Annotated in this window: 61 protein-coding genes, 4 tRNA genes and 1 rRNA gene; 6 read left to right on the forward strand and 60 right to left on the reverse strand. The window is 54.6% G+C overall.

Translation table 11 applies throughout. The annotated features are described in order from the left end of the window. Nucleotides 1-1,053, reverse strand: a complete 1,053-nt coding sequence (locus JSY17_RS13740) for a LacI family DNA-binding transcriptional regulator (protein WP_206401952.1) — start codon at nucleotides 1,051-1,053, stop codon at nucleotides 1-3. Nucleotides 1,054-1,183: 130 nt separating this feature from the next. Further along, a complete protein-coding gene (locus JSY17_RS13745) occupies nucleotides 1,184-2,092 on the reverse strand; it encodes a LysR family transcriptional regulator (RefSeq protein WP_206401954.1) in 909 nt (302 codons plus the stop codon). A 134-nt stretch (nucleotides 2,093-2,226) separates the two neighbouring features. Here JSY17_RS13745 and JSY17_RS13750 point away from each other — a divergent pair, with 134 nt between their 5' ends. The 5 genes from JSY17_RS13750 (at nucleotide 2,227) to JSY17_RS13770 (ending at nucleotide 7,302) form a co-directional block, all read left to right on the forward strand. Next, complete coding sequence (locus tag JSY17_RS13750) at nucleotides 2,227-3,624, forward strand: amidohydrolase family protein (protein WP_206401961.1); 1,398 nt, start codon at nucleotides 2,227-2,229, stop codon at nucleotides 3,622-3,624. Between the two features lie 9 nt (nucleotides 3,625-3,633). After that, nucleotides 3,634-4,107: a DMT family transporter gene (locus tag JSY17_RS13755; protein WP_206401962.1), complete on the forward strand. Its 474-nt coding sequence runs from the start codon at nucleotides 3,634-3,636 to the stop codon at nucleotides 4,105-4,107. A gap of 631 nt (nucleotides 4,108-4,738) precedes the next feature. Further along, complete coding sequence (locus JSY17_RS13760; protein ID WP_223272550.1) at nucleotides 4,739-5,383, forward strand: hypothetical protein; 645 nt, start codon at nucleotides 4,739-4,741, stop codon at nucleotides 5,381-5,383. Continuing rightward, entirely contained in the window at nucleotides 5,376-6,242 is an 867-nt protein-coding gene (locus tag JSY17_RS13765; protein ID WP_206401963.1) for an ImmA/IrrE family metallo-endopeptidase, read from the forward strand. The genes JSY17_RS13760 and JSY17_RS13765 overlap by 8 nt, the downstream gene beginning before the upstream one ends. Beyond that, complete coding sequence (locus JSY17_RS13770) at nucleotides 6,235-7,302, forward strand: beta family protein (RefSeq protein WP_206401964.1); 1,068 nt, start codon at nucleotides 6,235-6,237, stop codon at nucleotides 7,300-7,302. Before JSY17_RS13765 ends, JSY17_RS13770 begins: the two co-directional genes overlap by 8 nt. Here the strand turns inward: JSY17_RS13770 and JSY17_RS13775 are convergent. From JSY17_RS13775 to JSY17_RS13810, 8 genes are all read right to left on the reverse strand, one after another. Then, nucleotides 7,258-7,848, reverse strand: coding sequence for a sce7726 family protein (locus tag JSY17_RS13775; RefSeq protein WP_206401965.1), 591 nt, complete (start codon nucleotides 7,846-7,848; stop codon nucleotides 7,258-7,260). The two genes, JSY17_RS13770 and JSY17_RS13775, sit on opposite strands and share 45 nt — an antisense overlap. Before the next feature lie 256 nt (nucleotides 7,849-8,104). Then, on the reverse strand, nucleotides 8,105-9,649 hold the full coding sequence (gene tnpC / locus JSY17_RS13780; protein ID WP_206401966.1) for an IS66 family transposase: 1,545 nt from the start codon (nucleotides 9,647-9,649) through the stop codon (nucleotides 8,105-8,107). A gap of 18 nt (nucleotides 9,650-9,667) precedes the next feature. Then, nucleotides 9,668-10,027 (reverse strand): IS66 family insertion sequence element accessory protein TnpB, encoded by a 360-nt coding sequence (gene tnpB / locus JSY17_RS13785; protein WP_232849451.1) that lies wholly within the window; start codon nucleotides 10,025-10,027, stop codon nucleotides 9,668-9,670. Nucleotides 10,028-10,299: 272 nt separating this feature from the next. Next, on the reverse strand, nucleotides 10,300-10,716 hold the full coding sequence (locus JSY17_RS13790) for a hypothetical protein (RefSeq protein WP_206401967.1): 417 nt from the start codon (nucleotides 10,714-10,716) through the stop codon (nucleotides 10,300-10,302). After that, a complete protein-coding gene (locus JSY17_RS13795) occupies nucleotides 10,713-11,285 on the reverse strand; it encodes a type VI secretion system amidase effector protein Tae4 (protein WP_206401968.1) in 573 nt (190 codons plus the stop codon). Before JSY17_RS13795 ends, JSY17_RS13790 begins: the two co-directional genes overlap by 4 nt. Further along, nucleotides 11,285-11,869, reverse strand: a complete 585-nt coding sequence (locus JSY17_RS13800) for a PAAR domain-containing protein (protein ID WP_206401969.1) — start codon at nucleotides 11,867-11,869, stop codon at nucleotides 11,285-11,287. The genes JSY17_RS13795 and JSY17_RS13800 overlap by 1 nt, the downstream gene beginning before the upstream one ends. Nucleotides 11,870-12,085: 216 nt before the next feature. Beyond that, complete coding sequence (locus tag JSY17_RS13805) at nucleotides 12,086-12,628, reverse strand: single-stranded DNA-binding protein (protein ID WP_117163576.1); 543 nt, start codon at nucleotides 12,626-12,628, stop codon at nucleotides 12,086-12,088. 9 nt (nucleotides 12,629-12,637) lie between these two features. Then, the gene (locus JSY17_RS13810; RefSeq protein ID WP_206401971.1) at nucleotides 12,638-14,032 is read right to left on the reverse strand and encodes an MFS transporter; all 1,395 of its coding nucleotides are present in this window, start codon (nucleotides 14,030-14,032) and stop codon (nucleotides 12,638-12,640) included. Between the two features lie 140 nt (nucleotides 14,033-14,172). Between JSY17_RS13810 and uvrA the strand changes: the two genes are divergently transcribed. Further along, nucleotides 14,173-17,007 (forward strand): excinuclease ABC subunit UvrA, encoded by a 2,835-nt coding sequence (gene uvrA / locus JSY17_RS13815; protein ID WP_162880479.1) that lies wholly within the window; start codon nucleotides 14,173-14,175, stop codon nucleotides 17,005-17,007. A gap of 84 nt (nucleotides 17,008-17,091) precedes the next feature. Here uvrA and bfr read toward each other — a convergent pair whose 3' ends face one another. The 50 genes from bfr to rrf form a co-directional block, all read right to left on the reverse strand. Next, nucleotides 17,092-17,556 carry a bacterioferritin gene (gene bfr, locus JSY17_RS13820; RefSeq protein ID WP_095067807.1) on the reverse strand — a complete coding sequence of 155 codons (465 nt, stop codon included), beginning with the start codon at nucleotides 17,554-17,556 and terminating at the stop codon, nucleotides 17,092-17,094. Between the two features lie 156 nt (nucleotides 17,557-17,712). Further along, nucleotides 17,713-19,161, reverse strand: coding sequence for a catalase (locus tag JSY17_RS13825; RefSeq protein WP_122371035.1), 1,449 nt, complete (start codon nucleotides 19,159-19,161; stop codon nucleotides 17,713-17,715). A gap of 165 nt (nucleotides 19,162-19,326) precedes the next feature. Further along, on the reverse strand, nucleotides 19,327-19,713 hold the full coding sequence (gene rplQ, locus JSY17_RS13830; protein WP_025262043.1) for a 50S ribosomal protein L17: 387 nt from the start codon (nucleotides 19,711-19,713) through the stop codon (nucleotides 19,327-19,329). 42 nt (nucleotides 19,714-19,755) lie between these two features. After that, nucleotides 19,756-20,757 (reverse strand): DNA-directed RNA polymerase subunit alpha, encoded by a 1,002-nt coding sequence (locus tag JSY17_RS13835; RefSeq protein WP_025262044.1) that lies wholly within the window; start codon nucleotides 20,755-20,757, stop codon nucleotides 19,756-19,758. 22 nt (nucleotides 20,758-20,779) lie between these two features. Continuing rightward, complete coding sequence (gene rpsD / locus JSY17_RS13840; RefSeq protein WP_117163580.1) at nucleotides 20,780-21,400, reverse strand: 30S ribosomal protein S4; 621 nt, start codon at nucleotides 21,398-21,400, stop codon at nucleotides 20,780-20,782. A gap of 18 nt (nucleotides 21,401-21,418) precedes the next feature. After that, nucleotides 21,419-21,808 (reverse strand): 30S ribosomal protein S11, encoded by a 390-nt coding sequence (gene rpsK / locus JSY17_RS13845; RefSeq protein WP_002555466.1) that lies wholly within the window; start codon nucleotides 21,806-21,808, stop codon nucleotides 21,419-21,421. A gap of 30 nt (nucleotides 21,809-21,838) precedes the next feature. Further along, nucleotides 21,839-22,195 (reverse strand): 30S ribosomal protein S13, encoded by a 357-nt coding sequence (rpsM, locus tag JSY17_RS13850; protein ID WP_004883692.1) that lies wholly within the window; start codon nucleotides 22,193-22,195, stop codon nucleotides 21,839-21,841. Nucleotides 22,196-22,325: 130 nt separating this feature from the next. Further along, entirely contained in the window at nucleotides 22,326-22,442 is a 117-nt protein-coding gene (rpmJ, locus tag JSY17_RS13855; RefSeq protein WP_002555468.1) for a 50S ribosomal protein L36, read from the reverse strand. A gap of 28 nt (nucleotides 22,443-22,470) precedes the next feature. Further along, on the reverse strand, nucleotides 22,471-23,805 hold the full coding sequence (gene secY, locus JSY17_RS13860) for a preprotein translocase subunit SecY (protein ID WP_117163581.1): 1,335 nt from the start codon (nucleotides 23,803-23,805) through the stop codon (nucleotides 22,471-22,473). Then, on the reverse strand, nucleotides 23,806-24,240 hold the full coding sequence (gene rplO, locus JSY17_RS13865) for a 50S ribosomal protein L15 (protein ID WP_007924183.1): 435 nt from the start codon (nucleotides 24,238-24,240) through the stop codon (nucleotides 23,806-23,808). Between the two features lie 3 nt (nucleotides 24,241-24,243). After that, the gene (gene rpmD, locus JSY17_RS13870; RefSeq protein ID WP_009397493.1) at nucleotides 24,244-24,420 is read right to left on the reverse strand and encodes a 50S ribosomal protein L30; all 177 of its coding nucleotides are present in this window, start codon (nucleotides 24,418-24,420) and stop codon (nucleotides 24,244-24,246) included. Between the two features lie 2 nt (nucleotides 24,421-24,422). Next, complete coding sequence (rpsE, locus tag JSY17_RS13875; protein WP_024687031.1) at nucleotides 24,423-24,923, reverse strand: 30S ribosomal protein S5; 501 nt, start codon at nucleotides 24,921-24,923, stop codon at nucleotides 24,423-24,425. A 3-nt stretch (nucleotides 24,924-24,926) separates the two neighbouring features. Then, nucleotides 24,927-25,277, reverse strand: coding sequence for a 50S ribosomal protein L18 (rplR, locus tag JSY17_RS13880; RefSeq protein WP_002555473.1), 351 nt, complete (start codon nucleotides 25,275-25,277; stop codon nucleotides 24,927-24,929). A 10-nt stretch (nucleotides 25,278-25,287) separates the two neighbouring features. Continuing rightward, complete coding sequence (gene rplF, locus JSY17_RS13885; protein ID WP_117163582.1) at nucleotides 25,288-25,821, reverse strand: 50S ribosomal protein L6; 534 nt, start codon at nucleotides 25,819-25,821, stop codon at nucleotides 25,288-25,290. Nucleotides 25,822-25,833: 12 nt separating this feature from the next. Next, the gene (rpsH, locus tag JSY17_RS13890; RefSeq protein ID WP_025262048.1) at nucleotides 25,834-26,226 is read right to left on the reverse strand and encodes a 30S ribosomal protein S8; all 393 of its coding nucleotides are present in this window, start codon (nucleotides 26,224-26,226) and stop codon (nucleotides 25,834-25,836) included. Nucleotides 26,227-26,439: 213 nt separating this feature from the next. Next, on the reverse strand, nucleotides 26,440-26,745 hold the full coding sequence (gene rpsN, locus JSY17_RS13895) for a 30S ribosomal protein S14 (protein ID WP_025262049.1): 306 nt from the start codon (nucleotides 26,743-26,745) through the stop codon (nucleotides 26,440-26,442). 13 nt (nucleotides 26,746-26,758) lie between these two features. Then, on the reverse strand, nucleotides 26,759-27,298 hold the full coding sequence (gene rplE / locus JSY17_RS13900; protein ID WP_002555477.1) for a 50S ribosomal protein L5: 540 nt from the start codon (nucleotides 27,296-27,298) through the stop codon (nucleotides 26,759-26,761). A gap of 20 nt (nucleotides 27,299-27,318) precedes the next feature. Continuing rightward, the gene (gene rplX, locus JSY17_RS13905; protein ID WP_002555478.1) at nucleotides 27,319-27,633 is read right to left on the reverse strand and encodes a 50S ribosomal protein L24; all 315 of its coding nucleotides are present in this window, start codon (nucleotides 27,631-27,633) and stop codon (nucleotides 27,319-27,321) included. 11 nt (nucleotides 27,634-27,644) lie between these two features. Continuing rightward, a complete protein-coding gene (rplN, locus tag JSY17_RS13910; protein WP_002555479.1) occupies nucleotides 27,645-28,013 on the reverse strand; it encodes a 50S ribosomal protein L14 in 369 nt (122 codons plus the stop codon). Nucleotides 28,014-28,036: 23 nt separating this feature from the next. Then, nucleotides 28,037-28,303, reverse strand: a complete 267-nt coding sequence (rpsQ, locus tag JSY17_RS13915) for a 30S ribosomal protein S17 (RefSeq protein WP_117163584.1) — start codon at nucleotides 28,301-28,303, stop codon at nucleotides 28,037-28,039. A gap of 2 nt (nucleotides 28,304-28,305) precedes the next feature. Continuing rightward, nucleotides 28,306-28,497: a 50S ribosomal protein L29 gene (gene rpmC / locus JSY17_RS13920; protein WP_002555481.1), complete on the reverse strand. Its 192-nt coding sequence runs from the start codon at nucleotides 28,495-28,497 to the stop codon at nucleotides 28,306-28,308. Beyond that, entirely contained in the window at nucleotides 28,497-28,910 is a 414-nt protein-coding gene (rplP, locus tag JSY17_RS13925) for a 50S ribosomal protein L16 (protein ID WP_025262050.1), read from the reverse strand. The genes rpmC and rplP overlap by 1 nt, the downstream gene beginning before the upstream one ends. A gap of 12 nt (nucleotides 28,911-28,922) precedes the next feature. After that, a complete protein-coding gene (gene rpsC, locus JSY17_RS13930) occupies nucleotides 28,923-29,609 on the reverse strand; it encodes a 30S ribosomal protein S3 (RefSeq protein WP_025262051.1) in 687 nt (228 codons plus the stop codon). 13 nt (nucleotides 29,610-29,622) lie between these two features. Next, the gene (gene rplV, locus JSY17_RS13935; protein ID WP_002555485.1) at nucleotides 29,623-29,955 is read right to left on the reverse strand and encodes a 50S ribosomal protein L22; all 333 of its coding nucleotides are present in this window, start codon (nucleotides 29,953-29,955) and stop codon (nucleotides 29,623-29,625) included. 13 nt (nucleotides 29,956-29,968) lie between these two features. Continuing rightward, complete coding sequence (rpsS, locus tag JSY17_RS13940; protein ID WP_004883670.1) at nucleotides 29,969-30,244, reverse strand: 30S ribosomal protein S19; 276 nt, start codon at nucleotides 30,242-30,244, stop codon at nucleotides 29,969-29,971. Nucleotides 30,245-30,260: 16 nt separating this feature from the next. Then, on the reverse strand, nucleotides 30,261-31,085 hold the full coding sequence (gene rplB, locus JSY17_RS13945; protein WP_117163585.1) for a 50S ribosomal protein L2: 825 nt from the start codon (nucleotides 31,083-31,085) through the stop codon (nucleotides 30,261-30,263). Between the two features lie 14 nt (nucleotides 31,086-31,099). After that, nucleotides 31,100-31,399 (reverse strand): 50S ribosomal protein L23, encoded by a 300-nt coding sequence (gene rplW / locus JSY17_RS13950; protein ID WP_002555488.1) that lies wholly within the window; start codon nucleotides 31,397-31,399, stop codon nucleotides 31,100-31,102. Next, nucleotides 31,396-31,998 carry a 50S ribosomal protein L4 gene (gene rplD / locus JSY17_RS13955; protein ID WP_117163586.1) on the reverse strand — a complete coding sequence of 201 codons (603 nt, stop codon included), beginning with the start codon at nucleotides 31,996-31,998 and terminating at the stop codon, nucleotides 31,396-31,398. Before rplD ends, rplW begins: the two co-directional genes overlap by 4 nt. A gap of 12 nt (nucleotides 31,999-32,010) precedes the next feature. Further along, nucleotides 32,011-32,646, reverse strand: a complete 636-nt coding sequence (gene rplC, locus JSY17_RS13960; RefSeq protein ID WP_025262053.1) for a 50S ribosomal protein L3 — start codon at nucleotides 32,644-32,646, stop codon at nucleotides 32,011-32,013. An 81-nt stretch (nucleotides 32,647-32,727) separates the two neighbouring features. Then, a complete protein-coding gene (gene rpsJ / locus JSY17_RS13965; RefSeq protein ID WP_003186070.1) occupies nucleotides 32,728-33,039 on the reverse strand; it encodes a 30S ribosomal protein S10 in 312 nt (103 codons plus the stop codon). Nucleotides 33,040-33,179: 140 nt separating this feature from the next. Next, nucleotides 33,180-34,373 (reverse strand): elongation factor Tu, encoded by a 1,194-nt coding sequence (gene tuf / locus JSY17_RS13970; protein WP_117163587.1) that lies wholly within the window; start codon nucleotides 34,371-34,373, stop codon nucleotides 33,180-33,182. Nucleotides 34,374-34,404: 31 nt separating this feature from the next. Then, nucleotides 34,405-36,507: an elongation factor G gene (gene fusA, locus JSY17_RS13975; RefSeq protein WP_117163588.1), complete on the reverse strand. Its 2,103-nt coding sequence runs from the start codon at nucleotides 36,505-36,507 to the stop codon at nucleotides 34,405-34,407. A gap of 30 nt (nucleotides 36,508-36,537) precedes the next feature. Further along, on the reverse strand, nucleotides 36,538-37,008 hold the full coding sequence (gene rpsG, locus JSY17_RS13980) for a 30S ribosomal protein S7 (protein WP_010490886.1): 471 nt from the start codon (nucleotides 37,006-37,008) through the stop codon (nucleotides 36,538-36,540). A gap of 122 nt (nucleotides 37,009-37,130) precedes the next feature. Next, nucleotides 37,131-37,502 carry a 30S ribosomal protein S12 gene (rpsL, locus tag JSY17_RS13985; RefSeq protein ID WP_002555494.1) on the reverse strand — a complete coding sequence of 124 codons (372 nt, stop codon included), beginning with the start codon at nucleotides 37,500-37,502 and terminating at the stop codon, nucleotides 37,131-37,133. 197 nt (nucleotides 37,503-37,699) lie between these two features. Further along, nucleotides 37,700-41,899 carry a DNA-directed RNA polymerase subunit beta' gene (gene rpoC, locus JSY17_RS13990; protein WP_117181939.1) on the reverse strand — a complete coding sequence of 1,400 codons (4,200 nt, stop codon included), beginning with the start codon at nucleotides 41,897-41,899 and terminating at the stop codon, nucleotides 37,700-37,702. A gap of 63 nt (nucleotides 41,900-41,962) precedes the next feature. Next, entirely contained in the window at nucleotides 41,963-46,036 is a 4,074-nt protein-coding gene (rpoB, locus tag JSY17_RS13995; protein ID WP_117181938.1) for a DNA-directed RNA polymerase subunit beta, read from the reverse strand. Between the two features lie 220 nt (nucleotides 46,037-46,256). Next, nucleotides 46,257-46,622 carry a 50S ribosomal protein L7/L12 gene (gene rplL, locus JSY17_RS14000; RefSeq protein ID WP_117163591.1) on the reverse strand — a complete coding sequence of 122 codons (366 nt, stop codon included), beginning with the start codon at nucleotides 46,620-46,622 and terminating at the stop codon, nucleotides 46,257-46,259. A 78-nt stretch (nucleotides 46,623-46,700) separates the two neighbouring features. Continuing rightward, nucleotides 46,701-47,201: a 50S ribosomal protein L10 gene (rplJ, locus tag JSY17_RS14005; RefSeq protein ID WP_117163592.1), complete on the reverse strand. Its 501-nt coding sequence runs from the start codon at nucleotides 47,199-47,201 to the stop codon at nucleotides 46,701-46,703. 193 nt (nucleotides 47,202-47,394) lie between these two features. Continuing rightward, nucleotides 47,395-48,090 carry a 50S ribosomal protein L1 gene (gene rplA, locus JSY17_RS14010; RefSeq protein ID WP_117163593.1) on the reverse strand — a complete coding sequence of 232 codons (696 nt, stop codon included), beginning with the start codon at nucleotides 48,088-48,090 and terminating at the stop codon, nucleotides 47,395-47,397. Next, a complete protein-coding gene (rplK, locus tag JSY17_RS14015; protein ID WP_025262061.1) occupies nucleotides 48,090-48,521 on the reverse strand; it encodes a 50S ribosomal protein L11 in 432 nt (143 codons plus the stop codon). Before rplK ends, rplA begins: the two co-directional genes overlap by 1 nt. 122 nt (nucleotides 48,522-48,643) lie before the next feature. Next, nucleotides 48,644-49,177, reverse strand: a complete 534-nt coding sequence (gene nusG / locus JSY17_RS14020) for a transcription termination/antitermination protein NusG (protein WP_025262062.1) — start codon at nucleotides 49,175-49,177, stop codon at nucleotides 48,644-48,646. Nucleotides 49,178-49,186: 9 nt separating this feature from the next. After that, the gene (gene secE, locus JSY17_RS14025; protein ID WP_025262063.1) at nucleotides 49,187-49,555 is read right to left on the reverse strand and encodes a preprotein translocase subunit SecE; all 369 of its coding nucleotides are present in this window, start codon (nucleotides 49,553-49,555) and stop codon (nucleotides 49,187-49,189) included. 46 nt (nucleotides 49,556-49,601) lie between these two features. Next, a tRNA-Trp gene (locus JSY17_RS14030) sits at nucleotides 49,602-49,677 on the reverse strand. A gap of 171 nt (nucleotides 49,678-49,848) precedes the next feature. Continuing rightward, a tRNA-Thr gene (locus tag JSY17_RS14035) sits at nucleotides 49,849-49,924 on the reverse strand. A 26-nt stretch (nucleotides 49,925-49,950) separates the two neighbouring features. Beyond that, nucleotides 49,951-50,024: transfer RNA gene (locus JSY17_RS14040), tRNA-Gly, on the reverse strand. Between the two features lie 24 nt (nucleotides 50,025-50,048). After that, nucleotides 50,049-50,133, reverse strand: a tRNA-Tyr gene (locus JSY17_RS14045). 142 nt (nucleotides 50,134-50,275) lie between these two features. Further along, a complete protein-coding gene (locus tag JSY17_RS14050; protein WP_117181937.1) occupies nucleotides 50,276-50,701 on the reverse strand; it encodes a hypothetical protein in 426 nt (141 codons plus the stop codon). A gap of 7 nt (nucleotides 50,702-50,708) precedes the next feature. Then, nucleotides 50,709-51,458, reverse strand: a complete 750-nt coding sequence (locus JSY17_RS14055) for a pantothenate kinase (RefSeq protein ID WP_122372196.1) — start codon at nucleotides 51,456-51,458, stop codon at nucleotides 50,709-50,711. Further along, nucleotides 51,448-52,407 carry a bifunctional biotin--[acetyl-CoA-carboxylase] ligase/biotin operon repressor BirA gene (gene birA / locus JSY17_RS14060; protein WP_206401972.1) on the reverse strand — a complete coding sequence of 320 codons (960 nt, stop codon included), beginning with the start codon at nucleotides 52,405-52,407 and terminating at the stop codon, nucleotides 51,448-51,450. The genes JSY17_RS14055 and birA overlap by 11 nt, the downstream gene beginning before the upstream one ends. 132 nt (nucleotides 52,408-52,539) lie before the next feature. Continuing rightward, nucleotides 52,540-52,655 (reverse strand): 5S ribosomal RNA (rrf, locus tag JSY17_RS14065). Between the last annotated feature and the right edge of the window lie 202 nt (nucleotides 52,656-52,857).

The following is a 52,857-nucleotide window of genomic DNA, read 5'->3' on the forward strand; positions in this document are numbered from 1 at the left end:
TCAGGTACTCTGGCGGTCGATCAAGGTGAAACCCGTGTCGACTCGCACTGGGTCAGCGCTGCCTGCAGGATATTTGAAGCGGTCCAGAAGCGCCTGCGCGATCTGATCCCCAATGCGCTTGCCATCGACACTGACAGTCGAAAGCGCCGGGTAAACCTGAGCGGCGCTGCTCAGATCTCCGAAGCCCATCACCGCAAGATCCTCCGGCACACGCAGCCCTCGGCTGGCAGCTTCGGCCAGAACGCCTTGGGCCACCGTGTCGGAACTGCACACCACCACATCCGCAGATTCAGCGCTCTCCAGCAATTGCCGCAGCCCTTCCCGACCGGTTTCCAGGGTCGCGGGCGGTGTCAGCACTTGCATTGGCACTTGCTTGATGCCGTGCCGGCTCAATTCCGCTATAAGGCTGTTGCAGCGCCGCAAGCCGCGGGGGTCGCTGATGGTCACCACAGAGAAACGCTTGTACCCCTTGGCGAGCAGATGCCGGGCGGTGGCCTGACCTACGCCTTCGTGGGAAAAACCGACCAGCATATCGAGCGGGTTCTCACTCAAATCCCAGGCTTCTACAACCGGAATACCCGACTGTGCCAGCCGCAGACGACTGGACTCGGTGTGCAGCGTCCCGGTCAGCACGATGCCATCAGGACGACGGCCCAATACCGCTTCAAGCAGCTTTTCTTCCTGCTCCGCCGAATAACCGGTGAGCCCCAGAAGCGTCTGGTAACCGGCCTCGGTCAGACGATCCATCAACGCCTGCACGGTATCGGCAAAAATGGAGTTGGCAATGGTCGGCAGGAAAATCGCCACCAATCGGCTCTTGTTACTGGCAAGCCCGCCAGCCAGCATGTTCGATACATACCCGGTCTTGCGCACCGCCTCGAGCACCTTCTCCCGCGCCTCCTTGCTGACCACCTCAGGACGATGCAAGGCCCGGGAAACCGTGATCGGCGAAACACCCGCCACCTTCGCCACGTCGATCAGCGTAAGGCTCGATGCCTTCTTGGACAGCGATGAATCGGCTGCCTCGGACGATTTGCCTGCTTTTTTCGCCATGATGGTTCCGGGTCTGGAGCGGTAGGATTTGGTGGGGTGGGAATTTATCAAAGCTGAGAAGGGTGACGGCCCTGTCGGTTGATTAAATTTGATCAGTCTACCCGCTTCAGCCGCACCGGCATGCTTCGGTTCAAGGTATTCCCGCATCGCTGTCTCGGATAAGCCCCGCAACCCAATCAGCAAACACTCGTACAGCAGGCGAGAGAAAACGCTGGTGTGGGTAGAGCAAGGTAACCGGTACGGGCGCTGGCTGCCAATCTGCCAAAACCTCGATCAGCCGCCCCTCCCGCAAATGCTCAGATACGACATTTTCAGCGAGCTGGGCCAGACCAAACCCTTCCAGACACATTTTTATGTACAGGCCTGTCTCATTGGCCGCCACTACCCCGTTCACCGGGACTGTCACTTTCTCGGATCCGCTGGTAAAAGACATTTCGCCCGCTCGCCGCGCACTTCCTGAAAAATAATGAATGGCCCGATGGTGGGACAAATCTTGCGGCGTCTGCGGGGTACCGTTTTCTTTGAGGTAGGCCTCTGAAGCACATGTCACCCAGCGAAACCGACCGAGAGGGCGCGCAACAAGTGTAGAGTCCGTGAGCTCCCCTGTCCGAATGACGCAATCAATGCCTTCCTGAATCAGATCAACCTGGCGATCGTTCACGCCGACCATCAGATAGATATCTGGGTAACGCCTGTAAAAGTCCTTGAGGTTTGGCATGACGATGAAATGCGCAATGCCGCCTGGCATATCGACTCGCAAACGCCCCTGAGGCCGCTGGGCCGAATTCGTCAGACTGGATTCCGTATGCTCTATCAACTCCAGTATTTGCCGACATTGAGTCAAATAACTTGCACCCTCGGGCGTCAGGCTGACCCGCCGCGTTGTCCTGTTCAGCAAGCGCACTTGCAGGTATTTCTCAAGACTTTTGACGCTGCCGGTCACTGTCGAGGCTGGCAGGGAAAGTGTCTGCGCTGCATGAACGAAGCTTCCAGCTTCTGCAACACGCACAAAGACCTGCATTGCCTGAATACGGTCCATGGTTTTTTCCTCAGCCCGACGCCCGAACAAGCGAGACTATTCGTGATTACTGAATAATCAAAACAGTTTACCCGTCTTTTTCGGAACTATCATTTTTCGTACCTTTTTCATGTGAAATTTGAAAGGTGACCGAAATGACCGACTACAACCGTACTATCGTGCAGGCTCCGGCCTCGCCTGCTACCCGCACGCTTATCCGTGGCGCCACTGTTCTGAGCATGGACGGTGAGGTAGGCAATCTGGTGCGCGGCGACATCTTGATCGAAGGCGACACAATCAAGGCCGTACAGGAACATATCGAGGCCAACGATGCCACAGTCATCGAGGCATCCGGGATGATTGCAATGCCGGGAATGGTCGACACTCATCGCCACTCCTGGGAGGGGCAACTACGTCGTCTGAATCCAAACGCTGAAACGCTTGAAGATTACTGCAACGCAACGCACTTTTCGTTTGCCAAATACTATCGCCCGGCTGACATGTACATCGGCAACCTGCTCACTGCACTGGGCTGCATCGACGCTGGCATCACCACTCTGGTGGATAACTCACATAACAGTCGCACCGGGGCACACTCTGACGCGGCGGTCGAGGCATTGCTCGATGCTGGCATCCGCTCTGTACACGCTTGCGGAGCGCCTGTCGCCGGGGAATGGGACAAAGCTCACTGGCCCGGCAACCTGGAGCGCCTGCAGGAAAAATATTTCAAATCCGGCGACAACAAGCTGATCTCGCTCGCAGTGATGGCGCAGTTGGAACCCGAGCTATGGGCTGAAGCTCGACGACTGGGCCTGCCCATCATCACCGAATTTTTCGGTGGAGACATGGCGGCCGAGCTGGAAGGGCTGTATCGGGAAGGCTTGCTGGGCTCCGATAACATCTTCAACCATTGCACCGCTCTGCCGGAATCAGGATGGGAAATCCTTCGTGAAACTGGCGTGCGGGTCAATGTGTGTCCGCGCTCAGATGCCCACTACGGCATCGAGGACGGAATGTTTGCGATGCAGTCCGCTCTGCGTCACGGTATCAATCCAGGTCTGAGCGTCGATAACGAGACGTCTTACAGTGGCGACATGTTTATGGAGATGCGGGTGGCGTTTTACCTGCAGCGCGTCATGGGCATGCATCAACAGCGCTGCTGCGATTCAGACCATCATCCCGTGACACTGCCCGCCCACAGCCTGCTCAAGGCCGCCACTGTCGATGGCGCCGCCTGTGCAGGACTGCAGGACAAAATCGGTAGCCTGGCCCCCGGAAAACAAGCCGACTTGATACTTATCAAAGCGCAGGACGTAAACCTTTATCCGGTAGGCAACGCATTCGGCACCGTAGTGCATGCAGCCGAGCGCAGCAACGTCGACACGGTCCTGATCGCTGGGCGCATCGTCAAGCAAAACGGAAAGGTACTGGGCGTGGATAGCGAGCGACTCCGTGCAGCTATCGACGAATCCCGTGAGCATTTATTTGCTGCTGCGGGCTATCAGCCTGACATCTTTGCCGAGACGTTTTTGCCACTTGAATCGGCCCGGTAAGGAGGCGAGATGAGTGCGATCTATTATCCGCTGGCCATTTGCGCAGGACTGGGCATAACCCTGCAGACCACGCTGAACAGTCAACTAGCCAAGGGTATAGGGGGAGACTCTGTAGCGGCGGCTCTGTTCTCATTTACCGCCGGCGCAGTGTGCCTGGGCCTCTTTTCACTCATTCGCGGTGGGATGGTGACTTCTTTGGTCGCTATTTCAGCCCAACCCTGGTGGAGCTTGCCGGGCGGTCTGCTGGGGGCCAGCGCACTGCTTGGCTACGTGGTGCTTGCACCCAAAATCGGCCTTTCAGCTCTGCTTGGGCTCGCTATCGCCGGGCAGATTACCTCGTCGCTGGTTATCGATCATTTCGGCCTGATGGGGGCAGCTCAAAGACCTGTGTCCGCCATCAAACTGGGAGGAGCAATAGTGATGATCGCTGGCTTGGCCATCACCCTGTTCGGTGACAGATGGTCAGCTCTTCTATCCCGCTGACCTCTGCGTTTCACCCACCAAGTCAATCAGGATTTCACCGAATTGGCAGAATCAGCTGGAAGACTTCACCGACTCAATGCAGCAACGCTTGAGACAGAAACGCTGGACTTTCTGAGGTGAGGTTTGCAGGGCTGCCTGCATAGTCGATTTTTATCCTTGCTCCGCAAAATCTGTAAACAACAAAAAAGCGAAGCCACATCGATGGCTTCGCTTCTCATGTTTACAACTCTGAAAAGCTACGGGTCAGAACGGGGGTGCTGATAAAAGACTGTAATTTATTGAAAAATATGAATTTATTAGCATTATCTGGGTTTCAACCTGAATTTTGTAAAGCAAATCGCTTGAAAATCAGCGTTGTAGGCAAGCTGAAGCCCGCGTAAAGCTAGCGGTCTCAGAATCTGTAAAGATAGAAATTTGAGGCGCCAAGCTAAAAAAACGACCAAAAAAGTGACGGACAAATTTATCTGTAAAGCTTTTCGTAAAGCTAGCATCGCAACCGGTTGGTGACGAATAACGGGCATTGAGGGCAAAACCAAACGGTGTCATCATATGGCCATCAATAGGGATAGGGATTTCCACATGACGCCGTTCGGATTAGCCGTCTACCTAGCCAAGGAAGGTGGGCGCCTTCATGAGTGAGCCTACACTTGAGTGCCGTCATACAGGGCAGCAAGTCCCCTACCAAATCCACCAGGGCCTAGCGCCCCGGTACGTGTTTCAACTGAGTGAGCAATGGGACACCGAAAAGCATCGGATTATGGGCCAGCTTATAGCCGACTTTCCTGATGCCGCCGCCGACGCCAACGTACTCTTCGATCAATTGCCCACTTATGGGCTTTCTGATTTCCATTGGAGTTGGCTGGACAAGGCTTTCGCGTTCCGGAGCGATGATTACCACTGGTTTTTCCTAAGTGCTCTGGGACGGATTCAAGCGACATGCGTGATCTATCACCCCAAAAAAAGCCGTCTGGATGGCGAACGCATTTTCTACATTGATTACGTTGCCTCGGCGTATTGGAATAGAGATCGACCGAACTATGAAAAACAGTTTGGAAGCGTCAGTCGTATTCTGATTGCTCATGCCTCACATTACGCTATCAACACCTTGGGCTACCGCCCAGGCTTCTGCCTGCATTCTCTGCCGACTGCAGAGGGGTATTATCGTTACCTTGGCATGATTGAGTATGGGGCTGATGCTGAAAAAGAAAATCTTCGGTATTTTGAAGCCCCTCCTGACATAGCTGGGAAGCTTGCAGGGGAGGCACATCATGTCTGACACTCCAGAGAGTTTCCCAGAGGATTTTGAGGTCTTCCCTTCCTCGCGGGTTGCCGCAGTCGACTTCACAGCCGCTCTCGTAAGCTTGAGAAAAGCGTTGAAGCCAGCGGATGCAAAAACGCACGCCCGACCAGGGGAAGCCTATAACGACTTCCTCATCAGGCTTGCGCTCAATGCAACAAACAACAGCGCAGTGCTCTATCGGAAGAATCACTCGGCTGAAGAGACCAAGATTCAAGCATGGTTATCGTTGGTTAGTGAGAAGTCCAAATATGCTGTCTTGAGCCAAGAGTTTCCTAAATTCCAGGGGTTGAGCCGTGAGCAGTTGAGGGAGATTGCACTCCTAAGCTTAGAGCCAAGCCGCACGACGTCACTCATTGAGTTTCTCGCTAGAACCTATGGTGTGCTCTTGGTGGTGGAGCCAGGATTCAAGTCCATGAAGATGGACGGATGCACCTTCAAGCTCTCACAGGGCACTCCCGTCGTAGGCATAGCACTTCGGTACAACCGGTACGATAGCTTTTGGTTCACGCTAATGCATGAACTAGCACATATTTCCTTGCACTACCAACATCTTGACCAGCCTATCTTAGATGACTTTGAAGAAAATAATGAATCTGAAATAGAGATCGAAGCCAATATAATCGCTAAAGATAGTCTGGTCTCGCGAGAGAATTGGCGATTGATTTGGAATGCCCGAACCGACAAGCGTCAGTTTCTTATGTACTGCGAGCGAGCAAGTGTGCACCCTGCTATTGCCGCCGGAATGCTTCGCCATCAAGCTAAAAACTACAAGCTCTATCCTGAACTTGTCCAAGTCATAAATTTGCGTGAGGCTTTCGGATTTGCAGATGATTAAGTACATTCCGTTTTTAAAATTTAAGCAAAATGAAATTCAGGGTGTTGCTCAACTCGATTCAGGCATTAGAAATCAGATAACGCCTCTGTATGATGTTCCTCGCTCTCAAAACGTAATGACCGAGATCGAGATACTAAAGCGAATAAGACTAGCTGCCACCGAGCTAAAAAAATCCAAAGATGCTAACTCTGAGTATTGGTTTTTCGTAGACAACCTTGACATTGACGAAAGCATCAATCTTTCAGGCACTTTCCAGTATCGGTATATTATTAATGCCCTCAGAGACTACAGGCTGATGCCGGTAGTTGCACTAGATAGAAGTGCTGATCACAACGTAGCAGCCTTGGATTTCATTAGAATGAAACCGGGGTCGCTTGGAGTGCGCTTACAAGAAACGGATATCGAGAGCTACGGTATTACCAAGCCAAGACTTGACCTCCTATGGAATGAGATTCGGGCTGCTCAGCCTGCAGGTGTTGTTCTTCTTATAGATCTCCGAATCGTGAATGATCATGCTGAATCTAAGAGAAAAGTTGAACGCTTTCTGTCCAGGTTCAAGCAGGATTTCCACGTTGATGCAACATCGGTATCCGGGTCTGTAATCCCAGGAAATATCGCAACCTTGATAGGCACGGACGTCCAAAAACATGTGGTGCGAGAGGAATACCGGCTGTGGCGTACGTTAACGAACTCGCCTGATTACCAGCATGTCCTATATGGAGATTACGGCGTGGTAAGCCCTGAGTATTCGGATCTTGATCTAAATCCGGAACTTATGAGTGGTGTATCAACGCCAAAAGTCTTTTACACACATAGCGACCAGTTCTATATATCACGTGGCAGACGATTCAAAACCCATGGTTATCAGCAGTATTTCGCCATTTCCGACGACATTGTTGGGCAGGCTTTTTATCGGGGAGCTGCATATTCATACGGCGATAGCTATATTCATGAACGAAGCTATCTTTCTGCACGTAGGCCGCCTAAGGGTGGGAGCCCAAGTACGTGGATAAAATCACTTACTGCCGCTCATATCACGTTCATTGTTAATACCATTTAATGGCCGACTAACAACAGCGCTCTGAATTCCACTTAGGGCGTCCTCTTTAGTAATCCGCGCACTAATTGCCGTGGCAATGTCTGCCCGTGTGAAGGATTTTTTTAATAAGACTTGAGGATGTGCGTTAGCAATCGCAGTCAGCTCTGCCTTCCAGAGCATCAACAAAGCCTTTTCCTTGCAAAAGCTAGGGTTTGTGCCTGCCTTCCGGATATAGCTGAGCACGACACGATCCCTTCGCACTTTAGCTAGCACTAGGCCCCAGTGCTCGGGAGCATGTGCAGCAGCCCATTTCAAATGGTTCTCAGTTGTAACCAAAGTAAGTTTAGGAAACGACTGAGAATAGAATTCAGATTGGGCTAGTAATCGCCTGACGTTGTCAGTCTGCCCTTTAATCTCGTAGCAATGCATTTCTCGATAGCACGCAACCACATCAGCAATGGCATTACCATTGTCGATGGTGAGTTCTTCAAGTACCCGAGCAGGCTTAGGCGTCCGCCTCAACAAGTGGTCAACCAAAGCGTTTCGTATTTCTTTATCTCTGAGCACTCAGAGCTCCAGACGTATGCAAACGCAGGATTTTAGCCGATGAGGCTCATTGTTGGGAGCCTGATGGAGGTATGTGATGAAGGCTCCAGCGCTTGGCGTCGGGGTCATTAGCGTCGGAAACAGCCCTACCGTCAGTGCTAGATAGCGTTGCGAGTGATAGCCTATTGGATTACCTCGGCTTCAACCAGCACCACCAGAGCACAACATGATCGTATGCGATCCATAAACCCCACCTACCAACAGCGGGTTAACTGGTTTACCGTGGCATCTCTGGCGAGCAGTTCCATGGCAGCAAGGCTTCGTAGTCTTCAACCGACGAAGCGTGCGGCAGCTTCTCCAGTACGTGGCGTAGCCACGTATAGGGCTCTTGGCCGTTGATCTTGGCGGTATCGACCAAGCTGTAGATTTTCGCGCTGGCGCTCGCACCATTGACGGTATCGCTGAACAGCCAGGCTTTTCGCCCAATAACAAACGGCTTGATCGCTCTTTCGGCTGCATTGTTGTCGATGGGCAAGTAACCTGCTTCGACGTAGCGCTCCAGCCGGCTCCAGTTATTCGCCAGATAATGCACGGCCTTGCCCAACGCACTTTGGGCTGTCACCTGCGACTGGGTTTTATCCAGCCAGCTTTTCAGTTGCGCCAGGATCGGCAGGCTCTTTTCCTGACGACCTGTAAACCGCTGTTCATCGCTGACGTCCTTGAGCTCGCGTTCGATGCCGTACAGCTTGTTGATCATCGTCAGCGCGACATCAGCCCGTCCGGTTTTACCCTTGGGCTGTACTTTTTGCGCGTCCACGAATTTGCGTCGTGCATGGGCCATACACGCCAGGCGCTCCACGCCCGGCTGCAACGCCAACGCGTTGTAACCGGCGTAATCGTCGGTCATGACATAGCCACGATAACTTTCCAGCAGGCGCAACGGCACGTCCTGCGCACGGCTGGAGGTGTAATCAAACAACACGACTTTGCGATCCGGCGGGCCGCTGGCTTGCACCCACATCCAGGATTGACTGGTCGGGTCTCGATCCGGCTCTTTCAGTACCTGCACGCGAGTTTCATCACAGTGGATCACCGGACTTTCCAGTAATCGATCACGCATCAAGTTAAGCAACGGCTGGAAGTGGTCGCTGCACTGGATTACCCAGCGTGCCAAGATCTGTCGCGGGATATCGATGCCATGGCGGCTGAGTACCGTTTCAAACCGATACAGCGGTAAACCGTCGACATACTTGGTCGTCAGCAGCATGGCCAGAACACTGGGGCTGGCCATGCTTTTTTCGATCAACTGGGCGGGCTTGTCGGCGGTGACCGGCGCCGCTTCACAGCCACGGCAACCGTACACCTTGCGGATATGTTTGATGACCCGGATCTGCATCGGCACGATATCCAACTGCTCGCTGGTGTCTTCCCCGATGGCATGCTTGCGGCAACCGCACACACAGGTCAGTTCGTGTTCGGGCAGTTCGTGGATGACTTCGATACGCGGCAGATCAGCCGACAACGGCTTGCGTTTGCCACGGCGTGCTGTCGGCTTAACGACTTCTTCATCAGCGTCACCCACTAACGACATGGGTTCGCTTTCAGGCTCGTTGAACAACGCCAGTTGCGGCGTATTGGGCTCAACGCTCTGCTCGGACTTGCGTCCAAACAGGCGGTCGCGCAACAGCTTGATCTGTTCTTTCAGATCGACGATGTGGGTCTGATAGGCCTGGGCCGACTCCTCCTGGCGATTGAGGGCCTCAAGCAGCAGTTGCTTGAGCAAGACAGGATCATCAGGAAGGTCATCGGGCAGAGAAATCATGGCCCGGATTATACCGGGTCATGCCACGTAGCGCGGTGTCAAAACCTGATGAGGACGATTGCGCCATAGGTCAAAACCGTCGAGCAGCCAGTTCAGTTCCTGGACGCTGAGGATGATCGCCTCGTCCGTGACCTCGGGCGATGTTTTAAAGCGCTCGGATTCGAGGCGTTTGAGCCAAAGGCAAAAGCCGTTGCGCTCCCAATACAAAATTTTCACTCGGTTTCGGGATTTGTTGAGAAAGACAAACAGCACCGGATCGAATACCGCCACTTTTATATCCAGTTCGACCAGAGCGGCCAGGCCGTCTATGGATTTTCGGAAGTCCACAGGCTTGGGGTAGAGATAGACTTTTTCGACTTTGGCGTCGGGTCGCATCATGGCGGGGCTGGCTCCAGAAAGAGATCGGGAGCACAGCATCAGACATCAGCTTTGCGCTTTGAATGTGGGGTTTGTGGAGCGCTTACTCTTCTTTGGCTATGTTGCCAAGCTCCTCGGAGACGCTTGGCCGGCGTCATCCACCTCGACGCCACTGCAGGTGCCGGGGTCGGCAACGACCAGTCGGTGAGATGTGAGCCGGGGGTAATGGGAGGCTGATAGGTCCACATCAAAAAATACTGAGCGATAATTCAGCTTCTCCCCCAAGATGGCAACTATTTTTGAATGTACTTATCCTGAGACTTAATAAACGCATCAAACTCTTTAGAGTTATAAACTTTCAGACATGCATAGAACACCATTTTTTTCTTGCTGTACTTACTTCCTGCGGAAACCTTATCATAGGCTGAAAAAACATAGTCCATCGTTGCTTTATACGGATTATGCAAGGTTTCCAGGGTATCTTCATTCTGGAGGACCGTGTGCATACCGCCCCCCATAAACCCATAAGCACCGATAGCAAGCTTGATATCGGACTTTATATCAGACTCGTCTGAAAACTGCTTGACTATACAATTAGAAAGCCCGTAATCCTTCAAAGACTGTCTGGCTGCAGCCACATCAATAGCACCATAGGCAGCATTTCCAAAACCCGCGGCAAGAAAAAACAAAGTCCTTGCAAACCACTTCATCCTTTTAACTCCCAGTAGTTGGTCCTTACAAGTGACCCTGTAGAGTCTATCCAATCCTCACTGTCCAGGCGATGATAGTCAGAACCGTCGCCAGTGACTTCACCATTCCAAAGAACCACATGTCCTCTTGCATCACTCCAACCGGTAACTTCAACGACGATTAATCCTTTCTTCCCGGTCATCAAGGCATCTTCCCCTCGGGCCATGACCAAATCAGGCTTTCCCCAGTTATATTCCAGAAAGTCGATCATATCATTGACCCTTAAAATATAGGCGAGCCCATCACTGCCACGCACCCTGTAAATACTTTTATTCTTGATGATGGTGCCTCGTGGAACCTTGTAGCCGCCATAATTGAAAGCTCTACTCATCCTGAGCGCACAGGCGTTCGCATAGTCATCGGGCATTTGGTTGCGTAGCTCGGCCGCTTCTCCACCAACCAGATCATAAACATCTCCAGATTTCATGAAGCCTACTTCAGCATAGGCGGCCCACAAATCACTATAACGAGGTCTGTTAACCTTGACTGTCGTAGAAACTTCACCCGCACTTACTGTCAGATTAGTCATTACACATCTCCTTCCATGTCGATACGATCATCCATAAGCATACCCGTAATTACAGCAACGCCACCCTCTCCTACCACAGCCGAAAAATCACGTTCTACGTCACCTCCGAGTTTAACATCAACAACCTCACCATTCTTATAACCAGACGTTTCCACATGCACATTCAAGTCCACATAAAATCGAGACACATCGGCAAGGGGCTCATAACTACTGCCATATGAAAAATAAATTTCTTTTATTGATTTTACTTTTACTACAGCTGAATCAATAGGTAAAAAACTGGCATTAGTGTGCTCAGCGCCACCATAAACAGTTGACTGGCCAGAGATCACAGTATTGGATTCAGGCGGACAACCACAGGCAACATAATCACCTTCCAACGCAACCGGACCTGCCGGCAAAATAATGGTTCTTGGTCCTACAGCAACAATCGGCCCCTTGCCTACACTGCATGCGGGACAACTAGCTATGTGCCCGACTGATGATGTATTGACCGTGCTATCAATATTGATACCCACGTTGCCTTCTAGTACTACCCCACCCGTAGATGTCGGAGCTCCAACTCCAATCATTTTACGTCCCATGCAAGCGTCCTTTCTTGAGTCGAATAACTACGACTTCGATCTTACGCATCTGTCGCATGAAACCACGTGGAGACCACGCCTAAAAATGTATCAACTCGTAACCTTTACTACACGAAACAACCGGACAAACCACGATACTTTTTGACAGGCCAGAAACGCGAAACCCCCGCGATGCGGGGGTTTCAGGCCTGAACTTATGAAAGTCCATGTAGCTTGTCAGAACGGAATATCATCATCAAAGCTGTCGAAATCGGCAGCCGGCTGTGGTGCTTGCTGCTGCGGAGCCGGACGGGATTCGCGTTGTGGCTGCGAATACGACTGCTGAGGCGGAGCCGATTGCTGGCGCGACTGTTGTGGACGTGGTGCGGAGTTGCCGTAGCTGCCACCGCCCTGCCCTTGTTGCGAGTCGCCTTGTGGACGGCCGCCCAGCAGTTGCATGGTGCCTTGCATGTCGACGACGATTTCGGTGGTGTAGCGCTTGATGCCGTCTTTTTCCCACTCACGGGTCTGCAGCTTGCCTTCGATGTAGACTTGGGAACCCTTGCGCAGGTATTCGCCAGCGATCTCGGCAACCTTGCCGAACATCGAAACACGGTGCCATTCGGTCTTTTCGACTTTCTGGCCGGTCTGCTTGTCAGTCCATTGTTCGCTGGTTGCCAGACTCAGGTTGGTCACGGCGTTACCGTTAGGCAAGTAGCGAACTTCGGGATCCTGGCCGCATGTACCGACCAATATGACTTTGTTAACCCCACGGGCCATAACGTTCTCCTAGGCTTCGCACGTTTCCGGTGCCGGGTTGACCAGCTTTTCCAGAGACGCACGATCCAATAATTTTGTATCGAGTTTGATATAGATGGCTGCCTCTTCGGCAACCACGACTGCATCCGTCACGCCTGTTACGGACATTAAACGCTCTGCCAGTCCTGCTTCACGCTGGGCCTCGGCCGACAACGGCAGGCGCAGGCTCGTCACGTAAGGCGGTTCACGCATGGTAACAGCAAAGGCCAACCAAATGGCGGCCATGGCAGCACCGCCGAGGAACACAACATCCAGCCCGCCGTGCTGGAAAAGCCAACCGCCGAGTATCCCTCCGGCAGCCGAGCCCAGGAACTGACTGGTGGAATAAACCCCCATGGCAGTGCCTTTACCACCTGCCGGCGAGACTTTACTGATCAACGATGGCAATGACGCTTCCAGCAGATTGAACGCTGTGAAGAACACCACAGTGCCGATCACCAGCGCCCGCAACGTGTCGCCGAATGCCCAGAAGAATAGCTCAGAGAGCATCAGAACTGTGACCGCGCCGAGCAGCACGCGCTTCATCTGACGCTTTTTTTCTCCGTAAATGATGAACGGAATCATCGCGAAGAAAGAGATCAGCAACGCCGTGAGGTAGACCCACCAGTGCTGTTCCTTGGGCAGACCGGCTTTTTCCACCAGCGCCAGCGGTAATGCCACGAAACTGGACATCAGCATCGCGTGCAACACGAAGATACCCAAATCCAGACGCAGCAGATCCGGGTGGCGCAGGGTGGCTCCCAGAGCCTGTTTTGCCACGCCCGACTCACGGTGCAGTAACGGACCATTGGCCTTCGGTACGACGAACGCAACGATCAGCACTCCCAGCAGCGCCATGCCGCCCGTCGCCAGGAACAGCCCGGACAGGCCGAACGCGCCGGTCAGCAAAGGCCCCACCACCATTGCGATAGCGAACGACAGACCAATGGTCATGCCGATCATGGCCATGGCCTTGGTGCGATGCTGCTCGCGTGTCAGGTCTGACAACAAAGCCATGACCGCCGCGGATATGGCGCCAGCACCTTGCAGGATTCGTCCGATGATAATGCCCCAGATCGAGTCGGCATTGGCGGCCACCAGACTGCCGACCGCAAAGACGATCAAGCCCAGGTAAATCACCGGTCGCCGTCCGATCCGGTCGGAAATGACCCCGAACGGAATCTGCAGCACGGCCTGGGTCAGCCCGTAGGCGCCGATGGCCAGGCCGATAAGGGCCGGACTCGCGCCCGCCAGGTCCATGCCGTAAGTCGCCAGGACCGGCAGAACCATGAACATGCCAAGCATTCGGAAAGCGAACACCAGAGCCAGACCGCCTGCTGCGCGTGTCTCACCGCTACTCATCCGTTCGCTATAGGGATCGTGCATGGAAAAACCTCGTGTGAACCGGCGGCGATTCTACCAGTCCCATCGAGGTACAGCACATATACGAGATATACGCGACGCTTTGCCGCGTAATGGCATGCAGCCGTATACTCCGATGTTTATGCCCGCCAAGCGAGGCCGCAGTGGACAAGATCCTGATACGTGGGGCACGAACCCACAACCTGAAAAACATAGACCTGACCCTTCCGCGCGACAAACTGATCGTTATTACCGGCCTGTCCGGCTCCGGCAAGTCATCGCTGGCATTCGATACGCTGTATGCCGAAGGCCAGCGTCGTTATGTCGAATCTCTTTCAGCCTACGCCCGCCAGTTTCTTTCGATGATGGAAAAACCGGACGTGGACACGATCGAAGGCCTGTCGCCTGCAATTTCCATCGAGCAGAAATCCACTTCTCATAACCCGCGCTCGACCGTCGGCACCATTACCGAGATCTACGACTACCTGCGCCTGTTGTATGCGCGGGTTGGCCAACCGCGCTGCCCGGATCACGATATTCCGCTGGAAGCTCAGACGGTCAGCCAGATGGTCGATCTGGTGCTGGCGCAACCCGAAGGCAGCAAATTGATGCTGCTGGCTCCGGTGATTCGTGAGCGCAAGGGCGAGCATCTTTCGGTATTCGAGGAACTGCGTGCTCAGGGCTTCGTCCGGGCTCGGGTCAACGGCAAGCTGTTCGAACTCGACGAACTGCCCAAGCTGGACAAGCAGAAGAAACACTCCATCGATGTGGTGGTGGATCGTTTCAAGGTACGCCCGGATCTGCAACAGCGTCTGGCCGAGTCGTTCGAGACCGCACTGAAACTGGCCGACGGTATCGCGCTGGTTGCGCCGATGGACGATGAGCCAGGCGAAGAGATCATCTTCTCCGCGCGCTTTGCCTGCCCGATCTGCGGCCATGCCATCAGTGAGCTGGAACCCAAGCTGTTCTCCTTCAACAACCCGGCTGGCGCATGCCCGACTTGTGACGGTCTGGGCGTGAAGCAGTTCTTCGATGTGAAGCGCCTGGTCAATGCCGAACTGACCCTGGCAGAAGGCGCGATACGCGGCTGGGACCGACGCAACGTCTATTACTTCCAGATGCTGGGTTCGCTGGCCAAGCACTACGATTTCAGTCTGGAAGTGCCGTTCAAGGAACTGACAGCAGAAACGCAGAAAATCCTGCTCAACGGCAGCGGCACCCAGAATGTCGACTTCCGCTATCTCAATGATCGCGGCGATATCGTCAAACGTGCGCATCCCTTTGAAGGCATCGTGCCAAACCTTGAGCGCCGTTACCGGGAAACCGAGTCGGCAACGGTGCGTGAAGAACTGGCCAAGTTCCTCGGCACTCAGCCTTGCCCGGACTGCCGCGGCACTCGCCTGCGTCGCGAGGCGCGTCATGTGTGGGTCGGCGAGAAAACCCTGCCAGCGGTCACCAACCTGCCGATTGGCGATGCCACCGATTATTTCAGCGGCCTGAAGCTGACCGGACGTCGTGGCGAAATTGCCGACAAGATTCTCAAGGAAATCCGCGAACGCCTGCAGTTCCTGGTCAACGTCGGCCTCGACTATCTGACCCTGGATCGCAGCGCCGACACGCTCTCCGGCGGCGAAGCACAGCGTATCCGGCTGGCGAGCCAGATCGGTGCCGGTCTGGTGGGTGTGATGTACATCCTCGATGAGCCATCGATCGGTCTGCATCAGCGCGATAACGATCGTTTGCTGGGCACGCTCAAACACCTGCGCGATATCGGCAATACCGTGATCGTGGTCGAGCATGATGAAGACGCTATCCGCCTGGCAGACTATGTCGTGGACATCGGCCCGGGCGCAGGCGTGCATGGCGGTAATATCGTCGCCGAAGGTACGCCTGACGAGGTGATGGGGCATCCTGACTCACTGACCGGCAAATACCTGTCAGGCCGGGTCAAGATCGAGGTGCCCGCCAAGCGCACCCCGCGCAACAAGAAGCTGTCGCTCACGCTCAAGGGCGCACGCGGCAATAACCTGCGCAATGTGAATCTGGAGATTCCGATTGGCCTGCTGACCTGCGTGACCGGTGTTTCCGGTTCGGGCAAGTCGACGCTGATCAACAACACCCTGTTCCCGCTCAGCGCCACAGCGCTCAATGGCGCGACGACGCTGGAAGCCGCAACGCACGACAGCATCAATGGCCTGCAGCATCTGGACAAGGTCGTGGATATCGATCAGAGCCCCATTGGCCGCACTCCTCGCTCGAACCCGGCGACCTACACCGGCCTGTTCACGCCGATTCGCGAACTGTTTGCCGGCGTGCCGGAATCGCGCTCACGCGGGTATGGCCCGGGGCGCTTCTCGTTCAACGTCAAGGGCGGTCGTTGCGAGGCCTGCCAGGGTGACGGCCTGATCAAGGTCGAGATGCACTTCCTGCCGGACATTTATGTCCCCTGCGATGTGTGCAAGAGCAAGCGCTACAACCGCGAAACCCTTGAGATCAAATACAAGGGCAAGAGCATCCATGAAGTGCTGGAAATGACCATCGAGGAAGCTCGTGAGTTCTTCGACGCTGTTCCGGCTCTGGCTCGCAAGCTCCAGACCTTGATGGATGTAGGGCTTTCCTACATCAAGCTGGGACAGTCAGCCACAACCCTGTCGGGCGGTGAGGCACAGCGGGTCAAACTGTCTCGCGAGCTTTCCAAGCGTGATACAGGCAAGACACTCTATATCCTCGACGAACCCACCACCGGCCTGCACTTTGCCGATATCCAGCAACTGCTCGATGTCTTGCATCGCCTGCGCGATCACGGCAACACCGTGGTCGTGATCGAGCACAACCTGGACGTCATCAAGACAGCCGACTGGCTCGTGGATCTCGGCCCGGAAGGTGGTTCAAGGGGTGGTCAGATTATCGCCACCGGCACGCCAGAAGAGGTGGCTGAGATGGAACAGTCCTATACCGGCCACTATCTCAAGCCTCTGTTGATCAGGGACCGCGCTTGAGTCGGTGATTTACGTAGGAACTGCAAAATGAAAAAGCCCCTGCCACGTGAGTGTGCAGGGGCTTTTTCTATGCGGGCTGTGGAATCAGAACTGCGACTGCAGGTAGTTTTCCAGACCGATAGCCTTGATCAGACCCATCTGCTGTTCCAGCCAGTAGGTGTGATCTTCTTCGGTGTCAGCCAGTTGCAGACGCAGGATGTCGCGGCTGATGTAATCCTTGTGCAGTTCGCACAGCTCGATGCCCTTGCACAGAGCAGCGCGCACCTTGTATTCGAGACGCAGATCGTTGGCGAGCATTTCAGGCACGGTGGTACCGATTTCCAGATCGTCCGGACGCATGCGAGGCGTGCCTTCGAGCATCAGGATACGACGGATCAGCGCATCGGCGTGTTGCGCTTCTTCTTCCATTTCATGATTGATGCGTTCGTAGAGCTTGGCGAAACCCCAGTCTTCGTACATGCGCGAATGGATGAAATATTGGTCACGAGCAGCCAATTCGCCAGTGAGCAACGTGTTCAGATAATCGATTACTTCTGGATGGCCTTGCATCGCACCAGATCTCCCTGCTGTAAAGGCCATAGTTTGAACCAAGCTGACTGTCAGGTCACTTCCAAAAACGCAATATTCCGATAAAAAGCGGCGAAAAACGGCCTATAAGAAGCGAAAAACCGCCCAAATGAGGGCGGTTCTGTTTCTCACTTCGAGTTAGCCCAGTTTGACACCCAGGGCTTTGGCAATACCTTCGCCATAAGCCGGGTCGGCTTTGAAGAAGTACTGCAACTGACGCTGAACCACATCGCTGGAAACACCCTGCATCGCACCGGCAATATTGTCGATCAGCAACGCTTTCTGATCGGCATCCATGAGGTTGAACAGTTTGCCGGCCTGACTGTAGTAATCGCTGTCTTCACGATGATCGTGACGATCGGCAGCACCACTCAACGACAGAGCCGGCTCGGCATACTGAGGCGCCTGCTTGGGCGCATCGGCGTAGCTGTTTGGCTCGTAGTTCGGAGCCGCACCGCCGTTACTGCCAAACGCCATGGCACCGTCACGCTGATAGCTGTTTACAGGGCTTTTGGCAGCATTGATCGGCAAGTGCTGGTGGTTGGTGCCTACACGGTAGCGGTGAGCATCGGCGTAAGCGAACACACGCCCCTGAAGCATGCGATCAGGCGACAGCCCTACGCCCGGCACCATGTTGCTCGGGCCAAAAGCAGCCTGCTCGACTTCAGCGAAGTAGTTGAGCGGGTTGCGGTTGAGTTCCAGTTCACCGACTTCGATCAGCGGGAACTCTTTCTGCGACCAGGTCTTGGTCACGTCGAAGGGGTTCTCGTGATGATTGGCAGCCTGGGCTTCAGTCATTAACTGGATGCACACCTGCCATTTCGGGAAATCACCACGCTCGATGGCTGTGAACAGATCGCGCTGCGCGTAATCCGGGTCAGTACCTGCCAGGCGCGCTGCGTCAGCCGGTGTCAGGTTCTTGATGCCTTGCCTGGACTTGTAGTGCCACTTGACCCAATGACGCTCGCCCGCAGCGCTGATCAGGCTGTAGGTGTGGCTACCAAAGCCATGCATGTGACGGTAGCCATCAGGAATACCCCGATCCGAGAACAGGATGGTGATCTGGTGCAGAGCCTCGGGCGAGTACGACCAGAAGTCCCACATCGCTTGTGCACTTTTCAGGTTGCTTTGCGGCAGACGCTTTTGGGTGTGGATGAAGTCCGGGAATTTCAGTGGATCACGGATGAAGAACACCGGCGTGTTGTTACCCACGATGTCCCAGTTACCTTCCTCGGTGTAAAACTTCACAGCGAAACCACGAGGGTCGCGCTCGGTATCAGCCGAACCGCGCTCACCGCCTACGGTTGAAAAGCGCAGGAAGATAGGGGTCTGCTTGCCTACGGACTCAAACAGCTTGGCGCTGGAGTATTGTGTGATATCGCGAGTAACGGTGAACGTACCGTGCGCACCCGATCCCTTGGCGTGTACACGACGCTCGGGAATGTTCTCGCGGTTGAAGTGAGCAAGTTTCTCGATCAGGTGAAAGTCGTCCAGCAGCAACGGGCCACGTGGACCGGCGGAACGAGAGTTCTGGTTATCTGCGACAGGCGCACCGCTTGCAGTGGTAAGCGTTTTAGTCTGGCTCATTGAATTCTTCCTCAGTCTTACAAGCTGGCTAATGGTCTGGGGAGGATTATTTGTCAGAACTGAAACACTCTCAAATTTATTAAATCATGCAAGCTGATAGCTTTTACGAATTTCAGAAAACAAAAAACCGGGCACAAGGCCCGGTTCTTTGTTCAGACTGACGTCTTATTCAGCAGCTTCTACAACACCACCGACAGGACGATCAACCAGCTCGACGTACGCCATTGGCGCGTTGTCGCCAGCGCGGAAACCGCACTTGAGGATACGCAGGTAGCCACCCTGACGGGTTGCATAGCGCTTGCCCAGATCGTTGAACAGCTTACCAACGATTTCTTTCGAACGAGTACGGTCGAAAGCCAAACGACGGTTAGCAACGCTGTCTACCTTGGCCAGAGTGATCAGCGGCTCGGCAACGCGGCGCAGTTCCTTGGCTTTTGGCAGGGTAGTTTTGATCAGCTCGTGCTCGAACAGCGACACCGCCATGTTCTGGAACATGGCCTTGCGGTGAGAGCTGGTACGGCTCAGGTGACGTCCACTTTTACGATGACGCATGGTTCATTCCTTACCAAACACAACGTTCGGTGATTACGACGATCAGGCAGTCGCCTTGTCGTCCTTCTTAAGACTTGCAGGCGGCCAGTTGTCGAGGCGCATGCCGAGGGAAAGACCACGAGAAGCCAGGACATCCTTGATCTCGGTCAAGGATTTCTTGCCCAGGTTCGGAGTCTTCAACAGTTCTACTTCGGTACGCTGAATCAGGTCGCCGATGTAGTAAATGTTCTCCGCCTTAAGGCAGTTGGCCGAACGCACGGTCAGTTCCAAATCGTCAACCGGACGGAGGAGGATCGGATCGATCTCATCTTCCTGTTCGATTACCACTGGTTCACTGTCACCTTTGAGGTCGACGAACGCAGCCAACTGCTGTTGCAGAATGGTTGCAGCACGACGGATAGCCTCTTCAGGATCCAGAGTACCGTTGGTTTCCATATCAATAACCAGCTTGTCCAGGTTGGTACGCTGCTCGACACGGGCGTTTTGCACCTCGTAGGCGATGCGACGTACTGGGCTGAACGAAGAGTCAAGCTGCAAGCGACCAATGCTGCGGCTTTCGTCTTCATCGCTCTGACGCGAGTCTGCCGGTTCATAACCACGGCCACGAGCTACAACGAGCTTCATGTTCAAGGCGCCGTTAGACGCCAGGTTGGCGATTACGTGATCGGGATTAACGATCTCGACATCATGATCCAGCTGAATATCGGCAGCGGTAACCACCCCCGAACCCTTCTTCGACAAGGTCAGCGTAACTTCGTCTCGACCGTGCAGCTTGATAGCCAGACCTTTAAGGTTCAACAGGATTTCAATGACGTCTTCCTGTACACCTTCGATGGCGCTGTACTCGTGGAGTACACCGTCAATCTCGGCCTCGACTACTGCACAGCCGGGCATGGAGGACAACAGAATGCGGCGAAGCGCGTTGCCCAGGGTATGGCCAAAACCACGCTCGAGAGGCTCGAGAGTAATCTTGGCGCGGGTTGGACTGACAACCTGCACATCAATATGGCGGGGTGTCAGGAACTCATTTACCGAAATCTGCATGGATGCACCTATTTTCTAGCCCTTACTTGGAGTAGAGCTCGACAATCAGGCTTTCGTTGATGTCGGCGGATAGATCACTGCGAGCTGGAACGCTTTTGAAAACGCCCGATTTCTTCGCGGTGTCTACGTCTACCCATTCTACGCGGCCACGTTGGGCACACAGTTCGAGAGCCTGGACAATACGCAGTTGGTTTTGCGCCTTTTCACGGACTGCAACGACGTCGCCGGCACGTACCTGGTAGGAAGGAACGTTAACGGTTTTACCGTTGACGCTGATCGACTTGTGCGAAACCAGTTGACGGGATTCAGCACGAGTCGAGCCAAAGCCCATACGGTATACAACGTTGTCCAGACGGCACTCGAGCAGTTGCAGCAGGTTTTCACCGGTTGCACCTTTCTTGCCAGCTGCTTCTTTGTAGTAACCGCTGAACTGACGCTCGAGAACGCCGTAGATACGACGGACTTTTTGCTTTTCACGCAGCTGGGTACCGTAATCGGACTGACGACCGCGGCGCTGACCGTGGATGCCTGGAGCTGCTTCGATGTTGCACTTGGATTCGATAGCGCGAACGCCGCTCTTCAGAAAGAGATCGGTGCCTTCACGACGAGCAAGTTTGCATTTTGGACCAATGTAACGAGCCATTTCTTACAGTCTCCTGGATTACACGCGGCGCTTCTTCGGCGGACGGCACCCGTTGTGCGGGATTGGCGTCACGTCGGTGATGCTGGCGATCTTATAGCCGCAGCCGTTCAATGCACGGACAGCGGATTCACGACCTGGGCCTGGACCCTTGACATTGACGTCGAGGTTCTTCAGACCGTACTCCAGCGCAGCTTGACCAGCACGCTCTGCAGCTACCTGAGCAGCGAACGGGGTGGACTTGCGGGAACCACGGAAACCCGAACCGCCGGAGGTAGCCCAGGAAAGAGCGTTACCTTGACGATCGGTAATGGTGACGATTGTGTTGTTAAACGACGCGTGGATGTGGGCGATGCCATCAACCACTGTCTTTTTAACTTTTTTACGAGGACGAGCAGCAGGTTTTGCCATGACTAAATTCCTGTCGATACGCTGGAGCGATTACTTGCGGATCGGCTTACGCGGACCTTTGCGAGTACGCGCGTTGGTCTTGGTACGCTGACCGCGTACTGGCAGACCACGACGATGACGCAGACCGCGGTAGCAGCCCAGGTCCATCAAGCGCTTGATTTTCATGTTGATTTCGCGACGCAGGTCACCTTCAGTGGTGAACTTCGCCACTTCGCCACGCAGCTGTTCAATCTGCTCGTCGCTCAGATCTTTGATCTTTGCCGCTGGGTTAACCCCAGTGGTTGCACAGATTTTCTGTGCAGTTGTGCGACCAACACCATAGATGTAGGTCAGCGAGATAACAGTATGCTTGTTATCTGGAATGTTAACGCCTGCAATACGGGCCATTCAGTGGGACTCCAATTGACAGCTACCTACGCCCCGGAAGCCAAGAAATAGGGCGCGAGATAATATCGCTGTAGGAACAAATAATCAACCCAGCAGCGCACTAGCTGCTGGGCTTAAGCACAAATCACAATCAGCCTTGGCGCTGCTTATGACGTGGTTCCGCGCTGCAAATTACTCGAACAACACCTTCGCGGCGAATAATCTTGCAGTTACGGCACAGCTTTTTCACCGATGCACGAACTTTCATCACCAACTCCTCGAACCTTATGAGTACCTCAGCGCAGCATTCCGCCGCCGCTGCCGTAACCCTTCAGGTTGGCTTTCTTCATCAGGGATTCATACTGGTGCGAAACGAGGTGAGATTGCACTTGCGACATAAAGTCCATCACAACCACGACCACGATCAGCAACGAGGTCCCGCCAAGGTAGAACGGTACGTTTGCCGCAACCACCAGGAACTGGGGGAGCAGACACACGGCCGTCATATAAAGAGCACCGAACATGGTCAAGCGGGTCAGAACGCCATCAATATAGCGTGCCGACTGCTCACCTGGACGGATGCCCGGAATAAAGGCACCGGACTTCTTCAGGTTTTCCGCTACGTCTTTCGGATTGAACATCAACGCCGTATAGAAGAAGCAGAAGAAAATAATCCCTGCACTAAACAGCAGAATATTCAACGGCTGACCAGGAGCGATCGACTGCGAGATGTCCTGCAACCAGCCCATACCTTCAGACTGACCGAACCAGGACCCCAACGAAGCCGGGAACAGCAAGATGCTGCTCGCGAAAATGGCAGGAATAACACCAGCCATGTTCACTTTCAGCGGCAGGTGGCTGGTCTGCGCAGCGAAGACCTTGCGGCCCTGCTGACGCTTGGCGTAGTGAACAGCAATACGACGCTGACCACGCTCAATGAACACCACGAAACCGATGATCGCTACTGCCAGCAAACCGATAGCAACCAGGGCGAAGATATTGATATCACCCGTGCGTGCAGACTCGAAAGACTGCCCGATCGCTCTCGGAAGACCGGCGACGATACCTGCGAAAATCAACATCGAGATACCGTTGCCAACACCGCGCTCGGTAATCTGCTCGCCCAGCCACATCATGAACATCGCACCAGCCACGAAGGTGGTGACAGCCACGAAGTGGAAGCCGAAATCTGCAGAGAAAGCAACGCCCTGACTGGCCAGGCCAACGGACATGCCGATAGCTTGAACCAATGCCAGGACGACGGTGCCGTAGCGGGTGTACTGGCTGATCTTGCGACGGCCAGCTTCACCTTCCTTCTTCAACTGCTCCAGCTGCGGGCTGACGGCTGTCATCAGCTGCATGATGATCGATGCCGAGATGTACGGCATGATCCCCAGTGCAAAGATGCTCATCCGCTCCAGCGCGCCGCCGGAAAACATGTTGAACAAGCTAAGAATGGTCCCCTCATTCTGTCGAAACAGGTCTGCGAGTCGATCAGGGTTGATACCTGGAACCGGGATGTGTGCGCCTATTCGGTAGACGATAATCGCCAGGAACAGAAAACGCAGACGAGCCCAGAGTTCAGACATACCGCCTTTGCCGAGCGCAGAGAGAGCACCTTGCTTAGCCATTTATTCCTCGAACTTGCCGCCAGCTGCTTCGATAGCCGCACGCGCACCTTTGGTGGCTGCGATACCTTTGATGGTGACAGCGCGAGTAACTTCGCCGGACAGCATGATTTTCACACGCTGTACGTTCTGGTTAATCACGTTGGCATCCTTCAGGGACTGCACAGTTACGATGTCGCCTTCCACTTTAGCCAGCTCGGACAGACGCACTTCTGCGCGATCCATGGCCTTCAGGGAAACGAAACCGAATTTTGGCAGACGACGATGCAACGGCTGTTGGCCGCCTTCAAAGCCCGGAGCGATAGTGCCACCGGAGCGGGAGGTCTGACCTTTGTGACCGCGGCCACCAGTCTTGCCCAAACCACTACCGATACCACGGCCCGGACGATGCTTTTCGCGACGGGAACCCGGCGCTGGACTCAGATCATTGAGTTTCATCGATTAACCCTCGACTCGCAGCATGTAGTAAGCCTTGTTGATCATCCCGCGATTCTCGGGAGTATCCTGGACTTCTACAGTGTGACCGATGCGACGCAGACCCAGACCCTTAACGCACAGTTTGTGGTTAGGGAGACGGCCGGCGGTGCTTTTGATCAGCGTTACTTTAACGGTAGCCATGATCAGATGATCTCCTCAACACGCTTGCCACGCTTGGCAGCAATGGACTCAGGAGACTGCATGCCTTTCAGACCCTTGAAAGTGGCGTGAACCACGTTTACCGGGTTAGTAGAGCCGTAGCACTTGGCCAATACGTTCTGGACACCAGCAACTTCCAGCACTGCGCGCATAGCGCCGCCAGCGATGATACCGGTACCTTCAGAAGCAGGCTGCATGTACACCTTCGAAGCGCCGTGGGCAGACTTCATTGCGTACTGCAGGGTAGTGCCGTTCAGATCGACTTGGATCATGTTGCGGCGAGCAGCTTCCATCGCTTTCTGGATTGCGGCAGGCACTTCACGTGACTTGCCACGGCCGAAGCCAACACGTCCTTTACCATCACCCACTACGGTCAACGCAGTGAAAGTGAAGATACGGCCGCCTTTTACGGTTTTGGCCACGCGGTTAACTTGAACCAGCTTCTCGATGTAGCCTTCGTCGCGTTTTTGGTCGTTATTTGCCATAACTTAGAACTCCAGCCCGCCTTCACGAGCAGCATCAGCCAGCGCTTTGACACGGCCGTGGTACTTGAAGCCAGAACGGTCGAAAGCCACTTGCGATACGCCAGCGGCTTTTGCACGCTCGGCGACCAGCTTGCCAACCTTAGTGGCCGCGTCGATGTTGCCAGTGGCACCATCACGCAGTTCTTTGTCCAAAGTCGAGGCGCTTGCCAGGACTTTGCTGCCGTCGGCCGAAATGACCTGGGCATAAATGTGCTGCGAAGAGCGGTGCACGCAGAGACGCACGACTTCTAGTTCGTGCATTTTCAGGCGTGCTTTGCGAGCGCGACGCAGTCGGGTAACTTTTTTGACGGTCATTTGCTATGCCCTACTTCTTCTTGGCTTCTTTACGGCGGACGACTTCGTCTGCGTAACGCACACCTTTGCCTTTGTACGGCTCAGGACGGCGGAAGTCGCGGATCTCAGCGGCCACTTGACCAACCAACTGCTTGTCGATACCACGAATGAAGATATCGGTTTGGTTGGGGGTCTCAGCGGTAATGCCATTAGGCAATTCGTAATCCACCGGGTGCGAGAAGCCAAGTGCCAGGTTCAGGACCGAGCCTTTTGCTTGCGCCTTGTAACCAACACCGACCAGCTGGAGCTTGCGCTCGAAGCCTTGGCTTACGCCCTGGACCATGTTGTTAACCAGTGCACGAGTTGTGCCTGCCATTGCGCGAGTCTGTTGATCGCCATTGCGAGCAGAGAAACGCAGCTCACCAGCTTCTTCAACAATTTCAACGGACGAATGGACGTTCAGTTCCAGAGTGCCCTTGGCACCCTTCACCGAAAGCTGCTGGCCAACGAATTTGACTTCGACACCGGCTGGCAACTTAACGGGGTTCTTAGCTACGCGTGACATGCTTATCCCCCCTTAGAACACAGTGCAAAGCACTTCGCCACCGACACCGGCAGCGCGCGCAGCACGATCAGTCATCACACCTTTGTTGGTGGAGACGATAGACACACCAAGACCGCCACGAACTTTTGGCAGATCATCGGAGGACTTGTACTGACGCAAGCCTGGGCGGCTGACGCGCTTCACTTCTTCGATGACTGGACGGCCTTCGAAGTACTTCAGCTCGATGGACAGCAGTGGCTTGATTTCGCTGCTGATCTGATAACCCGCAATGTAACCCTCGTCTTTCAGGACTTTGGCTACAGCAACCTTCAACGTGGAAGATGGCATGCTTACGACGGGCTTTTCAGCCATCTGGGCATTACGGATACGAGTTAGCATGTCCGCTAACGGGTCCTGCATACTCATGGGCTAGACGCTCCTAAAACAAAATAATTAGCCTTGCGGCTACAGCTTGTCGCCGAGATTTTCCGGGCAAGTAAAAACACGGGCTCAGGCGAGCCGGCAATTCTAGACCTACGCCAGAAACGAATCAAGCCCCAAAAGGGGCTTGATTCAATTTCCCGGCTTACCTGCCATCGATTTCTTGCGAAGCCGACGACAGGTAGCGAGAGGTACGTCTTACCAGCTGGCTTTAACCAGACCTGGTACGTCGCCACGCATTGCTGCTTCACGCAGCTTGTTACGGCCCAGGCCGAACTTGCGATAGACGCCGTGTGGACGACCGGTGATGCGGCAACGGTTACGCATGCGCGAAGCGCTTGCGTCACGTGGTTGCTTCTGCAGAGCTACGGTAGCTTCCCAACGCGCTTCTGGACTTGCGTTCAGATCAACGATGATTGCTTTGAGCGCTGCACGCTTTACTGCGAACTTGGCAACAGTGAGCTGACGCTTCAGCTCACGGTTTTTCATGCTCTTCTTGGCCATTTTCCTACTCCAATCAGTTGCGGAACGGGAATTTGAAAGCACGCAGCAGTGCGCGGCCTTCGTCATCGTTCTTGGCAGTGGTGGTCAGGGTAATGTCCAGACCGCGGAGAGCATCGATCTTGTCGTAGTCGATTTCCGGGAAGATGATCTGCTCTTTTACGCCCATGCTGTAGTTGCCACGACCATCGAAGGACTTGGCATTCAGGCCGCGGAAGTCGCGAACCCGAGGCAGGGAGATCGACAGCAGACGATCCAGGAACTCGTACATACGATCGCGGCGCAGAGTTACTTTGACGCCGATCGGCCAACCTTCACGGACTTTAAAGCCAGCGATGGATTTCCGAGCGTAAGTCACAACAACTTTTTGACCGGTGATCTTTTCCAGGTCGGCAACAGCGTGCTCGATGACTTTCTTGTCGCCGATCGCTTCGCCCAGACCCATGTTCAGGGTGATTTTGGTAACGCGCGGAACTTCCATCACGTTCGACAGCTTAAGTTCTTCCTTAAGCTTCGGAGCGATTTCCTTCCGGTAAATCTCTTTCAGTCGTGCCATGGTCTTCTACCTAGCAGTGTTCAAGCATCAACCGCTTTTTGGGTCGACTTGAAGACACGAATTTTTTTGCCGTCTTCAACTTTGAAACCAACGCGGTCAGCCTTGTTGGTTGCGCCGTTGAAAATGGCGACGTTGGAAGCGTGCAATGGCGCTTCTTTCTCGACGATACCGCCCTGTACGCCCGACATCGGGTTAGGCTTGGTATGACGCTTCACCAGGTTGATCCCACCAACGACCAGACGGTCGTCAGCGAGAACCTTGAGCACCTTACCGCGCTTACCTTTGTCTTTGCCGGCGATCACGATGATCTCGTCGTCACGACGAATCTTTTGCATGTCGGATCTCCTTACAGCACTTCTGGGGCGAGCGAGACGATCTTCATGAACTTCTCAGTACGAAGTTCACGGGTCACTGGCCCAAAGATACGGGTGCCGATCGGCTCTTGCTTGTTGTTCAGCAGAACAGCAGCGTTGCCATCGAAGCGGATGATGGAGCCGTCTGCACGACGAACACCGTGGCGAGTGCGGACTACAACAGCAGTCATCACTTGGCCTTTTTTCACCTTACCGCGTGGAATTGCTTCCTTGACGGTCACTTTGATGATGTCACCGATACCAGCGTAACGACGATGGGAGCCACCCAGCACCTTGATGCACATAACGCGGCGAGCGCCGCTGTTATCGGCCACATCGAGCATGGATTGAGTCTGAATCATATAATTTCTCCGACCCCTAGTCCTTAGACTTCCACAGCGCGTTCGATGATATCAACCAATGCCCAAGACTTGGTCTTGGCTACCGGACGAGTTTCACGAATAGTGACCTTGTCGCCGATATGGCATTGATTGGTTTCGTCGTGCGCGTGCAGCTTAGTCGAACGCTTAACGTATTTACCGTAGATCGGGTGCTTGACGCGACGCTCAATCAGAACGGTGATGGTCTTGTCCATCTTGTCGCTGACAACACGGCCAGTCAGCGTACGGACGGTTTTTTCGGCTTCAGCCATAATTACTTACCTGCCTGCTGGTTGAGCACAGTCTTCACGCGAGCGATGTCACGCTTAACTTGCGAGAGCAGGTGAGACTGCCCCAACTGGCCAGTTGCTTTCTGCATACGCAGATTGAACTGGTCGCGCAGCAGGCCGAGCAGTTGCTCGTTCAGCTGCTGTGCTGATTTTTCACGAAGTTCATTCGCTTTCATCACATCACCGTCCGCTTAACAAAGGAGGTGGCGAGCGGCAGCTTTGCAGCAGCCAGGGCGAAAGCCTCACGCGCCAGCTCTTCAGTAACACCCTCGATTTCATACAGGACTTTGCCTGGCTGAATCTGGGCAACCCAGTACTCGACGTTACCCTTACCTTTACCCATACGAACTTCGAGGGGCTTCTTGGAAATAGGCTTGTCCGGGAATACACGGATCCAGATCTTGCCGCCACGTTTAACGTGACGGGTCAGAGCACGACGCGCTGACTCGATCTGACGAGCGGTGAGACGACCACGAGCGACAGACTTCAGCGCGAACTCGCCGAAGCTGACTTTGCTACCGCGCAATGCCAGACCACGGTTGTGGCCAGTCATTTGCTTGCGGAACTTCGTACGCTTTGGTTGCAACATTTGGCGTACCCCTTACTTAGCAGCTTTTTTACGAGGCGCTGGTGCTTGTGGTTTCAGTTCTTCTTGGCGACCACCAATTACTTCGCCTTTGAAGATCCAAACCTTTACACCGATCACACCGTAGGTGGTGTGAGCTTCGTAGTTGGCATAGTCGATGTCGGCACGCAGGGTGTGCAGTGGCACACGACCTTCGCGATACCATTCAGTACGTGCGATTTCAGCACCGCCGAGACGACCGCTCACTTGGATTTTGATGCCTTTGGCACCAATGCGCATGGCGTTCTGTACAGCGCGCTTCATGGCGCGACGGAACATTACACGACGCTCCAGCTGCTGAGCTACGCTCTGCGCAACCAGCATACCGTCGAGTTCCGGCTTGCGGATCTCTTCGATATTGATGTGCACAGGCACACCCATTTGCTTGGTCAGGTCCTGACGCAGTTTTTCAACATCTTCACCTTTCTTCCCGATAACGATACCTGGACGAGCGGTGTGGATGGTGATGCGTGCTGTCTGAGCCGGACGATGGATATCGATACGGCTTACGGACGCGCTTTTTAGTTTGTCTTGGAGGTACTCACGCACCTGCAGATCTGCCAGCAGGTAGTCTGCGTAAGTGCGACCGTCTGCGTACCAGACGGAGGTGTGCTCCTTGACGATTCCCAGGCGAATGCCAATGGGATGTACTTTCTGACCCATCTCTTCGACTCCGTTACTTGTCAGCGACCTTGACAGTGATATGGCAAGACCGCTTGACGATGCGATCAGCACGGCCTTTGGCACGTGGCATGATGCGCTTCAGCGAACGCCCTTCGTTGACGAAAACGGTGGAGACCTTCAGGTCATCAACGTCTGCGCCTTCGTTATGCTCGGCGTTGGCTACAGCCGACTCCAGCACTTTCTTCAGGATCTCGGCGGCTTTCTTACTGCTGAAAGCCAACAGGTTGAGCGCTTCGCCCACCTTCTTCCCGCGGATCTGGTCGGCGACCAAGCGGGCTTTCTGGGCGGAGATTCGAGCGCCCGACAACTTAGCGGCTACTTCCATCGTTCCTTACCCCTTAACGCTTGGCTTTCTTGTCTGCCACGTGCCCACGATAAGTGCGGGTACCGGCAAACTCGCCCAGTTTATGGCCGACCATGTCTTCGCTCACCAGAACTGGGACATGTTGACGACCGTTATGCACAGCAATGGTCAGACCGACCATTTGTGGCAGGATCATCGAACGGCGCGACCAGGTTTTCACTGGTTTGCGATCGTTCTTTTCCGCCGCCACTTCGATCTTCTTCAGTAGGTGAAGATCAATAAAAGGACCTTTTTTCAGAGAACGTGGCACTGTCGTATCCCTCTATTTACTTGCGACGACGGACGATCATTTTGTCGGTACGCTTATTACCACGAGTCTTCGCGCCCTTAGTCGGGAAGCCCCACGGCGATACCGGATGACGACCACCAGAGGTACGACCTTCACCACCACCATGTGGGTGGTCAACCGGGTTCATGGCAACACCACGAACGGTTGGGCGAACGCCACGCCAGCGCTTGGCACCAGCTTTACCCAGGGAACGCAGGCTGTGCTCGGAGTTCGAGACTTCACCCAGCGTTGCACGGCACTCAGCCAGTACTTTACGCATTTCACCGGAGCGAAGACGCAGAGTAACGTACACACCTTCACGAGCGATCAGCTGTGCAGAAGCACCAGCGGAACGAGCGATCTGGGCGCCTTTACCCGGCTTCAGTTCGATGCCGTGCACGGTGCTACCAACTGGAATGTTGCGCAGCTGAAGAGTGTTGCCCGGCTTGATTGGAGCCAGAGCACCAGAGATCAGCTGGTCGCCAGCACTTACGCCCTTAGGAGCGATGATGTAGCGACGCTCGCCGTCTGCGTACAGCAGCAAAGCGATGTGAGCAGTACGGTTTGGATCGTATTCAATACGCTCGACAGTGGCAGCGATGCCATCTTTGTCGTTGCGACGGAAGTCAACCAAACGATAGTGCTGCTTATGACCACCACCCACGTGACGTGTAGTGATACGGCCATTGTTGTTACGACCACCAGACTTCGATTTTTTCTCGAGCAGCGGTGCGTGAGGAGCGCCTTTATGCAGCTCCTGGTTGACCACCTTGACCACAAAACGGCGGCCAGGGGAAGTCGGTTTGCATTTAACGATTGCCATGATGCACCCCTTCCTTACTCAGCACTGCTGCTGAAATCGAGATCTTGGCCTGGCTGAAGGGAGATAACTGCCTTCTTCCAGTCATTACGCTTGCCCAGACCGCGAGCAGTGCGCTTGCTCTTACCCAGAACATTCAGGGTAGTAACACGCTCTACTTTCACGCTGAACAGGCTTTCGACGGCCTTCTTGATTTCCAGCTTGGTTGCGTCAGTAGCAACCTTGAAAACGAACTGGCCTTTCTTGTCAGCCAGAACCGTGGCCTTCTCGGAAACGTGCGGGCCAAGTAGAACTTTAAATACGCGTTCCTGGTTCATCCCAGCAGCTCCTCGAATTTCTTCACGGCCGACACAGTGATCAACACTTTGTCGTATGCGATCAGACTAACTGGATCGGAACCTTGAACATCACGCACATCGACGTGAGGCAGGTTACGAGCAGCCAGGTACAGATTCTGGTCAACAGCGTCAGACACGATCAGAACATCGGTCAGACCCATGCCATTCAGCTTGCTCAGCAGATCTTTGGTTTTCGGTGCTTCGACAGCGAAGTCCTGAACCACGACCAGACGATCAGTACGGACCAGCTCACCAAGGATGGAGCGCAGAGCAGCGCGATACATCTTCTTGTTGAGTTTCTGGGTGTGATCCTGAGGACGAGCTGCGAAAGTGGTACCGCCGCCACGCCAGATTGGGCTACGGATAGTACCGGCACGAGCGCGGCCAGTACCCTTCTGACGCCATGGGCGCTTACCGCCACCGGAAACGTCGGAACGGGTCTTTTGCTGCTTGCTGCCCTGACGACCGCCAGCCATGTAGGCTACGACTGCCTGGTGCACCAGTGTCTCGTTGAATTCGCCGCCAAATGTCAGTTCGGAAACTTCGATTGCTTGAGCGTCATTTACATTTAATTGCATGTCAGCTTCCCCTTAACCGCGAGCCTTGGCTGCTGGACGTACAACCAGATTGCCGCCAGTAGCGCCAGGAACAGCGCCCTTGACCAACAACAGATTGCGTTCAGCGTCCACGCGCACTACTTCGAGGGACTGCACGGTCACGCGCTCAGCGCCCATATGACCGGACATTTTCTTGCCCTTGAATACACGACCAGGAGTCTGGCACTGGCCGATAGAGCCTGGGACGCGGTGGGATACGGAGTTACCGTGGGTGTTATCTTGACCACGGAAATTCCAGCGCTTGATCGTACCCTGGAAACCTTTACCTTTGGACTGACCGGTTACGTCAACCAGTTGGCCAGCAGCGAAGATTTCAGCGTTGATCAGATCGCCAGCCTTGTACTCGCCTTCTTCAAGACGGAATTCAAGAACAGTGCGACCGGCAGCTACGTTCGCCTTGGCGAAGTGGCCAGCCTGAGCAGCTGTAACACGCGAAGCACGACGCTCGCCGACAGTGACTTGCACTGCACGATAGCCATCGGTTTCTTCGGTTTTGAACTGAGTGACGCGATTCGGCTCGATCTCAATGACCGTGACCGGAATGGAGACACCTTCTTCGGTGAAAATACGGGTCATACCGCATTTACGACCGACTACACCAATAGTCATGTTGTAAACCTCATGAGTGTACGGGGCTTTCACCCGCTATGGCCGCCCATTTCAGAGCGTTACACGACCAAGACCCAAGTCTTAGCCGAGGCTGATCTGCACTTCCACACCGGCCGCAAGATCAAGCTTCATAAGAGCATCAACGGTTTTATCCGTTGGCTGGACGATGTCCAGAACGCGCTTATGAGTGCGGATCTCGTACTGGTCGCGCGCGTCTTTGTTGACGTGCGGGGAAACCAGAACGGTGAACCGCTCTTTACGGGTCGGCAGTGGAATTGGACCACGCACCTGAGCACCAGTACGTTTCGCGGTTTCCACGATTTCCTGGGTTGATTGGTCGATCAGGCGATGGTCAAAAGCCTTCAACCTGATACGGATTTGCTGATTTTGCATTGGATTTCAGACTCCAGATTGCTGTTCCCACCGAGCGCAATACGCCCGTTAAAAGGAGGCGCAATTCTATAGACGAGCTAACAGAGTGTCAACCCAATAAAAAAGCCCCCGCAAGCGGGGGCTTTTTCTTGAATCAACGCTTAAGCGATGATTTTGGCTACGACGCCGGCGCCGACGGTACGACCGCCTTCACGGATAGCGAAACGCAGACCATCTTCCATTGCGATTGGCTTGATCAGGGTAACGGAAACTTTCACGTTATCGCCTGGCATTACCATCTCAACGCCTTCCGGCAGTTCGCAGCTACCAGTTACGTCGGTAGTACGGAAGTAGAACTGTGGACGGTAGCCTTTGAAGAACGGAGTGTGACGACCGCCTTCTTCTTTGCTCAGAACGTAGATTTCAGCTTCGAACTGAGTGTGCGGCTTGACGGTGCCTGGCTTGACCAGAACCTGGCCACGCTCAACGTCGTCACGCTTGGTGCCACGCAGCAGAACGCCGCAGTTCTCACCAGCACGGCCTTCGTCCAGCAGCTTGCGGAACATCTCAACGCCAGTGCAAGTAGTTTTGGTAGTGTCACGCAGACCTACGATTTCTACTTCTTCCTGGATCTTGATGATGCCGCGCTCAACACGACCAGTTACAACAGTACCGCGACCGGAGATCGAGAATACGTCTTCGATTGGCATCAGGAACGGCTTGTCGATAGCACGCTCTGGCTCTGGGATGTAAGTATCCAGAGTTTCAACCAGCTTACGAACAGCGGTAGTACCCAGCTCGTTGTCGTCCTGGCCGTTCAGAGCCATCAGAGCGGAACCAATGATGATCGGAGTGTCGTCGCCTGGGAAATCGTAGGTGCTCAGCAGATCGCGAACTTCCATCTCGACCAGTTCCAGCAGCTCAGCGTCGTCAACCATGTCAGCCTTGTTCAGGAAGACAACGATGTACGGAACGCCAACCTGACGGGACAGCAGGATGTGCTCACGAGTTTGTGGCATAGGACCATCAGCAGCCGAGCAAACCAGGATCGCGCCGTCCATCTGGGCAGCACCGGTGATCATGTTTTTTACGTAGTCGGCGTGACCTGGGCAGTCAACGTGCGCGTAGTGACGAACGTTCGAGTCGTACTCTACGTGAGCAGTGTTGATGGTGATACCACGAGCTTTCTCTTCTGGAGCGCTGTCGATCTTGTCGAAGTCAACACGAGCAGAACCGAAAACTTCGGAGCAAACGCGAGTCAGAGCAGCGGTCAGAGTGGTTTTACCGTGGTCAACGTGACCGATGGTGCCAACGTTGACGTGCGGTTTGTTACGTTCAAATTTTTCTTTAGCCACGACAGTGAACTCCTAGCCTAAAGGGGCTGAATCAGCCTTGTTTTTTAACGATAGCTTCGACGACATTCGACGGAGCTTCGGAGTATTTGGAGAATTCCATAGAGTAGCTCGCGCGACCCTGAGACATGGAGCGGACGTCGGTCGCATAACCGAACATCTCACCCAACGGAACTTCGGCGCGGATAACCTTGCCGGAAACCGTATCTTCCATACCCTGGATCAGACCACGACGACGGTTCAGGTCTCCCATCACGTCACCCATGTAGTCCTCAGGTGTTACAACTTCAACCTTCATGATCGGCTCAAGAACAACACCGCCACCTTTGGTAGCCAGTTGCTTGGTCGCCATGGAGGCCGCCACCTTGAACGCCATCTCGTTGGAGTCGACGTCGTGGTAAGAACCATCGAAAACGGTAGCCTTCAGGCCGATCAGCGGATAGCCGGCAACAACACCGTTCTTCATCTGCTCTTCGATGCCCTTCTGGATAGCAGGGATGTATTCCTTAGGAACAACACCACCAACCACTTCGTTCAAGAATTGCAGACCTTCCTGACCTTCGTCAGCAGGAGCAAAACGGATCCAGCAATGGCCAAACTGACCACGACCGCCGGACTGGCGAACGAACTTGCCTTCGATCTCACAAGCCTTCGTGATCTTCTCACGATAGGAAACTTGTGGTTTACCGATGTTGGCTTCGACATTGAACTCACGGCGCATCCGGTCAACCAGGATGTCCAGGTGCAATTCGCCCATGCCAGAGATGATCGTTTGACCAGTCTCTTCATCAGTCTTGACGCGGAAAGACGGGTCTTCCTGAGCAAGCTTGCCCAGAGCGATACCCATTTTTTCCTGGTCATCCTTGGTTTTTGGCTCAACGGCAACCGAAATAACCGGCTCCGGGAAGTCCATGCGAACCAGGATGATTGGCTTGTCAGCGGAGCAGAGGGTATCACCGGTGGTGACGTCCTTCATGCCGATCAGGGCCGCGATGTCACCAGCGCGAACTTCCTTGATCTCTTCACGAGTGTTTGCGTGCATTTGCACCATACGACCCACGCGCTCTTTCTTGCCTTTTACCGAGTTGATCACGCCGTCGCCGGAGCTCAACACGCCCGAGTAAACACGAGCAAAGGTCAAGGTACCCACGAATGGGTCGGTAGCGATCTTGAACGCCAGAGCCGAGAAAGGCTCGTTGTCGTCTGCATGACGCTCCATTTCAACAGTCTCGTCATCCGGGTCGGAACCCTTGATGGCAGGAATGTCGACCGGCGCTGGCAGGTAGTCGATAACGGCGTCGAGAACCAGGGGAACACCCTTGTTCTTGAAGGAAGAACCGCAAACAGCAAGAACGATTTCGCCAGCGATTGTGCGCTGACGCAGTGCGCCCTTGATTTCCTCGATGGAAAGTTCTTCACCTTCGAGGTACTTGTTCATCAGCTCTTCGCTGGCTTCGGCAGCAGCCTCAACCATGTTGCTGCGCCACTCTTCAGCCAATTCCTGCAGTTCAGCAGGGATCGCTTCGCGACGAGCAGCCATACCCTTGTCAGCATCATCCCAGTAAACAGCTTCCATGGTCATCAGATCGATCTGACCCTGGAAATTGTCTTCTGCACCGATAGCCAACTGGATTGGCACTGGAGTGTGACCCAGACGCTGCTTGATCTGACCGATCACGCGCAGGAAGTTCGCACCGGCACGGTCCATCTTGTTTACATAAACAAGACGCGGAACGCCGTATTTGTTGGCCTGACGCCATACGGTTTCCGACTGAGGCTCAACGCCCGAAGTACCGCAGAAAACCACGACAGCACCGTCGAGAACACGCAGCGAACGCTCTACTTCAATAGTGAAGTCAACGTGGCCGGGGGTATCGATGATGTTGAAGCGATACTTGTCGAATTGCTTGGCAGAACCAGCCCAGAAGGCTGTGGTTGCAGCGGAAGTAATGGTAATACCCCGCTCCTGCTCTTGAACCATCCAGTCCATGGTCGCGGCGCCATCATGCACCTCGCCCATCTTGTGGTTTACGCCAGTGTAAAAAAGGACGCGCTCGGTGGTTGTGGTTTTGCCAGCATCCACGTGAGCAACGATACCGATGTTACGGTAGCGGTTAATCGGAGTAGTACGAGCCATAAAGCCCTCGCAAAATTAGTGACGCCGGAATTAGAAGCGGTAGTGCGAGAAAGCTTTGTTAGCTTCAGCCATACGGTGCACGTCTTCACGCTTCTTAACTGCAGCACCTTTACCTTCGGCGGCGTCCAACAGTTCGCCAGCCAAACGCAGAGCCATAGACTTTTCGCCACGCTTGCGCGCGAAGTCTACCAGCCAGCGCATTGCCAATGCATTACGACGGGACGGACGAACTTCAACCGGAACCTGGTAAGTAGCACCGCCTACACGGCGCGACTTCACTTCGACCAGCGGAGCGATGGCGTCGAGAGCTTTCTCGAAGATTTCCAGGGGGTCGCTGTTCTTGCGTTCTTTAACCTTGTCCAGCGCGCCATAAACGATACGCTCGGCAACGGCTTTCTTGCCGCTTTCCATCACGTGGTTCATGAACTTGGCCAGGATTTGGCTTCCGTATTTTGGATCGTCAAGCACTTCGCGCTTGGCTGCTACGCGTCTTCTTGGCATGGATAAGCCCTCAAACGGTCTTCAGGTTAGCTCGGAACCACCATCCCCGGAGGAATGCGTCCGACCTTACTCTTATCGACTCAGAAAAATAGAAATCTGCAAACTCAATCAGAAGCCGAATACTACTTAGGCTTCTTGGTACCGTATTTCGAGCGACCCTGGTTACGACCTTTGACGCCGGAAGTATCCAAAGAACCACGAACGGTGTGATAACGAACACCTGGCAAGTCTTTTACACGACCGCCACGGATCAGTACCACGCTGTGTTCTTGCAGGTTGTGACCTTCACCACCGATGTACGAGGAAACCTCGAAACCGTTGGTCAGGCGCACACGGCAGACTTTACGCAATGCCGAGTTAGGTTTTTTCGGCGTGGTGGTATACACACGAGTGCACACACCGCGACGTTGCGGGCAGTTCTGCAGCGCAGGCACGTCGGATTTCTCGACGATACGCTTACGCGGCTGACGTACCAGCTGGTTGATAGTTGCCATCTACTAGCTCCACTGTTGTCTTGCGACGCTATTGTCTTACAAGAAAGCAAATGACAGGGCGTAAGCCCCGCCAAATTTAGGGGTACAAGAGTCTAAAGAGGATCCTGCCCCCAGTCAAGACAAAGCCCCGACCTCTTCATCCGGCGAGCACAGCACGATGCTGTAGTCGCTGGATGAAAAATGCCGAGGCTTTACTCTTAATTACCGCTGGAGTTCAACGCTTCAGTCAGAGCGGCTTCTACTTCGCTCGCGCTGACACGCAACGGCTTGTCGATATCGCGGCGACGCTTACGCTCGCTGTGATATGCCAGACCGGTACCAGCCGGGATCAGACGACCCACAACAACGTTTTCCTTCAGGCCGCGCAGGTAGTCACGCTTGCCGGTCACAGCCGCTTCGGTCAGTACGCGGGTTGTCTCCTGGAAGGAGGCCGCGGAGATGAACGACTCGGTGGACAGGGAAGCCTTGGTGATACCCAGCAATACACGAGTGAACTTGGAGACAAACTTGTCTTCCGTGCTCAGACGCTCGTTCTCTACGAGAACGTGAGTCAGCTCCATCTGGTCGCCCTTGATGAAACTGGAATCGCCAGACTCGGCAATCTCAACTTTACGCAGCATCTGACGCAGGATGGTCTCGATGTGCTTGTCGTTGATCTTCACGCCTTGCAGACGATAAACGTCCTGGATCTCGTTGACGATGTACTTGGCGAGAGCGCTGACACCCAACAGACGCAGGATGTCGTGCGGATCGCTAGGACCGTCGGAAATAACTTCACCACGGTTGACCTGCTCACCTTCGAACACGTTCAGGTGACGCCATTTCGGGATCAGCTCTTCGTACGGATCGCTACCGTCGTTCGGAGTGATGACCAGACGACGCTTGCCTTTGGTCTCTTTACCGAACGCGATGGTGCCGCTGACTTCAGCAAGAATCGACGCCTCTTTCGGACGACGGGCTTCGAACAGGTCGGCAACACGCGGCAGACCACCGGTGATGTCACGGGTTTTCGAAGTTTCTTGCGGAATACGAGCGATAACATCACCGATCGCGATCTGCGCACCGTCCGCCACACCGACGAGGGCGTTGGCAGGCAGGAAGTACTGGGCCGGTACGTCAGTACCTGGCAGCAGCAGATCCTTGCCATCCAGACCAACCATCTTCACGGCAGGACGAATGTCTTTACCGGAAGCTGGACGATCCTTGACATCAAGCACTTCGATGTTGGTCATACCGGTCAATTCGTCTGTCTGACGCTTGATCGTGATGCCTTCTTCCATGCCTACGTAGGTCACGGTACCTTTCATTTCGGTAACGATCGGGTGGGTGTGCGGATCCCACTTGGCCACGATCGAACCAGCGTCGACCTTGTCGCCTTCCTTCACCGAAATCACTGCACCGTAAGGCAGCTTGTAACGCTCACGCTCACGACCGAAGTCATCAGCGATGGCCAGCTCACCGGAACGCGACACGGCGACCAGGTGACCATCCACACGCTCAACGTGCTTCAGGTTGTGCAGACGGACAGTACCGCCGTTCTTGACCTGGACGCTGTCGGCAGCCGAAGTACGGCTTGCAGCACCACCGATGTGGAACGTACGCATTGTCAGCTGGGTACCCGGCTCACCGATCGACTGGGCAGCGATTACGCCGACAGCCTCACCGATGTTGACCAGATGACCACGAGCCAGATCACGACCGTAGCACTTGGCGCAGATGCCATAGCGGGTTTCACAGCTGATCGGCGAACGAACAACCACTTCGTCGATGCTGTTCAGCTCGATGAACTCGACCCACTTCTCGTCTACCAGCGTGCCGGCAGGCACGATGACGTCTTCGGTACCCGGCTTGAATACGTCACGGGCGATGACTCGACCCAGAACGCGCTCACCCAGAGGCTCTACAACGTCACCGCCTTCAATGTGCGGAGTCATCAGCAGGCCATGCTCGGTACCGCAATCGACTTCGGTAACGACCAGATCCTGGGCAACGTCCACCAGACGACGGGTCAGGTAACCGGAGTTCGCAGTTTTCAATGCGGTATCCGCAAGACCTTTACGAGCACCGTGAGTCGAGATGAAGTACTGGAGTACGCTCAGACCTTCACGGAAGTTCGCAGTGATCGGCGTCTCGATGATGGAGCCGTCAGGCTTGGCCATCAGACCACGCATACCGGCCAGCTGACGAATCTGTGCAGCGGAACCCCGTGCACCGGAGTCAGCCATCATGTACATCGAGTTGAACGATTCCTGGTCAACGGTCTCACCGTGACGGTCGACAACCTTCTCTTTCGAGAGGTTCGACATCATCGCCTTGGAGACTTCGTCGTTGGCCTTGGACCAGAGGTCGATCACCTTGTTGTACTTCTCGCCCTGAGTTACCAGGCCCGAGGCGTACTGACTTTCGATCTCTTTAACTTCTTCGGTAGCAGCATCGATGATGCGGGCTTTTTCATCAGGGATAACGAAGTCGTTAACACCGATCGATACACCCGAAATGGTCGAATAGGCAAAACCGGTATACATCAGCTGGTCAGCGAAAATAACGGTCTCTTTCAGACCAACCACGCGGTAGCACTGGTTGATCAGCTTGGAGATCGCCTTTTTCTTCATCGGCTGGTTGACGACGTCATAGGACAGGCCGGCCGGAACCACCTGGAACAGCAGCGCACGGCCGACAGTGGTGTCGACGATACGGGTGTTCTTGACGCTGCCACCATCACGATCATTGATCGTTTCGTGGATACGAACCTTGACCTTGGCATGCAGAGCCGCTTCGCCGGCGCGGAATACGCGGTCGACTTCCTGCAGATCCGCAAACACACGACCTTCGCCCTTGGCGTTGATCGCTTCACGAGTCATGTAGTACAGACCCAGTACAACGTCCTGCGACGGAACGATGATCGGCTCACCGTTCGCAGGCGAAAGGATGTTGTTGGTCGACATCATCAACGCACGCGCTTCGAGCTGGGCTTCCAGCGTCAGCGGTACGTGAACGGCCATCTGGTCACCGTCGAAGTCGGCGTTGTATGCCGCACAGACCAGAGGGTGAAGCTGGATCGCCTTACCTTCGATCAGAACCGGTTCGAACGCCTGGATGCCCAGACGGTGAAGGGTCGGTGCACGGTTGAGCAGGACCGGGTGTTCGCGAATCACTTCGGCAAGAACGTCCCAGACCTCTGGCAGCTCGCGCTCGACCATTTTCTTGGCAGCTTTGATGGTCGTGGCCAGACCACGCATTTCCAGCTTGCCGAAAATGAACGGTTTGAACAGCTCGAGAGCCATTTTCTTTGGCAGACCGCACTGGTGCAGACGCAGGGTCGGACCAACGGTAATTACCGAACGACCGGAGTAGTCAACACGCTTACCGAGCAGGTTCTGACGGAAACGACCTTGCTTACCCTTGATCATGTCGGCCAGGGATTTCAGAGGGCGCTTGTTGGAACCGGTGATGGCGCGGCCACGACGACCGTTGTCGAGCAGAGCATCGACAGCTTCCTGCAACATGCGCTTTTCGTTGCGCACGATGATGTCTGGAGCAGACAGATCCAGCAGGCGCTTCAAACGGTTGTTACGGTTGATCACTCGACGATACAGATCGTTGAGGTCGGAAGTCGCGAAGCGACCGCCATCCAGCGGAACCAGAGGACGCAGATCTGGCGGCAGAACCGGCAGAACGGTCAGGACCATCCACTCAGGCAGGTTGCCCGAGCCCTGGAAGGCTTCCATCAGTTTCAGACGCTTGGACAGCTTCTTGATCTTGGTTTCGGAGTTGGTTTGCGGAATTTCTTCACGCAGACGGCCAATCTCGTGCTCCAGGTCGATAGCGTGCAGCAGTTCACGGACCGCCTCGGCACCCATGCGGGCATCGAAGTCGTCACCGAACTCTTCCAGCGCTTCGAAATACTGCTCGTCGTTCAGCAGCTGACCTTTTTCAAGAGTGGTCATGCCTGGATCGATAACGACATAGCTCTCGAAATAGAGAACGCGCTCGATATCACGCAGGGTCATGTCCATCAGCAGGCCGATACGGGACGGCAGGGACTTCAGGAACCAGATGTGGGCAACAGGCGAAGCCAGCTCGATGTGAGCCATGCGCTCACGACGAACTTTAGCCAGTGCAACTTCAACGCCGCACTTCTCGCAGATCACACCACGATGCTTCAGGCGCTTGTACTTACCGCACAGGCACTCGTAATCCTTGACCGGGCCAAAGATCTTGGCGCAGAACAGGCCGTCACGCTCAGGCTTGAACGTACGGTAGTTGATGGTTTCCGGCTTTTTAACTTCACCGAACGACCACGAACGGATCATCTCAGGCGACGCCAACCCGATACGGATCGCGTCGAATTCTTCGACTTGACCCTGGTTTTTCAGCAAATTCAGTAGGTCTTTCAAGGCCTTTCCTCCTGGCGGAGCAAGGAGCAGGCAATACCGCCCTGCCCCCGATCGCGTCACGTGTTATTCGGTTTCCAGATCGATATCGATACCGAGCGAACGGATTTCTTTGATCAACACGTTGAAGGACTCGGGCATGCCCGGCTCCATACGGTGATCGCCGTCCACGATGTTCTTGTACATCTTGGTCCGACCGTTCACATCGTCCGACTTCACTGTGAGCATTTCTTGCAGAGTGTACGCCGCGCCGTATGCTTCCAGCGCCCAGACCTCCATCTCCCCGAAACGCTGACCACCGAACTGCGCCTTACCACCCAGCGGCTGCTGGGTAACCAGGCTGTAAGAACCAGTGGAACGCGCGTGCATCTTGTCGTCCACCAAGTGGTTCAGCTTCAGCATGTACATGTAGCCAACAGTTACAGCGCGCTCAAACTTGTTGCCGGTACGACCGTCAAACAGTTGCATCTGGCCGCTTTCCGGCATGTCTGCCAGCTTGAGCATTGCCTTGATTTCACGCTCTTTGGCACCGTCGAAGACCGGAGTAGCCATCGGCACGCCATTGCGCAGGTTCTGCGCGAGATCTTGAACTTCCTTGTCGGACAGATCGTCCAGGCTTTCCTGACGACCACCGATTTCGTTGTAGATCTCGTTGAGGAACTTGCGCAGTTCGGCAACTTTACGCTGTTCTTCGATCATGCGGTTGATCTTCTCGCCCAACCCCTTGGCCGCGAGGCCCAGGTGAGTTTCGAGAATCTGACCAACGTTCATACGCGAAGGTACGCCCAGCGGGTTGAGTACGATATCCACCGGTGTGCCGTTGGCATCGTGTGGCATGTCTTCAACCGGCATGATCACGGAGACCACACCTTTGTTACCGTGGCGACCGGCCATCTTGTCGCCCGGCTGGATGCGACGACGGATTGCCAGGTAGACCTTGACGATTTTCAGAACGCCCGGAGCAAGGTCATCACCCTGCTGCAGCTTGCGCTTCTTGTCTTCGAACTTGTCATCGAGCAGGCGACGACGATCAACGATGTAAGCCTGGGCCTTTTCGAGCTGCTCGTTCAGAGCATCTTCAGCCATGCGCAGTTTGAACCACTGACCATGCTCAAGACCGTCCAGAACCTCATCGGTGATTTCCTGGCCTTTCTTCAGACCAGCACCGCCTTCAACTACGCGACCAACCAGAGCTGCACGCAGACGCTCGAAAGTAGCGCCTTCGACGATACGGAACTCTTCGTTCAGATCCTTGCGGATCTCGTCGAGTTGCGACTTCTCGATGGACAGTGCGCGAGCATCACGCTCTACACCATCACGGGTGAAGACCTGAACGTCGATGACCGTACCTTTGGTACCGGTAGGTACACGCAGGGAAGTGTCTTTAACGTCACTGGCTTTCTCACCGAAGATGGCGCGCAGTAGTTTTTCTTCCGGAGTCAGCTGGGTTTCACCTTTAGGGGTGACCTTGCCGACCAGGATGTCGCCAGCGCCGACCTCGGCACCGACATAAACGATACCGGCTTCGTCCAGCTTGTTCAGAGCAGCTTCACCCACGTTCGGGATGTCAGCCGTGATTTCCTCTGGGCCAAGCTTGGTGTCACGAGCAACGCAAGTCAGTTCCTGGATATGGATCGTGGTGAAACGATCTTCCTGAACCACGCGCTCCGACAGGCAGATGGAGTCTTCGAAGTTGAAACCGTTCCAGGCCATGAACGCTATGCGCATGTTCTGGCCCAGAGCCAGTTCACCCATGTCGGTGGACGGGCCGTCAGCCATGATGTCGCTGCGCTGAACGCGATCACCCTTGCTCACCAGCGGACGCTGGTTGATGCAGGTGTTCTGGTTCGAACGGGTGTACTTGGTCAGGTTGTAGATATCTACACCCGCCTCGCCCGTTTCAACTTCGTCATCGGCAACGCGCACAACGATACGGCTTGCATCGACCGAGTCGATCACACCACCGCGACGGGCCACGACGCAGACGCCGGAGTCACGGGCAACGTTGCGCTCCATGCCGGTACCGACCAGCGGCTTGTCGGCACGCAGGGTTGGTACAGCCTGACGCTGCATGTTCGAACCCATCAATGCACGGTTGGCGTCGTCGTGCTCGAGGAACGGAATCAGGGAAGCTGCGACCGAAACTACCTGTTTGGGCGAAACGTCCATCAGGGTTACGTCGGCAGGCGCCTTGACGGTAAATTCGTTCAGGTGACGAACGGCTACCAGCTCGTCGATCAGCTCGTGCTTGTCGTTCATTGCGGCCGAAGCCTGTGCAATGACGTGGTCCGCTTCTTCGATTGCCGAAAGGAATACGATTTCGTCGGTGACCAGACCTTCCTTCACAACACGATACGGGCTCTCGAGGAAGCCGTACTGGTTGGTGCGGGCATAGGCCGCCAGGGAGTTGATCAGACCGATGTTCGGACCTTCCGGCGTTTCGATCGGGCATACACGACCGTAGTGAGTCGGGTGTACGTCACGGACTTCAAAGCCGGCGCGCTCACGAGTCAGACCACCTGGGCCGAGTGCAGAAACACGACGCTTGTGGGTAATCTCGGACAGCGGGTTGTTCTGGTCCATGAACTGGGACAGCTGGCTGGAACCGAAGAACTCCTTGACTGCCGCAGCGACAGGCTTGGCGTTGATCAGGTCCTGAGGCATCAGGCCTTCGCTTTCTGCCATGGACAGACGTTCTTTTACAGCACGCTCTACGCGGACCAGACCGACACGGAACTGGTTCTCGGCCATTTCGCCAACGCAACGAACACGACGGTTACCCAGGTGATCGATGTCATCGACAATGCCTTTACCGTTACGGATATCGACGAGAGTCTTCAGAACGGCAACGATGTCTTCCTTGCACAGAACGCCCGAACCTTCGATCTCGGTGCGACCGATACGACGGTTGAACTTCATGCGGCCTACAGCAGACAGGTCATAGCGCTCTGGGCTGAAGAACAGGTTGTTGAACAGTGTTTCAGCAGCATCTTTGGTTGGCGGCTCACCAGGACGCATCATGCGATAGATTTCGACCAGGGCTTCCAGCTGGTTGCCGGTGGAGTCGATCTTCAATGTGTCGGAGATGAACGGACCGCAATCGATGTCGTTGGTGTACAGCGTCTCGATGCGAACGACCTGAGCCTTGGCGATTTTTGCCAGGATTTCGGTGTTCAGCTCGGTGTTGCACTCAGCGATGATTTCACCAGTCGCCGGATGCACGATGACCTTGGCGGTAGTGCGGCCCAGGACGTAGTCCAGCGGCACTTCCAGCTCTTTGATACCGGCTTTTTCCAGCTGATTGATGTGACGAGCGGTGATACGGCGACCTTGCTCGACAATAACCTTGCCGTTGCCATCCTGGATGTCGAGGACAGCAATTTCACCACGCAGGCGCTGAGGAACCAGCTCCAGGCTCAGGCTTTCACCGCGAACATGGAAAACGTTGGTGGTGTAGAACGCTTCAAGCACTTGCTCGGTCGTGTAACCAAGAGCGCGCAGCAATACGGAAGCTGGCAGCTTGCGACGACGGTCGATCCGGACGAATACGCAGTCTTTCGGATCGAATTCGAAGTCCAGCCACGAACCACGGTAAGGAATGATGCGAGCGGAATACAGCAGCTTGCCGGAGCTGTGCGTCTTGCCACGATCGTGGTCGAAGAATACGCCTGGCGAACGGTGAAGCTGGGACACGATTACACGCTCGGTACCGTTGATAACGAAGGTACCGTTTTCAGTCATCAGGGGGATTTCACCCATGTAGACTTCTTGCTCTTTGATGTCCTTGATCGCTTTGTTCGACGACTCTTTGTCGAAAATGATCAGACGGACCTTGACTCGCAGAGGTACAGCGTAAGTCACACCGCGCAGCACGCACTCTTTGACATCAAATGCCGGTTCGCCCAAGCGATAACCTACATACTCCAGCGCAGCATTGCCGGAGTAGCTGATGATCGGGAAAACGGATTTGAAGGCTGCATGCAGACCGACGTCGCGGAACTGATCTTTGGTCGCTCCCGCCTGCAGGAATTCGCGATACGAATCCAGCTGGATGGCCAGTAGATACGGCACATCCATTACGTCCGGCAACTTGCTAAAGTCCTTGCGGATACGTTTTTTCTCAGTATATGAGTAAGCCATCAGCGTTCCCCAGCTTGGTCACCTGCTTGTTTGGCTCCCTCCCGACGGAAGCAGCCAGAAAATCGTGCAAACCCCTTGGTCTGCGCCACCATCTTGGTGGTTTTTGCACGTTATGGACGCTGGCAAAGCCAATCGTCTGTAACGGAAAAAGGCCGGTGGCAAAAGCCACCAGCCATCAGCCTTTCGCTTAACGCGTGGGCTGGACGTTCAAAATCGATGCTTATTTCAGCTCGACTTTGGCGCCTGCTTCTTCCAGAGCAGCTTTGGCTTTGTCAGCAGCGTCTTTAGCTACTGCTTCCAGAACCATTGCTGGAGCGCCGTCAACGACTGCCTTGGCTTCTTTCAGGCCCAGACCGGTCAGTTCACGAACTGCTTTAATAACGTTAACTTTCTTGTCGCCAGCTTCGGTCAGCATGACGTTGAATTCGGTTTGCTCTTCAACAACAGCAGCAGCAACAGCTGGACCAGCCGAAGCAGCAGCAGCGCTTACGCCGAATTTTTCTTCGAAAGCCTTGATCAGCTCAACGACTTGCAGAACGGACATCTCGGCTACTGCGTTGAGGATATCGTCTTGAGAGATAGACATGAATCTAATTCCTGAATTGGGGGACGGCCTACGCGACCATCGAAATAAACAAAAATACGCGAGAAAAGACGCTCAGCCTTAGGCTGCAGCAGCTTCTTTCTGCTCGCGAACAGCCGCCAGAGTACGAGCCAATTTGCTGGTAGCGCCTTGAATCACGCTCATCAGCTGGGAAATTGCTTCGTCACGGGTCGGCAAGGTTGCCAGCACGTCGATCTGATTAGCTGCGAGGAACTTGCCCTCGAACGCAGCTGCCTTGATCTCGAACTTGTCCTGACCTTTCGCAAACTCTTTGAACAAACGCGCAGCAGCGCCTGGATGCTCGTTGGAGAAGGCGATCAAGGTCGGGCCGGTGAACGCGTCGTTGAGGACACTGTATTCAGTACCTTCAACAGCGCGCTTGAGCAGGGTGTTACGTACTACACGCACGTATACGCCAGCTTCACGAGCCTCTTTACGGAGTCCGGTCATTGCGCCTACTGTAACGCCACGGGCATCAGCCACGACAGCGGACAGAGCGACTTTGGCAGCCTCGTTGACTTCAGCGACGATGGCCTTCTTGTCTTCGAGTTTAATTGCCACGGGTTTAACTCCTGCTTGTTACCGTTTCATCTGGCCTGAGCCTGATGTCGTTTTGGTGTCTGATTCGGTAAGGAACCGGGAGCACCATCTGCGTAGGCTTGTGGTTTAAGACTTGCGTCGCCTACGGTCTTGGATAGCCCCCGCCAGGCAGGGACCCCAATCTTTAGTAACACAAAACTGTGTTACGTCTGCCTTACGCGTCCAGGGAGCTCTGGTCGATGACCAGGCCTGGGCCCATGGTGGTGCTCAGGGTAACGCGCTTGACATAAATGCCTTTCGAAGAAGCAGGCTTGATACGCTTGAGATCAGCGATCAGAGCTTCGACGTTTTCCTTCAGCTTGACTGCGTCGAAACCGACCTTGCCAACGGAAGTGTGGATGATGCCGTTTTTGTCGGTGCGATAACGAACCTGACCAGCCTTCGCGTTCTTGACGGCGCTAGCGACGTCAGGAGTAACGGTACCGACTTTCGGGTTAGGCATCAGGCCACGTGGACCCAGAACCTGACCCAACTGACCAACAACACGCATTGCATCAGGGGAAGCAATGACTACGTCGTAGTTCAGGTCGCCGGCTTTCATTTCGGCAGCCAGATCGTCCATGCCAACGCGATCAGCACCGGCAGCCAGAGCAGCTTCAGCAGCCGGGCCTTGGGTGAAGACAGCAACACGTACGGTTTTACCGGTACCGTGCGGCAGAACGGTTGCGCTACGAACAACCTGGTCGGATTTACGAGGGTCAACGCCCAGGTTAACAGCAACGTCTACGGACTCGCTGAACTTGACGGTAGACAGCTCGGTCAGCAGAGCAGCAGCGTCTACGAAGTTGTAAGCCTTGCCAGCTTCAAGCTTGCTGGCGATTGCCTTTTGACGCTTGGTCAACTTAGCCATTACACACCCTCCACGTTAAGGCCCATGCTACGAGCGGAACCGGCGATAGTACGCACGGCCGCTTCCAGGTCTGCAGCTGTCAGATCAGCGCTTTTTGCTTTAGCGATATCTTCCAGCTGAGCACGAGTCACGGTGCCAACTTTAACGGTGTTCGGGCGAGCCGAGCCGCTGGTCAAGCCTGCAGCTTTCTTCAGCAGAACAGAGGCAGGGGTACTTTTGGTTTCAAAAGTGAAGCTACGGTCGCTGTATACAGTGATGATCACTGGAGTCGGCAAGCCTGGCTCAAGACCCTGAGTACGGGCGTTGAATGCTTTACAGAATTCCATGATGTTAACACCGTGCTGACCCAGAGCAGGACCAACTGGCGGGCTAGGGTTAGCCTGAGCGGCTTTCACTTGCAGCTTGATGTATGCGGTTATCTTCTTGGCCATGAGGCACTCCAATTACGGGTTCAAACGCCCTTCATTCAGGGCTCCCCGGCTACTTACACGTATATCCCAGTGACGAAAAAACCCCACAGCCTTAGGCTGCGGGGTATGGGATTCCAGCTCAGTTATGCCTTTTCGACCTGACTGAACTCCAGTTCTACCGGAGTAGAACGTCCGAAAATGAGCACCGCCACTTGGATACGGCTCTTTTCGTAGTTAACTTCTTCGACCGTGCCATTAAAATCAGCGAACGGACCATCGGTGACACGAACAACTTCACCTGGCTCGAACAGCGTTTTTGGCTTCGGCTTATCGCTACCATCAGCAACGCGACGCAGAATGGCTTCTGCTTCCTTGTCGGTGATTGGAGCTGGCTTATCAGCAGTACCGCCGATGAAGCCCATGACGCGAGGAGTATCCTTGACCAAGTGCCAAGTACCCTCATTCATTTCCATCTGGACCAGGACATAACCAGGGAAGAATTTACGCTCGCTTTTGCGCTTCTGGCCATTACGCATCTCAACCACTTCTTCAGTGGGAACCAGAATTTCGCCGAAGCCATCTTCCATGCCTGCCAGCTTCACACGCTCGATCAACGAGCGCATTACATGCTTCTCGTAACCCGAGTAAGCATGCACTACGTACCAACGCTTAGCCACGGGACACCCTTAGCCAACTATCAAGGAAACAAGCCAGCCGAGCAGGGAATCAAGCCCCCACAACAGCAACGCCATGACCAGAACGACAGCCACCACAATCAGAGTGGTCTGCGTGGTCTCTTGGCGAGTAGGCCATACGACTTTACGGATCTCTGCGCGCGCTTCCTTTGCCAAAACAAAGAATGCCTTGCCCTTACCGGTTTGAAGTGCAACAAACGCGGCAACAGCAGCAATCACAAGAAGCACGAGAACACGATACAGAATCGGAGCGGACGAGTAATACTGATTACCGACAACACCAACCACAACCAAAGCGACTACCAAGAGCCATTTCAGCGAGTCAAAGCGAGAGTCCGATGCTTCAGCCTTGGGATTCATCTACGGAGATCCTGTGAAAAGAAAGCCAGATTACATCTAGGGAATCTGGCAGGTCAGGAGGGAATCGAACCCCCAACCTACGGTTTTGGAGACCGTCGCTCTGCCAATTGAGCTACTGACCTAAAAGCAAAATCAGGCCGACCATTATGCGGACCCGACAAGAGTTTTTCAACACTTCATTCAGAAACCATCAACAAGTGCTGCCGACAGACACTGAAAGCTTTAAGCACAACACTTCAAGAGTGAAGCCACTTAAAACAAAGGCAGATATTTGCATATCTGCCTTTGAACAATGGAGCTCTTGAGCGGATTTGAACCGCTGACCTCACCCTTACCAAGGGTGTGCTCTACCAACTGAGCTACAAGAGCGAAACACTTTGCAAGAACCACAAACATGGAGCGGGTAGCGGGAATCGAACCCGCATCATCAGCTTGGAAGGCTGAGGTTCTACCACTAAACTATACCCGCGCAATTTGCAGATCGCGCTAAATATGGTGGAGGGGGAAGGATTCGAACCTTCGAAGTCGTAGACGTCAGATTTACAGTCTGATCCCTTTGGCCGCTCGGGAACCCCTCCTAAGCGAGGCAGCATTCTCAATGCTTACTGCCCTTCTGTCAACCTTTTTCTCATTAAAAACCTGAGGTTACATGCGTTGACTACTGCTGCTTCACTTGCGAGGTTTACACCTCACTGCGAAGCGGGCGCCATTCTATGCAAACTAATCCGCAGTTGCAATGCCTTCACAAGACATTATTTTGTTTTTTAATTGCGGAAAATCCTGGAGCAACTGACTGACCACTCCATCACCGACCAGGCGACGACTTTCAGGCGAGACTTTGAGCCAGTAGCCAGTCACACCACCCGACGGCAAGACCTGAAACTGCGACTGTATATCCAGGCTATTCAGACGCTGCTCGACAGCACGCGCCTCTTCCTGGCGTGGGAAGCCTCCCAGATACAGACAATTGCTTTCCTCGCGAGAGGCATGCCCCATATCGGACTCACTGAGCAGCCGGATGTCCTGCTGGGGAGCGCGGTACAACGACAGAGGCAGGACTTCCTTGGCACGCAAGGGAGCTTCTTGCTGGTGCCATATGTAATAGAAGGCATTGAGCATCAACAGCAAAAGGAATAGCCAACGCATAAAAACCTCAGCGCAACGGACAGGCCAGAGCCAGACCGACGAAAACCAGGTCAGGCACCACTCGAACATCGGTAAGCACATCCTCGACCAGCCCCGCATCGCCGCCGGTTACGAAGACACAAAAATCATCCCCCCAGTAATTGCGGGCCAGATCGAGTTGCGTCAGGGCAAAGCCTCGCAACATCAGGGAGCAACCGCGCTCCACCGCCTCAGAGGTTGCACGACCAGGAACAAAGCTGACCAGCGCACGCTCGGCCGCCGCATCATCGTATCGGATACGCCGTGTGTGGGTACGCAACTGGTTACGCATCAACGGCATACCTGGGCATATGAAGCCGCCCAGGTGCCGACCATTTGCATCCACGAAATCAGAGGTCACAGCCGTCCCCAGATCAATGACCAGGCACGCCCTTCGGGCTATGTGATAAGCCCCCACAAAGGCAAGCCAGCGGTCGAGCCCAAGGCGCTCATAGTCGTCGTATCCATTCTCGACCCCCGCCAGCTCTCTTGCAGGCGTCGCACAGACAGGATGAATCGAGAACGCCTGAACAAGGGCAGCTACAAGCTTCTCGGTTTCCTCGGCGCTACGGACACTCACCAGGCGGCAGGCACTCAACTTCAATCCTGGAAGGTGCTGCAGATGCTCCAGCAGCGCACCATCGGAATCAACGACGCCACCTGCAAACCGGGCCACACCTCCTACATCAATGACACGCCACTTGATGAAGCTATTCCCGCAGTCGAGTTCAAGTATCATCACGCAACCTCAGGCTGAGCTCACCACCACTAAAGCTTTTTTCCACGCCTCCTACATCGAGGCGCAACGCACCAAGCACATCAACTCCCAAGACAATACCCTCGACCACCTCGGCACCCGAGAGCAGCGTAACAGCAGATCCTTGCCACAAGTGCCCTTGCTCCCACTCGGCCTGAAACGCTGCAAACCCCTTTTCACGGTGCAGGGCGAGCAACGTATCGAGCTTTTGACTTAAACGAACAGCCAGATTATTGCGATCAGAAAGAGCGCCAGTTTCCAGGCGCAGAGATGTCCAGGACTGATCTACATCGGCAGAAGCCTGCATATTGACATTGATCCCTACCCCTATCACCACATGACACACATCTGCAGGGTCGCCAATCAACTCAAGCAGAATGCCGGCAATCTTGCGCCTGCCAACAAGGACATCATTAGGCCATTTCAGCCCTACCCCCTTGACCCCGGACTCACGCAGAACCTGCATGACCGCAAGGCCGACCAGCAGGCTGAGCCCTTCAAGCTGACGCATTCCGCCATCTACGCGCAACGCCAGGCTGTAATACAGGTTTTCACCAAAGGGGCTCACCCACTTGCGACCACGACGCCCTCTTCCAGCCGTCTGGCTTTCTGCCAGGACGAGCATAGGCATAGCTGCGCCCTGATTGATCTGACGCACCGCTTCGGCATTTGTAGAGTCGACAGAGTCCGCAACACGCACAGCCCAGCCCGCAGGAAACCCCATTTGCGATATGGACGATGCAGAAAGAAGAGAAACCGGACTGGCGAGCCGATAGCCACGACCACGCACCTTATGAACCTCAACGCCCAATTCAGCCTCAAGCTGTTGAAGCCGCTTCCAGACGGCGCTTCGGCTGACGCCGAGCACATCACCCAAAACCTGCCCGGAGTGAAACTCGCCATCGGCCAGAAGCCTTAACAAGGTCATCATGTAAATATCGCCTAGCAATGAGGCACGCATAATAGCCACGCGAGCCCGGGATGCATAGAAACGAAAAAGTGTTTTTCGACCATAAAGACAAAACCCCTACCTGCGTGTGCAGATAGGGGTTTCGGAATTGAATCTTGACGATGACCTACTCTCACATGGGGAAACCCCACACTACCATCGGCGATGCATCGTTTCACTGCTGAGTTCGGGATGGGATCAGGTGGTTCCAATGCTCTATGGTCGTCAAGAAATTCGGTAGCCGGTCCGTGAGGGTCTCACGTGCCAGCGAATGGGCATGTAATAGGCGTTGCTTCGTTCATTTGTGGGTGGCGCAAACTTTCGGTGTATCGTCTTCACTCACCACAACCTGCGCTTGCAGATTGCTTGGGTGTTATATGGTCAAGCCTCACGGGCAATTAGTATGGGTTAGCTCAACGCCTCACAGCGCTT

The organism is Pseudomonas capsici (assembly GCF_017165765.1).
In the GTDB taxonomy this organism is placed as follows: Bacteria; Pseudomonadota; Gammaproteobacteria; order Pseudomonadales; family Pseudomonadaceae; genus Aquipseudomonas; species Aquipseudomonas capsici.

What these genes read in the sequence shown, in the direction of transcription:
- rpsG (WP_010490886.1), bottom strand. Translation starts at nt 37,008, where the DNA reads ATGCCAAGAAGACGCGTAGCAGCCAAGCGCGAAGTGCTTGACGATCCA.
- rpsE (WP_024687031.1), bottom strand. Translation starts at nt 24,923, where the DNA reads ATGGCAAATAACGACCAAAAACGCGACGAAGGCTACATCGAGAAGCTG.
- rpsJ (WP_003186070.1), bottom strand. Translation starts at nt 33,039, where the DNA reads ATGCAAAATCAGCAAATCCGTATCAGGTTGAAGGCTTTTGACCATCGC.
- rplV (WP_002555485.1), bottom strand. Translation starts at nt 29,955, where the DNA reads ATGGAAGTAGCCGCTAAGTTGTCGGGCGCTCGAATCTCCGCCCAGAAA.
- rpsM (WP_004883692.1), bottom strand. Translation starts at nt 22,195, where the DNA reads ATGGCCCGTATTGCAGGCGTTAACATTCCAGATAACAAGCATACTGTT.
- rplP (WP_025262050.1), bottom strand. Translation starts at nt 28,910, where the DNA reads ATGTTGCAACCAAAGCGTACGAAGTTCCGCAAGCAAATGACTGGCCAC.
- fusA (WP_117163588.1), bottom strand. Translation starts at nt 36,507, where the DNA reads ATGGCTCGTACTACTCCGATTAACCGCTACCGTAACATCGGTATCGTT.
- rplQ (WP_025262043.1), bottom strand. Translation starts at nt 19,713, where the DNA reads ATGCGTCATCGTAAAAGTGGACGTCACCTGAGCCGTACCAGCTCTCAC.
- tnpB (WP_232849451.1), bottom strand. Translation starts at nt 10,027, where the DNA reads ATGATGCGACCCGACGCCAAAGTCGAAAAAGTCTATCTCTACCCCAAG.
- rpsD (WP_117163580.1), bottom strand. Translation starts at nt 21,400, where the DNA reads ATGGCTCGTTACATTGGTCCAAAATGCAAACTTGCTCGTCGTGAAGGC.
- JSY17_RS14055 (WP_122372196.1), bottom strand. Translation starts at nt 51,458, where the DNA reads ATGATACTTGAACTCGACTGCGGGAATAGCTTCATCAAGTGGCGTGTC.
- rplR (WP_002555473.1), bottom strand. Translation starts at nt 25,277, where the DNA reads ATGACCGTCAAAAAAGTTACCCGACTGCGTCGCGCTCGCAAAGCACGC.
- rpsH (WP_025262048.1), bottom strand. Translation starts at nt 26,226, where the DNA reads ATGAGTATGCAGGACCCGTTAGCGGACATGCTAACTCGTATCCGTAAT.
- birA (WP_206401972.1), bottom strand. Translation starts at nt 52,407, where the DNA reads ATGATGACCTTGTTAAGGCTTCTGGCCGATGGCGAGTTTCACTCCGGG.
- JSY17_RS13755 (WP_206401962.1), top strand. Translation starts at nt 3,634, where the DNA reads ATGAGTGCGATCTATTATCCGCTGGCCATTTGCGCAGGACTGGGCATA.
- JSY17_RS13750 (WP_206401961.1), top strand. Translation starts at nt 2,227, where the DNA reads ATGACCGACTACAACCGTACTATCGTGCAGGCTCCGGCCTCGCCTGCT.
- rplK (WP_025262061.1), bottom strand. Translation starts at nt 48,521, where the DNA reads ATGGCCAAGAAGATAACCGCATACATCAAGCTGCAAGTGAAAGCCGCT.
- JSY17_RS13800 (WP_206401969.1), bottom strand. Translation starts at nt 11,869, where the DNA reads ATGGGACGTAAAATGATTGGAGTTGGAGCTCCGACATCTACGGGTGGG.
- rplB (WP_117163585.1), bottom strand. Translation starts at nt 31,085, where the DNA reads ATGGCAATCGTTAAATGCAAACCGACTTCCCCTGGCCGCCGTTTTGTG.
- rplC (WP_025262053.1), bottom strand. Translation starts at nt 32,646, where the DNA reads ATGACTATTGGTGTAGTCGGTCGTAAATGCGGTATGACCCGTATTTTC.
- rpmC (WP_002555481.1), bottom strand. Translation starts at nt 28,497, where the DNA reads ATGAAAGCGAATGAACTTCGTGAAAAATCAGCACAGCAGCTGAACGAG.
- rpsK (WP_002555466.1), bottom strand. Translation starts at nt 21,808, where the DNA reads ATGGCAAAACCTGCTGCTCGTCCTCGTAAAAAAGTTAAAAAGACAGTG.
- JSY17_RS14050 (WP_117181937.1), bottom strand. Translation starts at nt 50,701, where the DNA reads ATGCGTTGGCTATTCCTTTTGCTGTTGATGCTCAATGCCTTCTATTAC.
- bfr (WP_095067807.1), bottom strand. Translation starts at nt 17,556, where the DNA reads ATGCAAGGCCATCCAGAAGTAATCGATTATCTGAACACGTTGCTCACT.
- rplL (WP_117163591.1), bottom strand. Translation starts at nt 46,622, where the DNA reads ATGTCTATCTCTCAAGACGATATCCTCAACGCAGTAGCCGAGATGTCC.
- rpsQ (WP_117163584.1), bottom strand. Translation starts at nt 28,303, where the DNA reads ATGGCTGAAGCCGAAAAAACCGTCCGTACGCTGACTGGCCGTGTTGTC.
- secE (WP_025262063.1), bottom strand. Translation starts at nt 49,555, where the DNA reads ATGAATCCCAAGGCTGAAGCATCGGACTCTCGCTTTGACTCGCTGAAA.
- tnpC (WP_206401966.1), bottom strand. Translation starts at nt 9,649, where the DNA reads ATGATTTCTCTGCCCGATGACCTTCCTGATGATCCTGTCTTGCTCAAG.
- rplA (WP_117163593.1), bottom strand. Translation starts at nt 48,090, where the DNA reads ATGGCTAAGTTGACCAAGCGTCAAAAGGCAATCGCCAGCAAGCTTGAA.
- rpmJ (WP_002555468.1), bottom strand. Translation starts at nt 22,442, where the DNA reads ATGAAAGTTCGTGCATCGGTGAAAAAGCTGTGCCGTAACTGCAAGATT.
- JSY17_RS13805 (WP_117163576.1), bottom strand. Translation starts at nt 12,628, where the DNA reads ATGGCCCGTGGGGTTAACAAAGTCATATTGGTCGGTACATGCGGCCAG.
- JSY17_RS13770 (WP_206401964.1), top strand. Translation starts at nt 6,235, where the DNA reads ATGATTAAGTACATTCCGTTTTTAAAATTTAAGCAAAATGAAATTCAG.
- JSY17_RS13740 (WP_206401952.1), bottom strand. Translation starts at nt 1,053, where the DNA reads ATGGCGAAAAAAGCAGGCAAATCGTCCGAGGCAGCCGATTCATCGCTG.
- rpmD (WP_009397493.1), bottom strand. Translation starts at nt 24,420, where the DNA reads ATGGCTACCGTTAAAGTAACGCTGATCAAAAGCACCGCCGGCCGTCTC.
- JSY17_RS13765 (WP_206401963.1), top strand. Translation starts at nt 5,376, where the DNA reads ATGTCTGACACTCCAGAGAGTTTCCCAGAGGATTTTGAGGTCTTCCCT.
- rpsL (WP_002555494.1), bottom strand. Translation starts at nt 37,502, where the DNA reads ATGGCAACTATCAACCAGCTGGTACGTCAGCCGCGTAAGCGTATCGTC.
- rplE (WP_002555477.1), bottom strand. Translation starts at nt 27,298, where the DNA reads ATGGCACGACTGAAAGAGATTTACCGGAAGGAAATCGCTCCGAAGCTT.
- JSY17_RS13825 (WP_122371035.1), bottom strand. Translation starts at nt 19,161, where the DNA reads ATGAGCCAGACTAAAACGCTTACCACTGCAAGCGGTGCGCCTGTCGCA.
- rplX (WP_002555478.1), bottom strand. Translation starts at nt 27,633, where the DNA reads ATGCAAAAGATTCGTCGTGACGACGAGATCATCGTGATCGCCGGCAAA.
- rplF (WP_117163582.1), bottom strand. Translation starts at nt 25,821, where the DNA reads ATGTCACGCGTAGCTAAGAACCCCGTTAAGTTGCCAGCCGGTGTCGAA.
- rplO (WP_007924183.1), bottom strand. Translation starts at nt 24,240, where the DNA reads ATGAAACTCAATGATCTGAGTCCAGCGCCGGGTTCCCGTCGCGAAAAG.
- JSY17_RS13745 (WP_206401954.1), bottom strand. Translation starts at nt 2,092, where the DNA reads ATGGACCGTATTCAGGCAATGCAGGTCTTTGTGCGTGTTGCAGAAGCT.
- rpsN (WP_025262049.1), bottom strand. Translation starts at nt 26,745, where the DNA reads ATGGCCAAGAAGAGCATGAAAAACCGTGAGCTGAAGCGTCAGCTCACT.
- rplD (WP_117163586.1), bottom strand. Translation starts at nt 31,998, where the DNA reads ATGCAATTAAATGTAAATGACGCTCAAGCAATCGAAGTTTCCGAACTG.
- rpsC (WP_025262051.1), bottom strand. Translation starts at nt 29,609, where the DNA reads ATGGGTCAGAAAGTACATCCCATTGGCATTCGCCTGGGAATCGTCAAG.
- JSY17_RS13790 (WP_206401967.1), bottom strand. Translation starts at nt 10,716, where the DNA reads ATGAAGTGGTTTGCAAGGACTTTGTTTTTTCTTGCCGCGGGTTTTGGA.
- JSY17_RS13835 (WP_025262044.1), bottom strand. Translation starts at nt 20,757, where the DNA reads ATGCAGATTTCGGTAAATGAGTTCCTGACACCCCGCCATATTGATGTG.
- JSY17_RS13760 (WP_223272550.1), top strand. Translation starts at nt 4,739, where the DNA reads ATGAGTGAGCCTACACTTGAGTGCCGTCATACAGGGCAGCAAGTCCCC.
- rplW (WP_002555488.1), bottom strand. Translation starts at nt 31,399, where the DNA reads ATGAACCAGGAACGCGTATTTAAAGTTCTACTTGGCCCGCACGTTTCC.
- JSY17_RS13795 (WP_206401968.1), bottom strand. Translation starts at nt 11,285, where the DNA reads ATGACTAATCTGACAGTAAGTGCGGGTGAAGTTTCTACGACAGTCAAG.
- JSY17_RS13810 (WP_206401971.1), bottom strand. Translation starts at nt 14,032, where the DNA reads ATGCACGATCCCTATAGCGAACGGATGAGTAGCGGTGAGACACGCGCA.
- rpoB (WP_117181938.1), bottom strand. Translation starts at nt 46,036, where the DNA reads ATGGCTTACTCATATACTGAGAAAAAACGTATCCGCAAGGACTTTAGC.
- secY (WP_117163581.1), bottom strand. Translation starts at nt 23,805, where the DNA reads ATGGCTAAGCAAGGTGCTCTCTCTGCGCTCGGCAAAGGCGGTATGTCT.
- rplN (WP_002555479.1), bottom strand. Translation starts at nt 28,013, where the DNA reads ATGATTCAGACTCAATCCATGCTCGATGTGGCCGATAACAGCGGCGCT.